This window comes from Novosphingobium lentum NBRC 107847, from assembly GCF_001590965.1.
GTDB lineage: Bacteria > Pseudomonadota > Alphaproteobacteria > Sphingomonadales > Sphingomonadaceae > Novosphingobium > Novosphingobium lentum.
In genome coordinates this window covers 1-57671 of the sequence record NZ_BCTW01000007.1, presented here as the reverse complement: position 1 = coordinate 57671, position 57671 = coordinate 1, and the positions used below count along the sequence as shown (strand labels likewise).

Genomic DNA, 57671 nt, shown 5'->3' with positions numbered 1-57671 from the left:
GGCTCGATCGAGCGAGGCGTGAACGGTTGATGTGATGCCGAGCCGTTCCGCCACCTGCGCAAGATGATCCGGCATGTGGCCATCATGCCCTTCGACAGGGACCATATGCATATGCCGGGAGAGCGGCGCGAGCGCAGCGAGAAATCCTTCGGCATCCTTATTTGCGAGCATGCCGATAATCAGCGTCAATGTCCCGGGCGCCAAGCCAAGTGCCGTAAAATGCGCCGCCACGGCTCGCCCCGCCGCCGGATTGTGGCCGCCGTCGAGCCAGACCTCGCCCGACGGGCGCCCGAACCGCGCAATGAGTGGGCCCGCGCCGAGCCGCTGAAGCCGCGCCGGCCAGTGCGCCGCCGCAATACCGGCGCGAAGCGCGTCCTCCGCCACCGCGACGCGCGTCTGGTGCCGCAGCATTGCGACCGCGAGCCCGGCATTGTCGGCCTGATGGTCGCCGGCTAAGGCCGGCAGCGGAAGCGCGAGCGGCCCATATTTGTCACGATAGTCGAGCCTGCCCTCTGCGGCGCGGCAGCTCCAGCTCTTGCCTTCGGGGCGCCAGATCGCACCGGCCGAGCGCGCCGCCCTGCCCATGACCGCTCCCACCTCGTCGGCATAGTCGAGCGTGACGAGCTGTACCCCGGCCTTGGCGATGCCCGCCTTTTCGGCGGCAATCGCGCACAGATCGTCGCCGAGGAAAAACTGGTGGTCGAGCGCGAGCTGCGCGATGCCCGTCGCGGCGGGAGCCCGCAGCAGGTTGGTCGCATCGAGCCGGCCGCCGAGGCCCACCTCGACGATCGCGGCGTCGGCCGGGCAGCGCGCAAAGGCGAGGAACGCCGCCGCCGTCATCGCCTCGAAGAAACTGAGGTCGAGATCCTCGCCGGCGTCGAGGACCTCTTCGAGCAGCTCGGCGAGTACCGCGTCCTCGACAAGCGCGCCCGCAATGCGGATGCGCTCGTTGAGCCGCACCAGATGCGGCGAGGTGTAGACATGAACCTTTTGCCCGGCCGCCTCGAGCATCGCGCGAAGGAAGGCGCAGGTCGAGCCCTTGCCGTTCGTGCCCGCGACGTGGAAGGCGGGCGGCATCCGGTGATGGGGATTGTCGAGGCGCTGAAGAAGACGGCGCATCGCACCGAGTCCCAACGCGCCCGTTCCGAACCCCACCGCGATGCGGCCGAGCTGGCGCTGAACGCCGGGATGATCGGAAACGGCAAAATCGGCTGGCCGCACGCTATCTCCTCCCTGCCCCATCGTTCGCGCCGGCGCGGCATAGATCGGGCGCCGCGCTGGCACCATCCCGCCGCGCGGATGGGACCAAGCCGGAATCGGCAGGTCGCATCGCCGATGGCCGGCGGGCCGCCGCCGCCTTGCCGCTGAGGTTCACCGTCAGGCGCTCACCGGTTCAGAAGTGAGCCGCGCGGCGGCGCGCGCGACGAACTTCGCCTTGAGAAGGCATTCCGCCCATTCGTCCTCGAGCACCGAGTCAGCGACGATGCCCGATCCGACGCCGAATTCGGCGGTGCCGGCAGCGCCCGATCGATCGGGCCGCAGCCGGAGCGTCCGGATCGCGACGTTGAAGCGGCTGCTGGTCGCAACGTCTCCGGTGTCGCTGGCTCCGGGCCTCAGCGCGCCGATCGCACCGCAATAAGGCCCGCGGTCCCACTGCTCGACGTCGCGGATGATCTCCATCGCGCGGATCTTGGGAGCGCCGGTGATCGACCCGCAGGGAAAGAGCGCGCCGATCAGGCCGGAAAGCGTCGGCGGCGCCGTAAGCCGCGCCGAAACACCGGTCGTCATCTGGAAGACCGTAGGATAGGTTTCGATGCGGAACAGCGCGTCGACCCGAACGCTTCCCGGCACCCCGATGCGCGAGAGATCGTTGCGCATCAGGTCGACGATCATCAGATTTTCGGCGCGATCCTTCGCGCTCGCGGCGAGTTCTTCGGCATTGCGCCGGTCGCTCTCGGCATCGCTGCCGCGCGGGCGCGTCCCTTTCATCGGCCGCGCGCGGATGTCGCGGCCCTCGACTTCGAAGAAGAGTTCGGGCGAAAAGCTGAGCAGCCATTCGGACCCGTCGAAGATCAGCGCAGCGTAGCGCGCCTTCGCCTCGGGACGGATCGCGCGGTAGAGTGCGACCGGATCGCCGCGCCAGGTTCCGCGCAGCGGGAAGGTCAGGTTCGCCTGGTAGATATCGCCCGCGACGATCGCCTCCTTCACGCGGACGAAGCCCGCCGCATAGCGCGAAAAGTCGATCGCAGGCACGAGCGGCGAAAGCGCCGCGCCGCCCGCGGCACGGCCAGCCAGCCAGCCATCGACGCTCTCGGTCGCCATCTCGGTGCAGCGCTCGAACGCGAAGAGCGCGAGAAGCCTGCGATCCCCGGCACGCTGATGCCCGCCGAGGCGGGCTTCGAGCGCATGGCCCGCCTCATAGCCGATCCAGCCCGCGACAGCATGCCCTTCGGCCGCGAGCGCATCGGCGCGGGCAAGCGCGGCGGCGACCTCACCTTCCTCTACGGCGCCGATCGCCGCGAGCGGCGTCTCGAACAACCGCGCGGTGCCGGCGTCGAGATCCTCCAGCAGCACGAACGGAGTCGGGTGCGGCGGCCGCGCCATGGGGTCAGCGCTCGAAAATCGCCGCCAGCCCCTGCCCGCCGCCGATACACATTGTCTCGAGTCCGTAGCGGGCGCCGCGGCGGCCCATTTCGTTGAGGAGCGTGGCGGCGATGCGCGCGCCTGTTACGCCGATCGGATGGCCGAGCGAAATCCCCGAGCCGTTGACGTTGAGAATGTCGTGGCGACTGTCGTCGTCGCTCCAGCCCCATGTCTTGAGCACCGCGAGCACCTGCGGCGCGAATGCCTCGTTGAGTTCGATGAGGTCGATATCGTCCCAGCCGAGCCCCGTTCGCGCGAACAGCCGCTCGACCGCGGGCACGGGGCCGATTCCCATGCGCGCCGGATCGCAGCCTGCTGCGGCCCAGCCGGCGAACCAGCCGGCAGGCTCGAGCCCGAGTTCGGCGAGCTTGTCCTCGGCGACGACGAGACAGGCCGCCGCGGCATCATTCTGCTGGCTCGCATTACCCGCGGTCACGACCCCGCTTTCGAGCGGGCGGAGCGCGCCGAGACTTTCGAGCGTGACGTCGGTCCGGTAGCCCTCGTCATGGTCGAAGATCACGGGCTCGCCGCGCTTTTGCGGCACCGCGACGGGCACCACTTCATTCGCGAACCGACCCTCGCGCCACGCCGCGGCGGTGCGCTGGTGTGAGCGCACCGAATAGGCATCGGAGGCCTCGCGCGTGATGCCATGGTCGCGCGCGACATTTTCCGCGGTCTCGATCATCCCCGAGATCACGCCGTAGCGCTCGACCGGCTGCGACATCAGCCTCGCGCGCGTCAGCCGGTCGTGGAGTTCGATGCTGCCGAGGCGCGACCCCTTGCGCAGGGCGGTCGAATAATGCTCGACGTTCGACATGCTTTCGGCGCCGCCCGCGACGACGACGTCGGCGGCGCCGGTCTGCACCATCATCGCCGCCTCGATGATCGCCTGGAGGCCCGAGCCGCAGCGCCGGTCGAGCTGGAAGCCCGGAACGCTCTGCGGCAATCCCGCGGCGAGCCACGCCCAGCGGCCGATGCTCGGCGCCTCACCGCTCGCATAGCCCTGGCCGAAAACGACATCGTCGACACGTTCGGGATCGACGCCGCTCTTTTCGATCAGCGCCTTGATCACGGTCGCGCCAAGCTCGCCTGCGGTGAGCGGCGCGAGCGCGCCGCCGAATTTCCCGACGGCTGTGCGGATGGGCGAGACGATCGCAACGCGGCGCAGTTCCATGATCAACTTTCTCCTTATGTGCTGTTTGCTGGTATGCTGGTGCTGAAAGGGTAAGGCCCGGTTGGCCGCTCAGATCGCCCGCTCGAGCTGGCCTGCGGCCGCCCTCAGATCGGGGAGATGATGTTCGATGAGATGCGCGGCACTGTGCGCGCCCGAGAAGGTCGCGACGTTGAGCGCGGCGACGATGGCGCCCGCGCGGTCGCGAACCGGGACCGCGAGCGAGCGCAGTCCGATCTCCAGCTCCTCCTCGACGAGGCTCCATCGCTGCCCGCCGACGATACCAAGTTCGGCGCAAAGCGCCGCCCGATCGGTCAGCGTGCGGTCGGTTCGCCGCTCGAGCGCCGCATCTTCGAGCCAGGCCGCGCGCGCGCCTTCGTCCGCCGCGGCGAGCATCACTCGCCCCATCGACGTACAATGGCTCGGAAGCGTGCTCCCGACCATCAGCGGCGCGGCAATGATCTGGTTCCGCTCGGCACGCGCGATGTAGACGATGCGCCCCATGTCGGCCGGATCGAGGGTGGCAACCGAAACGGTTTCCTGCAATCGGTCGCGCAGCGCATTGGCAACCGCCTGGCTCGCGCTCGCCAGCGGCGCCGACGACAGATAGCCGCACGCGAGCGGCAACAGGCCCGGAGTGAGCATGTAGCGGCCCGCCTCCTCGCGCACATAGCCGAGCTTGACCAGCGTGTGGAGGCAGCGGCTGGCGCTCGGCCGGTTGAGGCCGGTCGTGCGCGCCGCTTCGGCGACCGAGAGCGACGGCCGGCGCTCGAAAGCGCGCAGCACCTCAAGCCCGCGCGCGAGCGACAGCATGAAATTGGGATCGGCAGGCTCGGCTTCGCTCATCCGAATTGACCTTCGCGCAAAAACGGCACATAGAACGATTATTGATTCTTTTGTCCGATTATCGGACGAATAGGAGCATCGATGGCTAAGCGCAAGATATTTTCGGACGCCGAAACGGCTCTCGCCGGCGTCTGCTTCGACGGCATGACGATCATGTCGGGGGGCTTCGGCCTTTCGGGCAATCCCGAGCATCTGATCGCCGGACTGCTCGCAAGCGGGGTCAAGGATCTCACCGTCATCTCGAACAATTGCGGCGCTGACGGCTTCGGGCTCTGGACGCTCCTCAACAACGGCCAGATCCGCAAGATGGTCTCGTCGTACATCGGCGAGAACAAGCTCTTCGCCGAGCTTTATCTCGCGGGAAAGCTCGAACTTGAACTCAATCCGCAGGGCACGCTCGCCGAGCGCATTCGCGCGGGCGGCGCCGGAATTCCGGCCTTCTATACCAAGACCGGCGTCGGCACGGTGGTGGCCGAGGGCAAGCCGGTCGAAGAGTTCGATGGCGCGCTCCATGTGCGCGAAAGCTGGCTGCGCGCCGACCTTTCGATCGTGAAGGCGTGGAAGGCCGATCCCGAGGGTAATCTCGTCTACCGAAAGACCGCCCGCAACTTTAACCCCAATATGGCGACGGCGGGCAAGGTCACGATCGCCGAGGTCGAGGAGATCGTTCCCGCGGGCAGCCTCGACCCCGACCATATCCACACGCCCGGCATCTATGTGAACCGGATCATCCAGGGCCCGTCCTACGAGAAGAGGATCGAATTCCGGACCGTAAGGCCGCGCGAAGAGGAGCCCGCCTGATGCCCTGGACGCGTGAAGAGATGGCCGAGCGCGCCGCGCTCGAGCTCAAGGACGGCTTCTATGTCAATCTCGGGATCGGTATCCCGACGCTCGTCGCCAATTTCGTGCCAAGCGATATCGAGGTCGTGCTCCAGTCCGAGAACGGGATGCTCGGCATCGGCCCCTTTCCCTATGACGATGATGTCGACCCGGACCTCATCAACGCCGGCAAGCAGACGGTTACCGCGCTGCCGACGTCGAGCTTCTTTTCGTCGGCGGACAGTTTCGCGATGATCCGCGGCGGCCATATCGACCTTGCGATCCTCGGCGCGATGGAAGTCGCGGCCAATGGCGACCTCGCCAACTGGACGGTGCCGGGCAAGATGATCAAGGGCATGGGCGGCGCGATGGATCTCGTCGCGGGGGTCCAGCGCGTCGTCGTCGTGATGAGCCATGCCGACAAGGCCGGCAATCCGAAGATCGTCGAAAGCTGCAGCCTGCCGCTCACCGGGATCGCCGTGGTCGACGCCATCGTCTCGGACTATGGCCGCTTCACGCTCGACCGCAATGCCCGCTCGTTGCGCATCGACGAACTCGCGGACGGAATCGACCTCGAGACGGTGCGCGCCCACACCGGCATCACGGTCCTCGCTGGCTAAGCCGCGCCGCGGCATCGGGACATTCCATTTCGCGGATGCGAACTATCCGGAATCGGGCGCTTCCCGGTCCCGGCCAGCAGCCCTAATCGAGCTTCCCACTATCATAAGGTCTGCCGCCCGCATGTCAGCCCGAACGCCACGCCACGCCGGCCGGCCCGCATCTGCGCGGCTCGCCGGCCCGGCACGCGCTTCCGCGCGCGCGACGGCGTCGCCCGGACCGGGCGAACGGCGCGGCCCGGCAGGGCGGAAGGGTGGGCAATGGCATATCGCGGCGATGATCGCCCAGTTCAAGGAATGGCAATGAGCACAGAACAGACACCGATCCTGCTAGTCGGCAGCATTCCGCTCGCCGATGAAGCGGAGGTCTTCCGCGCGGCGGCACGCCACCTCGGCGCGCGCGTCCACGCCATCCCCGACGGCGAGACCGGCGATCGTACCAACTGGATCAACTGGCAGAAGGCGGTGATGGAGCAGGCGCCGATGCTTGAGCGCCTTGGACACGAGGACGGCTATGGCGCGGTCCAGGTCGACCTCTACAGCGAGAAGAAGGATCATGCCGGCGAGCGGCAATTTCCGCCGCTCGGTTATGCCGCCGCCGCGATCCGCTCCTATGCCGGTTTCCGCCGCCTCGCCGAGGCCGGCGAAATCGCGCCGGGTACCCGTTTCCAGGTCGCGCTGCCGACACCCTTCGCGCCGATGATGTCCTTCATCGCGCCCGCGAGCTTCGCGGCGATCGAGCCGCTGTATGTCGCCGCGATGCGACGCGAACTCGATACGATATTGGCAGCGATCCCTAATGACCAACTCGCCGTGCAGTGGGATGCGGCGCTCGAATTCGCGGTCCTCGAAGGCGTCTTCCCGGCGCCAGTCAGCGATTTCTCGTCGCTCGTCGGCCGCCTGATCGAGTTGGCTTCCTGGGTTCCCGACAAGGTGAAGCTCGGCTTCCACCTCTGCTACGGTGACGCCGACCATCAGCATTTCAAGGATCCCGAAGATACGGGGTTGATGGTCGAGGTGATGAACCAGCTCGCCGACCAGGTCCGCCGCTCGATCGACTGGTTCCACCTGCCCGTCCCGATCGCCCGCGACGACGCAGCCTATTTCGAGCCGCTTTCGCGGCTGGAGACCGACGCCGAAACGATCATCTATCTTGGTCTCGTCCATGCGCGCGATGGCGCCGAAGGTGCGCTGCGCCGTGCGCACGGCGCGGCGCCGTTTCTCGCGGACTTCGGCATCGCCACCGAATGCGGCCTTGGTCGGCGGCCCCCGGCGAGCATAGCGCCGCTGCTCGCCCTCCACGCCGAAGTCGCTGCCAGCCTCGACCAGGGCAGCTGATCGGACGGCTTAGCAGGCGCGCGCCTCGCGGCCGCGCCTGCCCGGCGGCGCTGCGATAAGCAGCGCCGCGAACCCGACGCCCACCACCGGGCGACGCCGTTGTGCCCCGAGGGGCTGCGATCGCTTTGAGCGTTTCTTCGAAGCCAGCTGGTCGAGCTAGGACCAGGACAGGCCTTCCTGCGTCATCGCCGCCACCACCGACGGACGCGCGGCCAGCCGCTCGCCGAATGCCCCAAGCCGCGGAAGCGCGCCAAGCTTTCCGGCCAGCGCAGGCCGCCGCGACCAAAGGACGAAGACGAAAAGATAGAGATCACAGAGGCTGAACTGCTCGCCCAGCGCATAGGGTCCCTGCCCCAACCGCTCATCGAGCAATTCAAGCACGGTGCGCAGGCTCTCAAGACCCGTCGCCGTGACATCCTCTTGGCCCTCGGCGGTCGAGGCGAGCCGGCCGGGCCGAAAAATCGGCCGGAAGGCAACATGAACCGTGCTCGAGAGGAGCGCGAGCCATTCCAAGGCTCGCGCACGCTCGATCCCGGAGACCGGCAGCAGGATCCGTTCAGGCGCCTGCTCGGCGATATAGCTCAGGATCGCGATATTTTCAGTGAGCACCCCTTCGCCGATCTGAAGCGCAGGGACCTTTCCCCACGGGTTCTTGTCGCGATATGCAGGCGCATTCTGGGCGTCCTTGCCAAGGTCGACCCGTTCAAGACCGTAAGCGAGACCCGCCTCCTCGAGCGCAGCGTGCGAGGCGAGCGAGCAAGAGCCCGGATTATAGTAGAGAGTCAGCATCCTCTATCCTTTCTGCGAATACTCTTCCGCCGTGCGGATCGCGGCGCGCCTACGCAAGATGCTATTGCGGATAGTCCTATTCAGGCTCGCGTATCGCCGTCCTGCTCGCCCCGCAGGACGATAGCCGCCATCTCGAAATCCATCCCGTCCGCCCACCAAATGGGCCATATTCTGGCGCATATTCTGCATGTTGAGCGTAGGCCGCTGTCGCCTCTCCGACCAGTTTCCTGGGCGCGAGAGAGCCTTATCCATCTGCCGGATTCTTCCGATCCGGATTCCGGTCTTGCCATACGGCTCCGATCAGTATCCACTATCCGGAAAATAGAACATATCGGTCTGTTAATGATCCGAGGAGAGGGATTGCCATGAACACGCTGCCCACCAGCCGCGATCCGGCTGCGCAACTATCCTTTTTTCATCTCAGCGTCTTCGAGGCGATGATGAAGCTCAAAAGCGTCACGCTGGCAGCCAATGAGCTCGAGTTGCCGCAATCGTCGCTGAGCCGGAACCTGCACACGCTACGCGAGCATTTTAACGACCAGCTCTTCATCCGGACGCGCAACGGCATGATCCCGACGTCGGTGGCGCAGTCGATTGCCAAAGGGGTTGAGGAAGCGCTGCGTATCTACCGTACCGGTCTTTGCGAACGGCGTCAGTTCGATCCTGCCGAGTCCGAGCGCAATTTCCGTATCGCGGCGTCCGATCTCGGCCAATATTACATGATGCCGCTGGTCCGCCGCCATTCCATCGATGTCGCACCCGATGTGAGCTTTACCGCGGTACCGATCGGGCGCACTCTCATCTCCGATCTGGAATCGGGGCGGCCGACGTTGCGATCGGGAGCTACCCGAACCTTTACGCCAATGTGAAAGAGCAGACGCTGTTTCGCGAAGAATATGTCTGCATCCTTCCCCGCGCGATGGTCCCCAGCGGCATTTTGACCCTCAGCGACTTCAAGGCAATGGATCATCTCGTCGTCGATGGGCGGCACTACAGCCATGGGCACCAGGAAGCCGAACAACGGATTCTCGACACGATCGATGCCAAGCGCGTCCGCATGGTGTCGGAATCCTTCATGGTCACGGCGCTGATCGCCGAGATGAGCGACCTTATCCTGACCATTCCGCGATCGGCCGCGCGCGTTGTACGTTCGCCCCATATGACGATCGTCGCGCCGCCGCTCGATCTGCCCGTGATCGAGGTGAAGCAATATTGGCACGAACGCTTTCACCACGACGCCGGCAACATGTGGCTTCGCTCGCTGATTTCGGACTGCCGCACCGATCACATGAACGAGTACCGGCAGGCGGGTGCGACCGCGGCTGGGAGCGAGGTCCCCACGACCATGTCTGCCGCGTTGCCCCAGCACGACTTGCTCCCCGCCGCTGCTTGACGAAGGCGAAGCGGTTCTCAGCGTCGCGGCGTCATTGCCGCTGTCAGCCTCATCCGCCATGTGCCGTTGGAGCGGCGGCGCGCGAAATCGGGCGCGTTCGCGGGCCTCGCGCGTCCTGATAGCGGGATGGCCGATGCAAAAGCCGGATGGACGTTATCAGCCTCAGCGATAGGTGGCGCGCGAACCGTCCGCTAGAAGATATCCTGCGCGCTTCGGCATAGAGCACCGGCAGCGACGCCTTCGGACGGTGCCGCCCCGCCGCCGTCCGTCCGACCGAAGAGGCGGGCAATGCCGAGCGCGGGAGCAGGGCGAAACCATGAACGAACTTGCCAAAATTGCCGAGCGCCAGCTTTGCGCTCCCGCCCTGGAGACGCGGCTCTGGGTCCGAGCCCAGCAGGTCTCGCTTCAGGCGAGCGTAGGCATATATCGCGGCGAGAAGAGCAGCCGCCAAGAAATCCTGCTGAACATGGCGGCCGAAGTATCCGAGCCCGATACCGACCGCATTGCTGAAACCGTCGATTATCGGCGGCTTGTCGAGGAAGCGACGCGCCTGTCCGCCGAAGGCCATTTCGAACTGATCGAGACGTTCATCTGCGAGCTGGGTCGGCGCATCTGTGAGCTGGAGCAGGTCCATTCGGTGGAAATCGAGCTTTACAAGCCGGCAGCGATTGCGCCGGCGATGGCATCGGTGCGCTACGAAGTTCGCAAGACCGACACAGTCGTAGCACGCACCGGCTGGCGCTAAGCGCGCGGCCGCCTCGCCGTCGCCGGCTTGCTGCGGAATCGCCGGCACGCCGGCCACCACCGCCCAAAGCGCGGCTGCCTGCCGATCGCCCATTTACGCATCATTCGCCCGCACCAAGCGCCGCCCGTCGGGGAACAGCGAGATTGACGGACGTCAAATCTGGAGCGGCCCGGCTCATTTCTCTCGAAGCACCGCCTCGCAGCGCGTGGGTGGAAAGCGCGAATCTTAACTCGGCCGCAGGCTGACCGTGCTTTGGACATATAATGTTCACACCGGAAGAACGGCGAAACGGAGAAGGCGCCATATCCTGCCAAAGATGCCCGGATCTCCAGGCCTGCTTTCGTCGACGATCGCGGTGCCGGACAGGGTAGGCATGACCGACGGCGCATTTCCCCATACACCGACGATTCCGGAATCCTGGGCAAGCGCAAACGTGGCGCTATGATCCCAGGCAACAAGGAGGTTGGGAGGAATCGAAACGTCCGGCGGCGCCAGAAATACTTCCCTCCCCTCGGTCTTGAGCACGAGCCGACCAGTCCCGCTGGCGACATTATAGAATGACGTGAGACCAAAGAGTTCGGTGCCGACATGGGTTGAGTAAATCGACCGGATGCGAACGCCCTTGGAGAAGGCGATGAGATCCTTCATCCGAAAAACGATCTCGCGCCCCTCGTCGACAACGATATCAAGCAACTTGAGGTCGCCGGCTACCGCGATGGTAGGCTTATGCTGGATAATCTCTGCAAGTTCGACTTTGGTCATTGCGAGCTTGGCCGCAAAGAGGCGCCGGAAGAACGCCGATCCCGGCGAAGGAATGGTCCACCGCATATGCGTTCCATCGCCGTAGCGCGCCGCGTCGAAGCAGAGATACCAGCATTTTTCCTGCCGGACGGCCTTTGTCACCACCCCGGTTTCGTCTTTTTCTCCGACCTGCCTGACAGTGTCGAGCTCGAGCCGGTCGAGGGGCAGCATATCCAATGATCCGGGGCTGTCTGGCTCTCCCGCCGGCGACGATCGAGCGGGCCGTCCGCGCAGGCTGAATGGCAGGACAGTCCGGTCGAATGAAACCCGTCCAGCAACATAGCAGACCGCAGCGAGAACGCTGCAAGCGACCACGATCCATGAAAGGATCGCGAGCATTCTCAATACGACAAACGCCGAATCTAGGGCAATCCGAGCTTCCCAAAAGCTGTATCGAACGAGCGTCTCCGCCTTCAACTCAGCTTTGCCGACACCGGCATCAAGCGCGGCGCTGGCATCGTCGCCGCTTTGTTCGACGATCGCCGTCGCACCCGTCATTCCTTTCTCATGGTCTCTGAGGTCGCGTGCATCGAGGGCTTTTCCGAGAGCTTCGCAGTCTTTCGTCAGATCGGGCCCGATCATTTTATATTTATACCGTTTGTGCCCGTGGCGCCCGCCCCCGAGGAACTGCCGCGCGCGCGACCCAGGCAGGGTAATACGCTGCTGCTTGTTCCAGCTTTTGCAGGTCGCCTCGCTATCCAAGGGCGTTGGAGAAAAGCCTCCGAAGAGCGCAAGGACGCGTTCCTGCGCCTTCGTAAAAATCCGCCCGCCCTTGGCCCGAGCGCCGTCGCCGCGCACTTTAATGTCAGCAAGAGCCAATGCCTCGCGGAGGTCAAGCGACGCGAAGGCATCGGCTTCGAGATCGCGCGCGAGACCATTACTCTCCGGGTCGGGATAGACGAGGCCGGACGCGTAGATATAGTCCACAATCCGCGCTTGGAGCCAATAGTTGAAGCCAAACCCGATCGCCGCGAGGACAAACACGGGGATCAGCAGGCCGGTCAATTGCTGGCGATAAGTCTTCTTATCGGCATCCTTCAATTCGGCTCGCCAAGTGCGGATACGATTCAGATCAAAAGCGTGGTCCATGACGAATTTTGCGGCGAAATTCGTCATGACCGCAAAGAGTGTGAGCAGCGCGGCGAACACCGCGCCAACTTCGAGCCCGACGAAGGCGATCGACGCGGCCCAGAGGAGCAAAAAGGCAGCACACCACGCCCAAAAGCAAACGCGAAAAAACAGGGTCATCCCTGTGACTAAAAGCAACGCTGCCGCGACGGGGAACCAATCCCATCCGCCAGGATAGATGCCTCGGCTGCCGATGCCGGTTACCAACGCGGCAAGGGGGACCGTGACGATACGCCACCAGGTCGCCGCAAAATCTTTGGCTTCTTTCCAGCCGAGCAGCACGGCTGCCGCAAGCCAGAGAAACGCGATGACCGCACTTAACGTCCAGCCAGACGTGATTGCGAACGCGGCATCGAAAAGCAGAATCAGAAGGCATAAAAAGCCGATTGATCTGAGGTCGAACCCCATACCCCCCTCCACGCCAGTTTCCCCCAGAGAAGCTAGCATGATCGGCCCCTCCGACCTAATTGCAATCCCGCCGCAATGGACTGTTTCTCAGTCGGCAAAGAACTACCGCAAAGCGGATGACGCATATCCGTTTTCGAGATTTGATCTCCAATAAAGAAGGCCTTCAGAGTGCGCCGAGTCCGCGAGCACGATCGGCACCTCGTTCCCCCGGCGCTTTCCTCGCCGCGGACGGGATTGTCCCGCGTTTTGCGGGTGACCCGCCAAGGAGAATCCATGTCCCGAGATCAGGCCATCGTCATGCGTTACGACAGTCCCGATGCCAGCCGAACCGGCCGCGATATCGTCTATCTTCATGGCCGTGGCAGCAATGAACGCGAGGCAGGCTATACCCTCGCGCTTTTCGGAGATGCGGACGTACGCTCATATCGTGGCCCGATCTCGCAAGGTGGTGGGTTCGCGTGGTTTCTGAACGCTGGCACCGGAGTGGCGATACCCGAAAGCCTTGCCCTGGAAACGGAGAAGGTCGGAGGCTGGATCGCGTCGGACACCGGACGCCGGCGCCCCTGGCTGTGCGGTTTCAGCAACGGCGCCGCGATGGCGGGCGCCCTCTTTCTGAAGTCGCCCGAGGCCTACGCCGGTCTTCTTATGATCGGCGGCTGCTTCGCCGTGCCCAGCGGCGAGCTGCCGGACTTTGCGCTTGCCGGAAAACCGGTAATGTTTTGCCGCGGCAAGCTCGACATGGTAATTCCGCGGCACAAGTTCGCCGAAGCCCAGGCCTATCTCGCGTGGCGCAGCGGCGCCGTTGCGACAATGCTCGTATATGAAGGCGGTCATGAACTGCCACTGACGATCAAATCCGCGGTTCGGGCTTGGCTGACCGGCGAGGAGAGCGGCACCCGCGCGGCGGATTGATTGTGGTTCAGCTCCGAAGGGGCGGAAGACCGTCGAGCGCGCGTTCGAGCAACGCCGTGATGCCCTCTTCGGTGATTGGCCGCGGGTTAGGATAGGGATTGGCGACGGCAAGGCGCGCGGCTGTCTCGATTCCGTCGCGAGGCATGCCGAGCTTTGCCAGTGACATCTCGGCACCGAGCCCATGTGCGAGTTCGAAGAGACGGACGGCCGGGTCTCCGCCGCCGAGCGCACGAGCAGCCCTTTCCATGGCCTCGGGAACCGCGGGTGCATTATAGGCGATGGCATGGGGCAACACCGCCGTATGCGTTTGCGCGTGCGGCATGTCGAAGGAACCGCCGAGCGTGTGGCAGAGCTTGTGATGAAGCGCGACGCTCGCAGCGCCCAGTACGCTCCCGGCAAGCCAGCAGCCGTAAAGCGCTTTCGCGCGTGCGTCGGCGTCCGCCGGATTCGCCTTGATCGCCGGGAGGCTCCCAGCGAGCGCGCGGATGCTGTCTTCAGCCATGAGAGAGACGATCGGGTTGCCGTCGAAGGCATAAAGACCTTCCATCGAATGGGCGATCGCATTGAGTCCGCTCGCGATCGACATCGCGGCGGGGAGCGACATCGTCAGCTCGGGGTCGTAGATCACCGCCTTGGGAAGCACGCGGCGATCGCGCCCGGTCGTCTTGACGCCATTTTCGGTCATCCCCCAGATCGGCGTCACCTCGGACCCCGCATAGGTGGTGGGGATCGCGAGCGACGGCAGATCGAGGCGGAGCGAAAGCGCTTTCGCGAGGCCGATGGTCGAACCGCCGCCAATCGCGACGGTACAATCGGCCTTAAGCTCGAATGCGCGCGCCGCCGCCGCGTCGACCGTCGAAACGGGCACATGCATGACCGCATCGGTGAACAGACCGACCGCCGATGCGCCGAGCCGCTCGGCCAGCGCCGCAGCGTCGCCGCTCTGCTCAGGCGTCGAGAGGATCAATGCACGCTTTCCGATACGCTGAAGCTCTTCGCCGGCCCTGGCGAGCGTTCCCGCGCCGAAAATCACGCGGTAGGTGAGCGGTTCGTAGATGAAATTCATGGGGCAGTCCTCTCAAGCCAGATCGGGAACGCGCTTTGTTCAGCGCGCGGTTCCGCCGCCCGGCCGCGAAAAGGCCGTGGGGTGTCGCCGTCGCGATAGAGGTTCAAGGCTCCCCTGCCCAGCCATGCGACGCGCGACGCATGGGGCGACAGCCGGATCCGGCGCACTCTCCGGCGGCCGGCCGTGCGCCCGTCGCAGGGCGGAGCCGGCGGCTTCATATTTACTCAAGCATCTGGAAATGACTGGTATTTTACTCTTGCCCTGCGGCTAAGTTTCCCCGCGATTGTCCGGGAGGCCGACGCGAGCCGAGCGCCGAACCGCGCGATATTCGCGAACTGAATTGTCTCTATTCACCTCCCAGAGACCGGATAGCCGATCGCCGCCATTCAACTATCCGCGAACCGGAAAGGATCAAGCCGGAGAGCGGACCAGCGATACCCTTGCCATCGGTCGGGTTGTGGTTCGATTAGGACGCCACAAGTTCATCGGATCCGTTGAACATAAATAGACGATGATGGGGATGTGGTGTGCCTTCTGAACAGATTCTCAAGCTTTCCTGTCCCGACCGGCCGGGAATAGTCGCGGCGGTCAGCACCGCGCTTTTCTCTTACGGTGCGAATATCGCCGAAGCGCAGCAATTCGACGATCCGGAAACGGGTCGCTTCTTCATGCGCGTGGTCGCTCGCTTCGAGCAGGATGAAGACGAGGGCTTCCGCACAGCCTTCGCCGAGATCGCTGCGCGCTTCGAAATGGACTGGTCGCTCAGGTCAACAGCGCAGCGTCGCAAGGTCGTGATGCTCGTGTCGAAATTCGACCATTGCCTCGGCAATCTCCTCTACGCGAGCCGGATCGGAGAGATCGACATGGACGTCGTCGCGATCATTTCGAACCATCCCAAGGAGGCGCTGACGATCAGATCGTGGCTCGAGGACATACCCTATCACTATTTTCCGATCGCGAAGGACGCGAAAGCCGAGCAGGAAGCGCGGATCAAGGAGGTCGTGGACGCGTCGGGCGCCGAGCTGATCATTCTTGCACGCTACATGCAGATATTGTCGGATGATCTGGCGATTTTTCTATCGGGCCGCTGCATCAATATCCACCATAGTTTCCTGCCGGGATTCAAGGGCGCCAAGCCGTACCACCAAGCGCATTCGCGCGGCGTGAAGATGATCGGGGCCACCGCTCATTATGTTACCGCGGACCTCGACGAAGGACCGATCATTCACCAAGATGTCGAGCTCGCCTCGCACGCCGACACGCCCGAGGACCTCGTCCGTAAGGGGCGGAGTATCGAACAGCGCGTCCTCTCGCGTGCGGTCCTTTATCACGTCCAGGACCGGGTGTTCATCAACGACGGTAAAACGGTCGTGTTCCGGGATTGATGGCGTGGCACGAATAATCTCGGGGACCGCGCTGGCGGCGCGTCTCATGGCAGGGATGGCGACCGACGTCGCGGCCTTTGCCGAAGCAAACGACTTTCCCCCGGCGCTTGCTGCGATCCTTGTGGGGGACGATCCCGCGAGCCAAATCTATGTCCGGCGCAAGATCGATGAATGCGGCAAAGTCGGCATCCGCTCGCTCGAGAACCGTTACCTCGCCGATTGCCGCGAGGAAGAGCTGCTCGAACGTATCGACGCGCTGAACCGCGATCCGCAGGTCCATGGCATTCTGGTGCAGCTGCCGCTCCCGGCGCACATCGATGCGACGAAGGTCCTCGATGCCATCGATCCGGCGAAGGATGTCGATGGCTTTCATCCTCTCAATGTCGGACGGATTTCGAGCGGAACCGGAGGCATCGCGCCGTGCACGCCGACCGGTTGCCTCCTGCTGATTGAAAGCGAGACGACCGAACTCCGCGGCAAGCATGCGGTCGTGATCGGCAAGTCGAACATCGTCGGCAAGCCGATTGTACAGTTGCTGCTCGGCGCGGGCTGCACCGTCACCGTCTGCCACAGCGGGACCCGCGATACAGCGTCGATCTGCCGCTCCGCTGACATCGTGGTGGCCGCGGTCGGCCGCGCCGGTCTCGTACGCGGCGATTGGGTGAAGCCGGGCGCCATTGTCATCGATGTGGGGATCAACCGCGTGGCCGGAACGGATGGGAAGACGCGGATCGTCGGGGACGTCGCGGCGTCCGAAATCGGACACGCGGCGGCTTACACCCCGGTTCCGGGAGGCGTCGGACCGATGACGATCGCCTGCCTCCTCCTCAACACACTCGAAGCGGCGCAGTCGCTGGCGCGCGCCTGACCGTTGCTCCGCTGACTGCGTCATTATCCCGGCGCCAGGAACTCAAACCCAAATCCATCTTGGATTCGGGGAGTTCATCACGCGCGAAGATCCCGATCGCGCAAAAAAGGGCCGCCCGAAGGCGGCCCGAAGTTTTGGGAGAGGTTGCCTAAAAGGCGTCCCCATTGTGCACCTGCTGCTCGGGCAGGCAACGTCGCAAAGAGAATGGGATCAATTCGCCTCGCTGATAGTGCCCGGTGGATCGCAATCCCGGCGTCGCCGGCAAATTCCCAAAGCGCCGGCTGTCGCCCTCACTCCCCCAGCCCGCGCAAGCGGGCGAGCATGGAACGAAGCCAGCGGTTTCCCGGGTCTTCGTGAAAACGCTCGTGCCAATATTGCTTCACGGTAAAACCCGGAAGGCTGATCGGCGGACGCATGATCCGCACCGTGTCGCTATTCAGGATTTCGGTCAGACGCGACGGCGCGGTGAGGATGAGTTCCGACTGCTCCGCGATATGGGCGCTGAGCAGGAAATTTTCCGCCATGACAGTGACATTTGCCGCGCCGACCATCCTGAGCAACATCTTGTCGACATCCTCGTGGATGTGACCGAGATGCCGACCGTCGACGAGGATATGGCGTGCCGCCTTGAACCGCGCGAGGGTCAGGCGGCCGTCGGGAAGATAGGAACGCGGCACCACGCACACATATTCCTCTCGAAACAGCGCTTGTTCGACGACCCCCGCATAGAGCGCGGGGAACCCGCCAATCGCGACGTCGACCTCACCGGTTTCGAGCCGGGCAATGAGTTTCTCGCCCCCTAGCGGTACCGCCTTGAACCGGACGCGCGGCGCTATGGTGCGCACCCATTCGACGAGGCGTGGCAGGACGAGCAAATGCCCGACATCGGAGGCGGCAATGTGAAAATCACGGTCGGACTGGGCGGGATCGAAATGCGTGTGACCGCTCAGCCGCGTGCGGTAGAGTTCCAGTGCCTGCGAAACCGCCGGCGCCGCGGAGATGGCAAGCGACGTCGGCTCAAGGCCATGGCGCGTACGTACGAAGAGCTGGTTGCCGAAATGCTCGCGAAGCTGCTTGAGGTAACGGCTGAGAGTCGGCTGAGGCACGTCGAGCGTCTCCGCCGCCCCGCTCACGCTCTTGGTGCGCAATATGGTCTCGAACACCGTCAGATGCATGAACGACAACATCGCCAGTTCCTTCGTCTCGCCCCAACCGTCCCACAGCTTTATCGCGGTGAATGCGGGACCGGCGCAAGGCCGACGATATTCATTTTCCTGATGGGGGATATCCGCCGATCTGCGTGGAGCAGTCGGCGGCAGGGTGCTAATTTCCGCATCGATCACGCCCTTTCCGTACGATTGAAAGTCGCGGCGCGGTTCATTGTAAAAAACATTGGAGAGCGATTGTGGATACCAACCATATCACCAGCCTGCATCATATCACCATTTGCACCGGGACGGCGCAGGGCGATATTGATTTCTTCGTGAAGGTGCTCGGACAGCGCTTCGTCAAGCGCACCTTGTTCTATGACGGCAGCACGCCGATCTACCATCTCTACTTCGCCGACGAGCTCGGCACGCCCGGAACCGTGATGACGACCTTCCCGACGCGCCGCACGGGCCTCAAAGGCCGCAAGGGCTCGAACCAGTTTACCGTCTGCACCTACGCAATCCCCAAGGGATCGCTTGAGTGGTGGATCGCGCACCTCAACCAGAACGGCATCGCGACGAGCGAGCCCGGCGTGCGCTTCGGCCAGCGCTTCGCCTCGTTCGAGCATCCCGAATGCGGTATCGAATTCGAAGTGCTCGAGGACGAGAATGACACGCGTGCGCCGTTCGCGTCGCCCTATGTTCCGATAGAGCATGCGCAGCGCGGGTTTCACAGCTGGACTGCCTCGGTGCGCGAACTCGAGGACATGGACTTCTTCATGAACGCCTGCTGGAACTTCGAGAAGATCGGCGAAGAAGGCAATCGTCACCGCTACCGTGTCAAGGGCACGTCCGACTCGGGAACGATCATCGACATCCTGCACGAACCCGATCGCCGCCAGGGCAGCTGGACGATCGCCGAAGGCATCATCCACCATGGCGCCTTCGCGGTCCCTGACATGGACGTCCAGGCGCGTATCAAATTCGAAACCGAGGGCGTCGGCTTCACCGACTTTTCGGATCGCAAGAACCGCGGCTATTTTGAATCGACTTACGTCCGCACGCCGGGCGGCGTGATGTTCGAGGCGACGCACAGCCTCGGCTTCACGCACGACGAAGATGAAGAAACGCTCGGCATGGATCTCAAGGTGTCACCGCAGTTCGACGACAAGAAGCATCTCATCCAGCAGGCGATGCACGACGACCCCATCGCCGTCTGACATTTGCAGAATCCGCTGGGGGGCGGAGGGAGGGCTCCGGCACAAGGCCGGGGCCCTCTTATAAACAGCCGGCTGCGGCATTCGGGGCGTAGGGCCAGCCGACTGCCCGCGACTCCTTCACCGGGAATTTGAATGTACGACGAGCCAGCAGACCGCGCCGGGCCTCCACCTACGGCGGCAACGGGCGAAGCACGCGCTTCGGCGCGCCACCGCGGCCTTGCATCGCCTTCATCCGAGACGAGGCGCCTTGGCGTCGCGATTGACCATTTCGCGATGCCGCGCCGTTCCTGGCCCCGCACCGTGCTGATCAGTGCCGCCAGCGCCGCCATCATAGCTGCGGCGATGTGGGCCGGTGAGGCCCTGACGGGGAGCACCCTTTTTCTCTCGTCGCTCGTTTCGAGCGCCGTCCTTATCGCGACGGCACCGCAAATCCGTCAATGCCGCCCGCGCCGAATCATTACCAGCCATCTCGTCGCGATAATCTGCGGGATCGCGGTCCATAGTCTCGCCGCGTTCAGCCCAATCGCGGTTGCCATCGCCGTCGCAGCGGCCCTCGCCATCGTCCTGCTCCTCGATGCGTTGCACGCGCCGGCGCTCGCCAATGCCGGCTTCGCCTTTGCTGCCCACGCTTCGCCGCTGGCGCTTCTAACGCTCACTGCAATCACCTCGTTCTCGCTCGCACTATGTGCGGCCGCCATGGCCCGATCGGTCCGGCCGTCCAGCGCTGCCGCACGCCGGTGGCGCATGCGATCCCGGCGGCATCGATATTAGGCCGGCAGTACAGATCAAAAGCGGACGATTTCAGTCACCATGCGCGCGCGCCGTGCTGAACAGCGCTTTCCCGCGGGCCAAACGGTAATCTTGGGAACTTCGGGCGCGAACCAGATACTTGCGAAGGCGCATTTGGCGCGCTTCAGTATTCGCCAAGATCCTTGCCGATGATGACCTCGCCGGCAAAATGGTCGGCAATGCCGCGGACATAGTCGCTCATATCGGTCTCGCCGTCGGCGCCCGGCGCGAGATGCGTAAGAATAAGCTTTCCGACACCCGCTTCTGCTGCAAGCCGGCCGATCTGATCGCCGGTGAGATGATCTTCGGCCATATGCTGCATCAATGCGGGGATCTGGGCGGGCGTAAATCCCGGAAAAGCACGAAGCTGTCGCTCGATCATCGCCAGGCTGATGACCTCGCAGATGAGATAGTCGGCGCCCCGGGCGAGCTTGGCGAGCCGGGCCGATGGCCCGGTATCGCCGCTGAACACATAGGATTTTCCGCCCGCTTCGATGCGGTAAGCATAGGATCGCGAGAACCGCGCCTCGGGGCTTCCCGGTGGATAGTGATAATGATCGACCGCGACCGCGCTAACCCGCACATGCTCGTCGGTATAAATGAGTTGAGGTTCGTCGAGGTCCGCAACAAGGTCTCGGCCATATGCTGCTTCGGCCAGCGGAGGCTTGGCAGGTCCGCCGATCGACACCGGGGCCAGCGCGACGGGTTGAAACGCTTTCAGTGTTCCCGATACGAGGTCCGCGGTTCCGGGTGGGCCGTAAACGGGAAGCGGCGGCGCATTGGCGAGAAGCCACCGATCGATCATGAGCACCGGCACGTCGCCGATGTGGTCGATGTGATGATGGGTAAGGAACAGCGCTCGGACGCTCCCCAGCCCGAGTTTGCTCGCCGCCATCTGCCGCAACACGCCGTCACCGGCGTCGATCAGATAGGTCTGCCCTCCGACGACGAGCGCCGTTGCGGGCTGGGCGCGCTCGAGCCGAGGGATCGGCCCGCCCGCCGTGCCGAGCAGCACGAGGCGGGCGGGCGTCTCGCCCTCGGCCGCGACCGCCGGGGACGCGGTGGCCGGACCAAGGAGCGCGAGGAGCAGCGCGAGCGCGAGACGCCTCACCAGCTTCGCCTAGAAGTCGACCGCGACCGACACGCCGACCTCGCGCGGCCGCGCGAAGTTCGCGGTGTTGTAATCGGCAAAGGCGACGAAGCTCCGGTTCAGCGCATATTTCTCGTCGAACAGATTGTTGACGAAGATCGAGAAGCGGAACTCGTTTCCGAAGCTTCCGCTGCCCGGAACGGTGAAGCCGAGCCGGCCGTTCACGACGTCATAGGATGGCTCGAACGTGTTGACCTGATTCAGCGGCGTATGGAACATCGACGACTGCCAGGCATAGTCCATCCGGACGAAAGCCTCGGAACCCATCATTTCCCAGTCATATTGAAACGAGGCCGCGACCTTGTTCTTGGGGGTCTTGGTGAGCCGATTCCCGACAAGCAGCCCTTGCGCCGCGGCGGCCGGGGTCGTGTCGGTGATCTTTCCGTCGATATAACCCCAGGACCCATTCAGCGTCAGGCCGTCGAAGGGCCGAACGGTCAGTTCGGCCTCGATACCCTTGGCCTTCGCCTCGGCGGCGTTGATCAGCGCCGTCGCGGGTGCGCCCTGGGCGTCGCGTACCGTCACCGTCGTCTGGAGATTCTTGTAGGTGACGTCGTAGGCCGAGACGTTGAGCGTCACCGCCCGATCGAGGAACTGCGATTTCACGCCGATCTCGTAGCTGTCCGAGCTCTCGGGCAGCACCTCGTTCAGCGCCGGCCCCGATGTCGCGCGTCCGTTGAAGGTGCCCGACTTATAGCCTTTCGCGTAAGAGGCGTAGACTAGGAGGTCACGCGCGGGTTTGATTTCGATCCCGAGTTTCGGCGTCCACTGCGTGTAGCGGCGCGCCTGGTTGCCCGAAAATTGCAGCGCGCCGGTCGCGGTGCCGAAAGACTGGGTCGAGAAGCGCCGCTTCTCTACCGAGTAGCGGATGCCGCCGGTCGCGCTCAGCCAGTCGGTGAGTTCGACCGTGCCCTGTCCGAAGCCGGCATAGGCCTTGATCCCGAGCGTCGAGGGCTGGCGGAAACCGCGGGTCGCGGCGAAGCAGGGCGGCGCCGCGCTCGGACATGTCCCGTTCGCGACGAGAAAGGCGTACATGCCCGGCAGAATGTCCGCCGTGAGCGTATAGTCGATGTCTTCGTCGTAATAATAGGCGCCCGTGGTCAGCGACAGCGGGCCGATCTGCCCGCTCAGCTGCAGCTCCTGGCTGAACTGCGACTGATTGACCGTGGTCGTCACGTCGAAGATCGGCGCGCTCGTCGTGTCGGCGTCGGCCGAGAAGGCGACGTCGCTCTTGCGGTAGGCGGTGATCGACTTCAGGCTCCAGTCCTCGGCGACATCATATTCGCCGGTCAGCGAGAGGCCCTTCACCTTCGCCCGGTCGTAGCCGAGGCGCTGGCTGCTGTTCGTATACCGGTCGGCGCCCACCAGCGCCTGATTGAAGAGCGGGAGCTGCCGCGCGGGAGCAAAGGCATTGTAGGCGGCGATCAGGCCGACCGCGGGTCCGATATTGGTCACGACCTGCGTCGGGCTCGGCTGGTCGATCTCCGAATAGTCACCCGACAAAAGGAGCCGGAAATTGGACGACGGTTCGAACAATATCTGCCCTGCGACACCCCAGCGATCTGTATCGCCATAGCGGCCCGGCGTAATCGTAGAGCGACCGTATCCGTCCTGCTTGCGCATGCCGACCGAAATTTTCGCTGCCAGATTGTCGGCGAGCGCGGCGTTGGCAACGCCCTTCAGTTCGATCAGCGATTTTTCGCCGAGGCTTCCCGACAGATTTACATAGCTGCCTGACGGATCGGGCTTGCGGCTCGTGACGAGGATCGCGCCGCCGATGGTATTGCGTCCGAACAGCGTCCCCTGCGGCCCACGCAGCACTTCAACGCGTTCGATGTCGGTGAGCGACAGGATCGAACCCGTGGTGCGGCCAAGATAGATTTCGTCGATATAGATGCCGACGCCCGGATCAGTGGTCGGCAGATAGTCATCTTGGCCGATGCCGCGCACGAAAATCTGCGCCGATGAGCTGGTACCCGACCCGCCGACGGCACCGCCGTTAAAGCTGAGCCCCGGCGTCGCAGGCGCGATGTCGGCGATATCCGCAGCACCTCGGCTTTCAAGCGCGTCCCCCGACAGCGCCGTTACCGCAACCGGGACATCCTGGAGCCGCTCGGCGCGGCGCCGGGCGGTCACGAGGATTTCGCCGTCCGAGTTCGAGCCGTCGGTTTCGGCAACGGCATCCGCCGTGCCGTCGGCAGTGGGAGCGCCATCAGCCGCGGCAGCACTTGCTGCGCTGTCCGGTACGTTTGCGGCCGGATCGGCCGCGCTGGCCTCGTTGGCGGCCACTACGGCTGCGTCGGCTGCCGATTGCTCCTGGCCATAGGCAAGGCCCATCCCGGCCTGAAATGCGATCGCGCTGATTATCGTGCGACTGACGCAACGACGAAGATTTGCCATTATCCCTGCTCCCAAACATTTTCGAGTTTCGTTTACGGGAATCAGATTTAGCGGTTCGCAAAATTACTTCAAATGAGCCTGCGGATTACCTTCATCCATAACGAAGAAATACTAAACACCCTTGTAGGCTTGTAATGAATTCCAATATTTGGATAGGATAGTCTTCTAGAAATCCAGATTTTTCCTCATTATCCATTTCATGGATAGCCATCTGACGGATATGCGATGCCACTTGTGGATTAGGCTAATTTATCCCAGCGAAAAAGAGCTACGATGGGGGGTCTGACAGACCTCGAAAATGGAAAAATGGCCTTGCCGTAGCGGCCGGTTCGATACGGGCGGTATGCCTATGGCCGGGTCAGCCGACCCCATGCTCCAACCCGTTTCGCTCGCCGGGCAATCGCCAAAATCACCGGCTCGATGATTGCCGTCCGACCTGCCAACCACCGGGCCTGAATCAAAAGCGGCGGCCGCAGCGCCTTTCGGTCGCCGCAGCCGCCTGCCAATTCCGCCAGCGCGCCGAATTCGACGCGCGATATTGCCGGTGAGCCTTTTTATTTGGCCGCGAGGCCGGTGGATCAGATGCCGCCCTTCCAGTTGGGCATCACGCGCGCCTGTTCGAAGCTCGGCCGCGCCTTCATTCGTTGATAATATGCGAGGACGCTGGGACGATCGCTGATCTGTGCTCCCATGTTCAGCATTTCGACCCGGGCGAGCAGCACAGTCCACATGATGTCGGCGACGCTATATTCGTCGCCGGCGATGAAGGTGCGGTCCGTCATATGCACGTCGAGTTCGTCGAGGCGCGCCGCGAGCCCGGCTTCGGCGTCGGCTACCGTCTGCGCGTCATAGGCGCAATTGCCGTGCTCGACGATCCGGTCGTGGGCCGCGAGATAGATGTCGCGAAGTTCGGGATATTTGTCAGCATATTCCTTTGCGCGAGCGCGACGCGCAATCAGCAGATCGTCGCCGCGCGGCACGCCCTTGTGCCCATAAGTGATGACCTGGAAATTGACCTCGTCGCCCTTCTTGAACCAGACAAGCGCCGTGTCGCGAGCCGCGGGATCAGCTGGCAAACCGGTCGATGCCAGTTCGGCCGCCTCGAGAACGATATTGTAGGAGTTGGTGACGACCTTGTCGCCGACCACGAGCGTCGGAACGACGCATTTGTTGTTCAGGCGCACATAGTCCGGCTCGAAATTCTCGAGCGCGAAACCGATATCGACCTGGTTGTCGTTATAGTCGACCCCGAACTCCTCCATCGCGAGGCGGGTTTTCATCGAGCAAATCGACATCGTGTAATTGAAGAGTTCGACTTTCGACATGGCATCTATCCTTATTCGTTGCGGAGAAATGAATTAGCATTGGCGGGGCGAGCCAGCGACGTGACAGGACGGATATTCACTTTCCGGTTCCCGAATGGCACGAGGGGTCGCGTCCGTCAAGGTGGTGTAATTTCGGCTGTGGCCGTGGGCCATCGTCAGGCGGCTTTGGCGGTGATGTGTAGGGGCTGATTTTCCTCCTCGATCATGGGTTGGTTGAGTTCGGCCATGCCTTCGATCTGCATGTATCGGTGCTGGAGCTGCCACTCGTCGTTCTGCTCCATCAGCACAGCCCCGACGAGGCGGATGATGCTGTCTTCGTTCGGGAAGATTCCGACGACGTCGGCGCGGCGCTTGACCTCCTTGTTGAGCCGCTCGAGCGGATTGGTTGAGTGTAACTTCGTGCGGTGCTGGGTGGGGAAGCCGGTGTAGGCGAGCACGTCGGTTTCGGCCTCGTCCATGCAGGCGCCGAGCTTGGGCCAACGGGTGCGCAACTGGTCGGCGACCTGTCGCCAGACCTGCGTTGCGCTTTTCTGATCGGGCTGCAGGAAGACCTGGCGGATCGCGGCGGCGACGACAGTGTTCTGGCCCTTGGGCACATAGGACAGGGCATTGCGCATGAAGTGCACCCGGCAGCGCTGCCAGGTGGCGCCCATGACGCGGGTGATCGCGCCCTTGAGGCCCTCGTGAGCATCGGAGATGACCAGCTTCACGCCGGTAAGACCGCGCCGAACAAGGTCCTTCAGGAAGTCGGACCAGAAGACCTCCGCTTCCGAGGGGCCGATATGCAGGCCGACGATCTCGCGCCGGCCCTCGGTGTTGACGGCCATGGCGATTATTGCGGCAACGCTGATGATCCGCCCGCCTTCGCGTACCTTGAGATAGGTGGCATCGAGCCAGAGATACGGCCATTCGCCGGTGAGCGGGCGTTTCAGAAAGGCATGGACGCGCTCGTCAATGTCCTTGCAAAGCTTGGAGACGGTGGACTTGGAGATGCCGGTCATGCCCATGGCCTGGACGAGTTCATCGACCCGCCGGGTGCTGACCCCGCCGATCCACGCTTCCTGGATCACCGCAACCAGCGCTTTCTCGACCATCTTGCGGGGCTCAAGGAAGCCCGGAAAATAGGACCCAGCACGCAGCTTGGGGATTTTCAGGTTCAGCGTGCCTACCCGGGTATCCAGCGAACGGTCGCGATAGCCGTTGCGCCAGGTCGCGCGCTCGCTGCTGCGTTCGTGGCGACCCGCGCCGATCAGGCCATCAACGTCGGCCTCCATGATCAGCTGCAGCACGTTCTCGGCGATGGTGCGCAAAAAATCCGGTTGGCCGCCCTTTGCAGCCAGCTCTTCGATCAGTAATCTGTCCTCGGTCATCGGGAACTCCTCTTCGTCACGGTTGAAGTGTGCAAACTCCACCATAACGATGAACCCGGTGGCCACCAGCGACGCCGCATTCCGGGGTGGGGCATGCCCCACCCCGGAATACACCATCGCCTACACCGGAAATTACACCACGAGCGCGGACGCTAACGCACGAGGCGAGCGGATCGAGCGGCCCGAGCGGGATGATGCCCGTCGGGTTTACGGTCAGGTGGCTCCCATAATAATGGGCTTTTATGTGGGCGAGCTGCACCGTCGGCCCGATTAGCGGATCGGTCGCGAGGCGGCGCGTGTAGCGCGACAGGCTCGGGTAGTCGCCGATCCGGCGAAGATTACATTTGAAATGACCATGGTAGACGGCATCGAAGCGAACGAGCGTCGGAAACAGGCGGATATCGGCTTCGGTCATCCGATCGCCAACGAGCCACTCGCTCGCATCGAGACGCATCTCCATCTCGTCGAGCGCGCCGAAAAGCGGCACGACCGCCTCTTCATAGGCCTGCTGGCTGGTGGCAAAACCCGCCCGGTACACCGCATTGTTGATCTGCTCGTAGACGACGGCATTCACCGCGTCGATCTCGGCGCGCAACGCGTCGGGATAATAGTCGCCCGGGAGCGCCCCTGCATCATCGAACGCGCGGCCCAGAATGCGCAGAATCTCGGCAGATTCATTGTTGACGATCCGCTTCTCCTGCTTGTCCCACAGGATCGGAATGGTCGCGCGCCCCGTGTAGGTCGGATCGGCTGCCGCATAGATCTGGTGGACGAAGCGCGCGCCGTTGACCGTGTCGGCGACGACACCATCGCCTGGAAGAAAGGTCCAGCCATTCTCCGCCATCTGCGCATTGACCAGCGAGACCGAGATCGCCTCCTCAAGCCCCTTGAGCGCGCGCATGATCAAGACCCGGTGCGACCAGGGGCAAGCGTAGCCGGCATAGAGATGATAGCGCCCGGCCACGGCTTCGAACCGCGCATCCAGTCCCTCGCGAAACTGGGATTCCTTGCGAACGAACCGTCCGCCGGTCGAGGCAGTATCATACCATTGATCGTGCCAGATGCCGTCGACTAACAGGCCCATGAACCGCTTCTCCCAATTATCCGGACCGTTGGTCCCGTCGGCGCGGCGTCGCGCCATATTCCAAAGGCGGGCTATGGAAATTTGCTGGCGGCAGACCACCGGTCTCTCGCGCCGCCGCCGGCCGCGATCGCTGACTGCGACTAGGGAGAGATGCGCGCCATGACCGCGGTTGCAAGCCCGGGAAACGGAATGCAGCTATCCAAAAACCGGATAGTCGTCACGCGCCCCACTTGAGCCGACAAGTTCGCTGGCATGCACGCTTCGCGACAGGCCGACCCTATTTCGAATAATGGCGATTGATGAAGTTCGCGGTGTCGACAAGCCCGCCGAACGGATAGAAATGGAGCATGACCTCGCCGTGAAGCGCCGGATCGAGACGCTCGGCCAGATTTTCGATCAGCTGTTCGGGGCCGGCTTGGCTGAGCAGCTTGGTGATCGACGTGCCATATTTCATCATGACCTTGGCCGAGGCGCCGACGCCGCAGCGCGCCGCGAAGCGGACGAGCTTCTTCACGCTGGCTGGCCCGGGAATGCCGACGCGGACGGGCGTGGTCACGCCATCCTGACGGATGCGTTCGAGCCATAGAAGGATGGCATCGGCGTCGAAGGCAAACTGCGTCATGATTTCGGCCTGCTTGCCCTGTTCGGCGAGCGCGGCGAGCTTGTCCTTCATCGCCTGCGCGAGTTTCGCCTTGTCGATATCGGGATGGCCCTCGGGATAGCCCGATATCCCCACTGTCTTGATTCCAGCGGTGTCGAGCAGCCCGCTGCGGATCACGGCCAGCGCGTCCTCATAAGGTCCCATCGGCGCTGGCGGGTCGCCGGCGATCACGAACGCCCGCTCGATCCCGACCTCGTCGCGTAACGTGGTGAGGAAGGTCATCAGGTCGCCGCGGGACAGGACGCGCCGCGCCGAGAAATGCGGCACGGGCACGAAACCATGCGCCTTGACCGCCTTGGCGGCGGCGACGCGCGCCGGGAGTTCCTCGCCCGGCAGGTAGGTCACCGATATCGGCGTGCCGGCGGGTATGAGCGCGGCGGCGGCGTCGAGACTCTCGACGTCCTTTGCCGTCATTTCGAGCGAGAAGGATCGAACCAGATCCAGCACGGGGGCTGACTGGCGCAGAGCTGCGAGTGTCATGATGGAGCCTTTTCAGGAGGACCGGTCCCGCGCGCTGCGGCGCGGGACCGGCGGGAGAGCAATCAGTCTTTCTTGATGACCTTTTCGAAGTAAGGCGCCGGCGCGACCGTCACCCGGACTTCGCGGAGGGTGTTGCGCTCGATCGTCGGACGGCGCATTTCCTGCTCGCCCCAGATGAGGGTCAGTTCGGTGCCGGGCTCGGCATGCTCGAGATCGACGATCGAGAGCGAGACGAACTCGCCCGCGTTCGCCGTGAAGCCCGAATATTGCGCGATGCCGACGGACTTGCCGTTCTTCTGGACGTCGTCGACATGGAAGGTCGAGTAAGTGGCAAGCGGGAAGTTGACGAAGCGCGCCGGCGGATCGGCGAACAGCGAGTCATGGATCACCTTCATCAGATCGTCATGGTTCCAGACCAACGTGACCTTCTTGCGACGCTGGTTCGCGATCCGGCCTTTCAGCGCCTCGCAGCCGATGAAATCGTCGCGCTTGGTATCGATGAGGTTCGTGTAGCCAACCTCGATCGGATCCATGTAATAGTCCTCGATATTGGTCGAGGCGAGGCTGCCGCCGACCGAACCGAGGACTTCGATGTGCGGAATGGTCAGCCATTCGCGAAACGCCTTCGTTTCCTCACCATGATAAATGGCAGGCACCGGAAGCGGCATCCACGAGCTTTCGAGCGTCGTCGTCGGATAGGCGAGCGAGCCGATCTTGCGCATATTATATTTCGCGCCGACCTCCTCGAGCGCGTCCATGATCACGGCCTGATCTTCCCAAGGGCCGAACATTTCGAAGCCGGCGGTTCCGGCCATGCCGTGACGCAGCGCGCGGACCTTTTTGCCGCGGATCTCGAAATCGCCGATGCCGAAGAAGCTGATCTCGGGCAGAGTGCCCTCGGTCACTTCCTTCATCATCTCGAGCGCGTGCGGCCCCTGCACCTGATAGATATAGATGCGCGGCTCGCCGCCGCGGAAGGTGATGGTCTCGTCGCGATCGATCTGGATGTCGTAACCGCTGGTCTCGGCGTGATACTGCGTCCAGTCGCAGATTACCGGCGGGCCGACGACGCGGAAGTAATCCTGTTCGAGGTGGAACACGATGCCGTCGCCGATCAGATAGCCGTCGGGGCTCGAGGCGATCAGCTGCTTGCCGCGGTTGACCGGGAAGGTCACCATCTTGGTGAGGCCAACCTTCTGGAGCACCTTCAGCGCGTCTGGACCGCGCAGATAGAGGTCGGTCATGTGGAACGAGAGATCGAGGACCGCGACGCCTTCCTTCCAGGCACGCTGTTCATCGCGCCAATTGGTATATTCCGGGGCGACGACCGGAAAGACATAGGGACCCGACTGCGAGTTGCGAAGCAACTGTACCGGTCCCCCGACAGCCTTCAGCGCCGCCTCGAGGTTTCCGTATTTCATCAACGCACTTTTCATGACATCCCCTTCCACGTGGATTTGAGTATAAATTAAGTAAAGCGTTCCCTCCCGGCTTCGAGGGGCTCTATTTTGTTTCTAATGACTGCTTCATCGAGAGCCGATAGTCCCGATCGCGTGCCCCCTTGATAGGTCGGACCCGCCGCCGTTTACAGAACCCGAAATGGATATTCGGAATCCGCGCCTCGGATATAATGCGCAAAAAATGGCCGATAACCGGGAGTCTTTGCCTGAACCCTCGGTCCACACCGGGATGCCGGGCGCGCCAAACCATGTCGGGGCGCGCATCGCGCCGCAGCGGCGCACAAAGAGGCGCCAGCAACTTCGGTAGCCGAATAAGTAAAATCCGTTTTGCGGCGTTTATCTCGCCACCGCGGGATACTAGCCTTCGAGCGCTCGTAGAAACGCATTCCAAATGCCGCCGCGAGCGCCACGGCAGTCATATTGCCGGGCAAGAAAACGGCTCTCCTCCTTCGATATTGGCGCTCGAATAGATGTTTGATTTCGATCTTTTTGTTATCGGCGCCGGATCGGGCGGCGTCCGGGCCGCGCGCGCTTCGGCTGCCCATGGCGCGCGCGTCGCGATCGCCGAAGAATTCCGCGTCGGGGGCACCTGCGTGATCCGTGGCTGCGTGCCGAAGAAGATGCTTTTCTACGGGGCCCAGTTTGCCGAGGACCTGCATAACGCGAAGCGGTTCGGCTGGACTATCGGTGACGCGCTGTTCGACTGGAAGGCGCTTCAGAAAGCGGTCCTCGACGATGTCGATCGCCTGAACGGCCTTTACCAGCAGACACTCGATAACAATCGGGCCACGACCTATCACCATCGCGCCCGGATCGTCGGCCCGAACGAGGTCGAACTGGCCGACGGCACGCGCATTACGGCGGCGACAATCCTGATTGCGACGGGCGCAACGCCGGTCGTGCCGCATGTCGAGGGCGCCGAGTTCGGCGTCACGTCGAATGAGGCATTCGAGATCGACGCCCTGCCCCGCGATATCGTGATCGCCGGCAGCGGTTATATCGCGATCGAATTTGCCGGCATCTTCAACGCGCTCGGATCGCGGGTCACGATCGTGAACCGGTCAAACCGGCTGCTTGCAGGATTTGATGAACAAATCCGAGATCGGCTGCTCGCGATCAGCCTCGCCAACGGAATCAATTTTCGGTTCAATGCCCGCTTCGAGAAGATTGCGCGGGACGCCGCAGGCGAACTCAACATTCATCTGGACGATGGCGGCGAACCGATATCCTGCGATACATTGCTGTTCGCCATCGGGCGCCGTCCCAACAGCGATGGCATCGGACTCGACGACCTCGGGGTCGCCCTCGATGATTCGGGCGCGGTAAAGGTCGATGCGCAGGGACGAACGAATATTCCGTCCATCTACGCGATCGGCGATGTGACCAATCGCATCCAGCTAACCCCAATTGCGATCCGGGAGGGGCAGGCCTTTGCCGACACGATGTTCGGCGGACGGCCCAACACTGTCGACTATGACCATGTTCCCTCGGCGGTTTTCAGCCATCCGCCACTCGCGGGTGTCGGACTGACCGAGCGTGAGGCGCGCGAAGGCCTCGAGTCGGTCAGCGTACATGTCTCCGACTTTCGGCCGATGAAGAATGTCCTCGCCGGCCGCGACGAACGGGCGCTGTTCAAGATGATCTGCGACGCGACGACGGGCCGGATCGTCGGTCTCCACATGATCGGACCTGAGGCCCCCGAGCTTCTCCAGATTGCCGCGGTCGCCGTGAAGGCTGGGCTGACCAAGCAGGATTTCGACGATACCGTCGCTCTTCATCCGTCAATGGCTGAAGAGCTGGTGCTGTTGAAATAGGCGGGACAGCGCGATGATGAACGACATGACGAGGGGGCCAGGACTATTCGGGCGGTTGCTCGGCGCGGCGCCGTCGCTGGGAGACAAATTCGTCCGCGGTGTTGTCGTCATGGCCTGCTCGATGCATCCGACAGAACAGGGAATCGCCGGTCTCGCCTGGGCCGGGAATGGAGCGCGATCCAAGTCCGCCGACAACCCGCTAGGCGACACCGACCCGGGGCACGCCTTTGATTCCGCCATCATCCCACACCCTGCGGGAATGCCGGCCCGCTGTCACACGGCCGCTTTATCAGGGCACGGCCCGGCTCCACGAACCCTGCTTTCGGGCGGCGGCGGACAAGCCGCCTCCATTGATGCCGACGGCGACGCGGGAAGGCACCCCGGTTTCGCAGCTTGGCGGTTCGAACAGGATGAGGGCGCATGGACCTAGACGAAGCCACGGCCCTGATATCGACGTGGACCGAACGCGAGGGACGCCGCCGCGATCTACTCATGCCTCTCCTTCATGCCTTGCAGGAAGCGGCAGGCCATATCGACGACAGCTGGGTGGAGGCGATCGCGAGCGCCTTCAATCTCAGCCGCGCCGACGTCCACGGCGTCCTCACCTTCTACCATGACTATCGCCGCCAGCCCGCGGGGCGCCATATCGTGAAGCTGTGCCGCGCCGAAAGCTGCCAGTCGCGCGGCGGCGCGGCGATTGAAGCCGCCGCGACGGAGCGGCTGGGGGTTGCGATGGGCGAGACGCGCCGCGACGGACAGGTCACGCTCGAGCCGGTCTATTGCCTTGGCCTGTGTGCGATCGGTCCCAATGCATTGGTCGACGGGCGCCCGGTGGCGCGGATCGATATGGCGGCGCTCGACCGTATCGCCGCCGAGGTCGCGGCATGACGCGCGTTTTCATCAGCCGCGACATGGCCTCGGTCGCGCTCGGCGCCGACGATGTCGCGCGCGCCTTTGCCGGTGCCGGCTGCGACATCGTGCGCACCGGATCGCGCGGGCTGTTCTCGATCGAGCCACTGGTCGAGGTCGAGACCACCGACGGCCGTGTGGGTTATGGCCCGGTTACGCCCGGCGATGTGGCGGCGGTGCTGGGCGGAACACATCCGAACCGCTTGGGCGATATCGCCGCCCTGCCCTTCTTCACCGCGCAGCAGCGGTTCACCTTTGCCCGCTGCGGGATCGTCGATCCGCTGAGCCTCGCCGATTATGCCGCACATCGCGGCTGGATCGGCCTCGAGATCGCCCACGCCGCAGAACCGCAAGCGGTCGTCGATACGGTGAAGGCGAGCGGGCTGCGCGGGCGCGGCGGCGCGGGCTTTCCGACCGGGATCAAATGGCAAACGGTGCTCGATGCACCCGGTGGGACCAAATATATCGTGTGCAACGCCGACGAGGGCGACAGCGGCACCTTCGCCGACCGCTTGCTGATGGAGGGCGACCCCTTTTGCCTGATCGAGGGCATGGCGATCGCCGCGCACGCCGTCGGGGCAAGCCACGGCTATATCTATATCCGCAGCGAATATCCTTTCGCGATTGCTACGATGCGCGAAGCGATCGCGCTGTCCGCAGGCCGGATCGCGCCCTTCACGCTCGAAGTCCGCGCTGGTGCCGGCGCCTATGTCTGCGGCGAGGAAACCGCGCTGCTCGACAGCATCGAGGGCAAGCGCGGACAGGTGCGTGCCAAGCCGCCGCTGCCTGCCCTCGCCGGTCTGTTCGGCAAACCGACTGTCATCAACAATGTGCTGAGCCTAGCCGCCGTGCCCTTCATCCTTGCCGAAGGCGCCGATGCTTATGCGAACGTCGGCTTCGGCCGCTCGCGCGGGACGATGCCGGTGCAGCTCGCGGGCAATGTAAAGCATGGCGGATTGTTCGAGGTTGGTTTCGGCATCACATTGGGCGAACTGGTGAACGACATCGGCGGCGGCACCACGAGCGGCCGCCCGGTGCGCGCGGTGCAGGTCGGCGGGCCGCTCGGCGCCTACTTCCCGCCGTCAATGTTTGACCTGCCGTTCGATTATGAGGCGTTCACGCAAGCGGGCGGATTGATCGGCCATGCGGGGATCACCGTTTTCGACGACAGCGTCGACATGGCGCATATGGCGCGCTTCGCGATGGAATTCTGCGCAGTCGAAAGCTGCGGCAAATGCACGCCGTGCCGGATCGGGTCGACGCGCGGGGTCGAGATCGTCGACCGGATCATCGCGGCGCGCGAAATCGAGCCGGTACGCGCCACTGCCAATGGCGATACACTCGGCAAGGCTCTCTATTCGCGCGCGCCCGACCGGATCGACGTTAGCCTTGAGGCGCAGACCGTGCTTCTTCGCGATCTCTGCGACACAATGAAATTTGGGTCGCTCTGCGCGCTCGGCGGCTTCACGCCCTACCCTGTGCTGAGCGCGCTCGATCATTTCCCCGAAGACTTCGGTGCGCCCGCGCCGGCGCTCGAAGCAGCGGAGTAAGGACATGGGTTTTACCCGCGAAACCGACCATGGCACCCCGCCCGCGATCGCGACGGGCAACAACGTCACGCTGACAATCGACGGCGAACAAGTCACGCTGCCCGAGGGCACCTCCATCATGCGTGCCGCGTCGCTGACCGGTACCGCGATTCCGAAACTCTGCGCGACCGACAATATCGAGAGTTTCGGCTCATGCCGCCTCTGCCTCGTCGAGGTCGAAGGTCGGAACGGTTATCCCGCCTCGTGCACCACCCCGATCGCCGAGGGCATGGTGGTGCGCACCCAGACCGGCCGGCTGAAGCAGCTGCGCCGCGGGGTGATGGAACTCTATATCTCCGACCATCCGCTCGACTGCCTGACCTGCGCCGCGAACGGCGACTGCGAGTTGCAGGACCAGGCGGGCGCGGTGGGCCTCCGCGACGTGCGCTACGGCTATGACGGCGCGACAAACATGGGCCAGGCGAAGGACCAGTCGAACCCCTATTTCGATTTCGATCCGTCGAAATGCATCGTCTGCTCGCGCTGCGTGCGCGCGTGCGACGAGGTGCAGGGCACCTTCGCGCTCACGATCGAAGGTATGGGCTTCGGATCGAAGGTCGCGGCGTCACAGGACGACGCCTTCCTGTCCTCCGAATGCGTGTCGTGCGGCGCCTGCGTGCAGGCCTGCCCGACCGCGAGCCTGATCGAGAAGAAGGTCGTCGAGACCGGCACCCCCGACCGCGCCGTCGTCACCACCTGCGCCTATTGCGGCGTCGGCTGCACCTTCCGCGCCGAGATGCGCGGTGAGGAGTTGGTGCGCATGGTGCCTTGGAAGGACGGAAAGGCGAACCGCGGCCACAGCTGCGTCAAGGGGCGCTTCGCCTGGGGCTATGCGCAGCATCAGGACCGCATCCTCAATCCGATGATCCGCGCCAGCGTGACCGAACCGTGGCGCGAGGTCAGCTGGGGCGAGGCGATCGCGCATACCGCGAGCGAGTTCCGCCGCATCCAGGCCCAATATGGCACCCGCGCGGTCGGCGGCATCACGTCGAGCCGCTGCACCAACGAGGAAACCTTCCTCGTCCAGAAGCTGATCCGGCAAGGCTTCGGCAACAACAATGTCGATACCTGCGCGCGCGTCTGTCACTCGCCGACGGGCTACGGGCTGAAGACGACCTTCGGCACCTCGGCAGGGACGCAGGACTTCGACAGCGTAATGCACGCCGATGTCATCCTCGTGATCGGTGCCAACCCCACCGACGCACACCCGGTGTTCGGCAGCCGGATGAAAAAGCGGCTCCGCCAAGGCGCGAAGCTGATCGTGGTCGATCCACGCCAGATAGATCTGGTGAAGTCTCCTCACGTCGAAGCCGAACATCATTTGCCGCTTCGCCCCGGCACCAACGTCGCGGTGCTGACCGCGATGGCGCACGTCGTGGTGACCGAAAAGCTCTACGACGACGCCTTCATCCGCACCCGCTGCGATTGGGACGAGTTTCAGGACTGGGGCGATTTCGTGTCGGAACCCGCGCGCTCGCCCGAGGCGATCGAGCCGCTTACCGGGGTACCCGCCGCCGACCTGCGCGCTGCCGCGCGGCTCTACGCCACCGGCGGCAACGCCGCGATCTATTACGGCCTCGGCGTCACCGAGCATAGCCAGGGATCTTCGACCGTGATGGCGATCGCCAACCTCGCGATGGCAACGGGAAATATCGGGCGCGAGGGCGTCGGGGTGAACCCGCTGCGCGGACAGAATAATGTTCAAGGCGCGTGCGACATGGGCAGCTTCCCGCACGAATTTTCGGGCTATCGCCATGTCTCCGACACCGCGACACGCGAAATGTTCGAAAGCGCGTGGGGTGTGACGCTCGACCATGAACCGGGGCTGCGCATCCCGAACATGCTCGACGCCGCGACCGACGGTACCTTCAAGGCGCTGTTCATCCAGGGCGAGGATATATTGCAGTCCGATCCGAACACCCATCATGTCGCGGCGGGCCTCGCGGCGATGGAATGTGTCGTCGTGCAGGACCTGTTCCTGAATGAAACCGCGAACTACGGGCATGTCTTCCTGCCGGGCTCGACCTTCCTCGAAAAGGACGGGACTTTCACCAATGCCGAGCGCCGCATCCAGCGCGTCCGCAGGGTGATGGCGCCTCTCAACGGCCATGCAGACTGGGAAATCGTCCAGTTGGTCGCCAATGCGATGGGTCTTGGGTGGAGCTATGCGCACCCGTCGGAGATCATGGACGAGATCGCGGCGCTCACCCCGACATTCGCGGGTGTGCATTACGACCGGCTCGACGCCGAAGGCTCGCTGCAATGGCCCGCGAACGATGCGGCGCCGGACGGTACGCCGACGATGCACATCGACGGTTTCGTGCGCGGCAAGGGCAAGTTCGTCGTCACCGACTATGTCCCGACCGACGAGAAGACCGGGCCGCGCTTCCCGCTGCTGCTTACCACGGGCCGCATCCTCAGCCATTACAACGTCGGCGCGCAGACGCGGCGCACCGCCAACACCGCGTGGCATCCCGAGGATCGGCTGGAGATCCACCCGACCGATGCCGAGAACCGCGGGATCAAGGACGGCGACTGGGTGAGCCTCCGCAGCCGCGCCGGCGAGACGACGCTGCGTGCGCTGATCACCGAACGCGTCGCGCCGGGCGTCGTCTACACGACCTTCCACCACCCCGACACGCAGGCGAACGTCATCACCACAGACTATTCGGACTGGGCGACCAATTGCCCCGAATATAAGGTGACCGCGGTGCAGGTCGGCTTGTCGAACGGCCCGTCGGACTGGCAGGAAGATTATGCCGACCATGCGCGGCGGAGCCGACGCATTGTTCCCGTCGAAGCGGCCGAATAGATGGCGATAGCGCATGATGAAGACGGCGTGATGTCGACAGGCGACCGGCTCATTTACATGGCGAACCAGATCGCGCGTAACCTGGCGTCCGAAGGGACCGAGCGGTCGATCGAGATGGTCGCCGACCATATCCGCAGCTTCTGGGACCCGGCGATGCGGCGGCGCATCGTCGAACTTGCGCATTCGCGTCCCGAAACATTTTCGGCGATCGCCAGCGCGGCTATCGAGCGGGTCGCGGCGGCTTGACCGATGAAACGACGAGAAGGCGTCGCTTCCAGCGAAACTCGCCCGAAGGATCTTCTCATCCGATCGAGCGCGAACTCGCCGAGGAAGTGCCGATCGCGCTTGAATTCAACGGGATCGGTTATGCCGTGCTGATGGGCACCCCGGCGGATATCGAGGACTTGGTTGGTGGCTTCCTGCTGGCGGAAAGGCTGCAGACCTCCGGCGATCCGGTTGTTCCCGTGGCGCTGCACCGAACGGCCGACGGCATTGTTGCGCGCGCAAACCTGCCATCTGAGCGTACGCACGCCCTGCTCGATCGTGTACGGCATCGCGCCTCCGACTCGTCCTGCGGGCTTTGTGGGATAGAGAATATCGAGCAGGCGATCCGCCCCCTACCGGCGGTCACCCGGCAGTGCCGTGCCGACGATGTGGCCGTCTTTCGTGCCGCCAGCGAACTGCACGCGCACCAGGCGCTCAACGCGCGAACCGGCGCCGTGCACGCCGCGGCTCTCGTCGATGCCGCCGGGGCTGTCCGGCTGGTGCGGGAGGATGTCGGAAGGCACAACGCCTTTGACAAACTGATCGGTGCGATGCGACGCGCCGATGTGACATGGGATGGCGGCTTCGCACTCCTCTCTTCGCGCTGTTCCTATGAACTCGTCGAAAAAGCCGTGCTCGCCGACTGTCCGATGCTCGCGACGATCTCCGCCCCGACCCACCTTGCCGTGAAGCGCGCCGTCGCGGCGGGCCTTGCGCTCAGAGTTCTGGTGCGGCCCGACGCCCTCCTGGCCCTTACGCCATGAGTCGGCGAATTGCGGGAGTCGTGCTCGCCGGCGGGCGTTCCCTTCGCTGTGGGCGCGACAAGGCGGAAGAACTCTTTGAAGGGCGCAAACTTGTCGACAGGGCGATCGACCTGCTTCGGCCCCATTGCGACACGCTTCTCATCGCCGGCCGGTCGCATCCCCTCTGCCGAAGCGTGGCCGATCGTCCGTGGCCAGGGATCGGGCCGCTCGGCGGCATTGCGGGCGCGTTGTATCTCGCCGGGCGAGAGGGCTAGCCCTATCCGTGGCGGACCACCTCGCTCGCTCGATCCATTCGCTTGAAAGACCCGGATAAAACTCGAAGGACCGCGCAGCGATTTCCTCGTCGGACTTCGCGAGCATTTTGGAGGAGGTCGACGCAACGACGATTACTGCCATGCCCGCAAACTTAACGCGATTTCCGGGAAGCGACCCGCGCGGACAACAACGAAGTTGCGGCCCGCGTCGCGACGGTGCGGGAAGGCGGCGCGGACTGCCGCAGCTAGCTGCTGTCGGTGCCTTCGCCGAGCGCATAGCTGATGGAAAGCTCGCCATCCCGGAGCCGGGTTTTGCGGAAAACAATCTCACCGATTTCGCCGGTGCGCTGGAGGTGGGCGCCCATGCATGGCCGATAGAATCCGCGCACCGGCGACACCAGGCGCAACGGGCCGTGCTTGCCATCGATCACAGCGGCATCGAGCGCACATAATCGCCGCGCTTCGTCGGGGGCAACGTCGTTCATCGTCTCGACCGGCTCGTCGCGCGCGACAATCGCGGCAAACCCGGACTTGAGGCTGGCGATGAACGCCGGCACTTCTTTCACGCCAAGATCGGTCTGGAAGGCGACGCGGGACTGGCCCGGAATGTGCGAGGCCGCGGTGACCGGCCAGCGCCGACCGAGTTCGGCTGCCGCCGCGCAGATCACCTCTCCCGCCGTATGCAGCCGCGCATTACGCAACCGGGCATCGCGGTCGATCGTCGCCATGACAGTCTCGCCGACGATTAGGCTGCCCGCGAGCAGCTGACCTTCATGGACAACCGTTCCTTCTGCGGTCCGGCTTACCTGCCGGACCGTCATTCGCCCGCCCGGTCCGACCATGGTGCCGGTATCCGATGGTTGCCCGCCGCCGCGCGGATAGAAGGGCGAAGTGTCCAACTCGATCGCGACGCCCTCTGCGGTCTCGATCACCGCGGTCAGACGCGCTTCGCACCGCCAGTGCGCGGCATCTTCGAGATACAGCAGCCTGCTCATTTGGTGTCCTCTTTCACGCCGGCGACCGCCATCCGCACCAGCGGGTGAAGCAGGCGCCGGGTGCGCTGATCGAACGTCACTTGGAGCGGCGTCCCGCTGACGCCGCCGTCGGGCGAGACGCCGAGGTGGGCGCGCTCGGCGTCGGTCATCGCGCTGGCCGGCATGACCAAGTTCTTCTTGATTGCGCCGACATGGGTCGCCGCCAGTTGGGCGTTGGCTTTCATCAAGCCGCGCGCAGCGACGATGGCATGGCGCATCCCGGGCTCGGTAGCGGCCAGACGCTTCCCGAGCATCTCGACGTCGAGCGTTTCGAGGCTAGGCTCAGTGACGCCCAGATGCATCGAAGCGATCTCGGCGATGGTCGGCAGCATGCACGACGTTTCGATATGCCGCCGATCTTCGGCCGACATGAACTTGGTGCGGTGCATGGCCGTGGTCCGGAAATCATCGAGCAGACCGACCGAAAGCTCGAAGCTGCACCAGCCGCCGGTATAGGTCGCATTAGGCCCTTCGAGCCGTTTGCCCGCTACCACATAGGCACCGAGAAATTTTCGCATCGCGAAAAAATCATCGGAGAATGCGTTGAAGGCCAAGTCCGACTGGATGAGGGTATAGGCTTTGACGTGCCCGGTCGCCTCGACGAACCGATCGACGGCTTCGACGAAATCAACCTCACCAGTCCGCACCGGCATCAGCAAAGCGTTGCTGACGCCGAGCAGGCGGTTCGCTTCGCGTACGGCCCGGCCAAAGCGCATTTCGCCCTCGGTTGCGGTGAAGGTCATCGGGAAATCGAGCCCCCAAGTGGTATCGTGATTGTCGCGGGGGGCGCGGTTCGCGACCGTGCCAAAGCGCACCAGGGCATTTTCGAGTCCGGGGACCAATTCCAGGCCTGCGTTGCTTTCATTGTCGCCGGTCGCAACGCGGACGTGCCGGACCGCCGAAGAAGCGATCGTGCCGAGCGCGCCCAGTATATACAATGCCGCCATCGGCGAGAACCGATCGGCGATCCGGAGCAGCGCTTCGAGGTCTGCCATGGCCAGGTGGCCCTGCAACACGTTGGCGAAGTCAGCGACGGCGAGTGCGCCATCGCTGACGGCATTGTTGAGCGCAGGGAGTTCGGTCCGCAGGAAGTGTTCGTCGATCGTCCCGATCCGCGGCGGCAGGATGAGCGGCGAAGCGTCTAGCAAGCGCGGCTCGGCGACCGCAGGGGCCAGCGGGCGAGCGGGACGGGCGAGCGCGGCGGCGCCGGCGGGACGATGCGGCGGCGAGTCGAACTGGCCCGGGTTCCGATGCGGGACCCCGCGACCGCGGCGGTCGCGCCGGTCACCCGGACGGCTGACTGGCGTCAGGCCGACCTGAACGGTGCCGGGCTCCTTGGCCCTGCGCGCTGCCACCTTTTTACGCTGCTTTCCCATGGCTCTTCCTCCGTTGCATGCGCCGACTGGAGGCATGCCTCCGGGTCGATTACGTTAGATTACGAATTTTACTTCCCCCGCTCAAAATTCAGACTCTTTAAGGCAATCGGCACGTTCTCGATCCGGGCCAACAGGGCGCTTACGCGCCATTTCTTGCCCTCTTAACCCAAATCGAAGCCGAATCGCATACTCGACGAATACGTTTTATCATAAGTGTCATACAACGTAATTCAAGAGCAAATATTCAGCCTGAATTAATGGGCCGTACGGCTATCAAATCCCGGGGGTTTCGCTGAACGCAATGCTGATGTATGCTGTCGTAATGACAAACGAGTCGGATCGAGGTCGCAATAAGGAACCGGTCACCATCCGGCTAGACGGCGGCACGCGTGCGGACCTGCAAGCCCTGGCTTCCGAACGTAAGAGAACGGTGTCATCGCTCATCGACGAAGCGGTTCGCACATTCCTGGATCAACAGCTGGGGCGCGCGGTCGGAGACGGCAAACTGCGCGTGCGCTATGCCTTGCTGCCCGACACCGCCGTGCTCCACAGTTTCGCACAGTTCGAAAGCAAGCGTTTCGGCAAAGTCGTGGCCGATGCCGGCTTGCCGGAATTCGAGTTCGTGCCAAGGCCGGCGGAATGGCGTAGCCTTTCGGCTGACGTGTTTTCAGGAAAGTCCGATATCGTCGAGGCCGTCAACCGGCTACCTATCCATTGGCATCTCACGCGCGGTTTATCCTCGCCGCCGCTCGACTGGATCGGCCCTTATCTGACGATCTTCGTTGGGCATTGCATTTTCCTGCGCCGCGATCACCTCACCGAATTTTTGAGCGACGAAGAGATTGCCGATTTCATCGAATTCCGCAGCCAGGCCCGCTCGGGCAAGGACTGGTCGCTGCGGTCGCTGACGGCATGGGCGGCCCGTTCCGAGGATTCCGCAGGGCGCGCTGCCAAGTTGAGCGAAGCGTGGCAGAATGCGATCGTCGGATGTCAGCTCGGCACCGATTTCCACATCGCGGTGCGCCGGGTCTCCGCCGCCCTCGCCGCACTTGCCTGGACCGAAAAGGAGCTGGCGGTGGCTGCGCCGCGCGAACCCAATCCCGTCGGCATTGAAAGCCTGGAACGCGGAATCGAGGAGTTCAGAAGCGGTAGTTTGTCGGCATTTACGGGCAGCCTGCTCCAGTCGGCCGAGCTTTTGTCGGACGGTAACGACGAAGCATTTTTGATCGCAGGCCCCGCGGACGTTCGCGTTCCGTCGCTTAATACTCTGGCGGGCCGTAAAGGGATGTTCGATGTCGAGGGACCCGCGTCCGCAATTGGCGTCGGCGTGCTCAAGCTGTGGCGCGAGGCGGTATCCTGGTTTCGTGACGAAGTCGTGATGGGCGAGCCCGAGGTTTTGAAACAGCTCGTCGAGGAGAATTTTCCGCGGGCGGGCGGACGCAGCCCCGATCAGATCGAACTGCTGCGCAGCTTGATGCAGAGCTGGGTTCGCTGGTTCGTGGATCCGAAGGAAGCGGAGGCTTTCATGGAGAAAGAGACCGTGGATCTCGTGCGCCACTATCACGAACTTTGCGAATGCCTCCATCCGGCTGCCCGGATGCCCGCGCCTGACGGAGAGCTTACGCTGTGGAAGTTCCCGTTCTTGCCAGGCGGGACGGGACCGCGGCTGATCCGGACAGCATGAAAGGCCATTCGATGACGAGCTTGGCATTAAAGACGTCAGGAATTTTTGGTCTGCTGCGACCCGATCGTGCGCTTGAGCGCCTGGTTGCTGGTACGTCTAAGAGATTGAGATTGATGGCGCGGACAAATGCGACCGTTGCAAACGGGTATGTGCTGGCCAGCCTCGGCAACCGCCACTGGACGCTGGCGACGGTGCTCAGGGTTATCGGCACCGCGGCGCGGCAGCAAACCCTGCTCGACTGGTATCTGCTCGATGCCTCGGAAGCCGCGAGCCTCGTCACATTGCATGGCTATGATGCCGAGGGCGCGGCGAGAGCGGTCATTGCGCAGACCTTGCGGATGCGCGATCTTTTGCTGCGTGCCGGAATCGCGCGCGACCGCATCCACTTGGTATCGCACCTCGATAACCACCCGCGATTTGCGGAGTCGCTCGAACGCGTTCGCTCCGCCTATGCCGCCAATCGGCGATTTGCCGGCGCGGTGCGCAATCAGGTCTTCTCCAATCTACAGCCCAAGCTTCGCCGCGTCGGGATCTGCAATAATCGCGATCCGCGTCTCGAAAGCCTGGTCGAATATCTATTGCGCGAGCTGGCGCTGAAAACCGCGCTTGCGCGGTCCGGGGCCGAGAGCGAATTCGCGCTCAAGCCTGAAATGCCGGTATGGGCCGAACTCGCCCAAGGCGCGTTTGCGGGTCTTGAGACCTTTGCCGACATTGCCCTGCACCACGAGACGGTTGTGCCCGCAGACAACGCTGCGCCGCTTACGGTCGAGAACATCTCTTATGTCCGCTCCGGCAGCGCCAAGACCGGAGATCCGTCGGGTCCCAATGGCATTCATGACGTGTCGTTCGAGGCGCACGGCGTGGTCGCAATCGTCGGCCCGAGCGGCGCCGGCAAGACTACGCTGCTTCGCGCACTTGCGGGGCACCTTACGGCAAAGGGGGCGATCCGTCTGGCGGGCAAGGATGTTTCTATCCTGCCTACCGAGCGCCGCGGTATTGTCACGGTTTTCCAGGACTTCGGGCTGTTCCCGCATCTAAGCGGTCTCGAAAATATCGTGGAAGGGGCACATCGCCTCAACCGAACCGTCGAGGAATGTCGTTGGCTCGCCGCGCGATATCTGCGTGACCTCGATATCGAGCATTGCGCAGCGCGTTTGCCACGCGCGATGAGCGGCGGCGAACAGCAGCGCACCGCCATCGCGCGGGCGCTAATGGCGGAGCCCGACTTGCTTTTGCTCGACGAGCCGACCGCGGCGTTGGACCAGCTTCAGCGCGATGGCTTGAAGCTGGTGGTGCAGCGCCTTCGCATCGATCGTCCTGAACTTCCAATCGTGCTGGTCAGCCATGATCTCGATTTCGCGCTGTCGGTCGCCGACCATGTCGGCGTGATGGATGCCGGCCGGCTGCTTGCCTTTGACAGGGCCGAAGCGCTGTTGGCGCGCCCCGGGTCTAGTCGCGTCGCGCAAATTTTGGGTGGGCATAATGTACTCCGCGGCGAATTGGGCGCGGACGGGAGCTTCGCAGTCGCGTCGCTGCCGGTATTGAAGCCTGGCGCCGCCGATGCGGGCGGGCCTGTCGGATTGATACCGTACGATGCCGTGATGCTGCATCCCGCTGTCGGCGAGCCAGGGGCGCGCGCTGTGTTGACGGCGCTGACCGCTGTCGGAGCGGTTGCACGCTTCTCGTTGCGCCTCGACGATCAGACCGAACTCGTCGGCGTAGCGCCAAAGCGATCGCTCCCCACAGGTCTGGCTGTGGGGTCGGAAATACCGTTCTGGATCGCGCAGGATTCTGCCTCGGTCGTGCGCGAATAGACTGGAAGGACTAGGCATGGACACCAATCTCTCCCGCCGGCGCTTGCTGCAAGCCATGGCCGCGCTTCCCTCGGTCGCGCTGATCGGCCCAGGCTGCACCCGCTCGACGTCCGGCTTCGATCTTCGCTTCTTCGCGACCGCCACGCTCGACGTCGGCGCCAAGGGATGGGCGCAGCTCCTCAAGGACGAGGGAGCTCGCATGGTCTTTAAGGACAATGGCAATGATGCAGGTCCGGTGATCGCACAGATGACCGCTGGCACCGCCGCGAATGACTATGATCTTGGCGGCCTGCTCGGCGGGGCCGAAACGGTTCTCGCTGAAAAGGGCACGATCCTGCCATGGGACCTCAGTCAGATCCCGAATTGGGGGACTGCCTGGCCCTGGGCCAAAGCGATCAAGCACGCCCGCTACAAGGGACAGCAGTACGGCCTCCCTCTGATCGTGAATGCCGACTCGATGATCTACCTGCCAGATCGGATTAAACAGGTGTCTGGCTATGAAAATGGCGTCGTCGATTCCTACGCCGCCGTGTTCGATTCCCGTCTTAAGGGTAAGACGGCGATGGAGGACACCTGGACCAATAGCGCCATCTTCACGGCGATTTATTTGAAGCAGAGCGGACAGCTCTCGATCGGCGACCCCGGCAATCTGACCGAGACCGAGCTAAAAGGCGTGATGGGGTTTCTGATCGACAAGAAGAAAAGCGGTCAGTTCCGTACCTTATGGAATGGGTGGGAGCAGGGCGTCGAAGTGCTGCGGAGCGGCGAGGTATGGGTGATGACCGGCTGGGAGCCGATCGTGAAGGCGTTGATCGATCAAGGCGTCAACGCCAAATATGCCATCCCCAAGGAAGGCTATGAAGGCTGGTCGATCGATCTCCTGCTGCATCGCGGCGCCGAAAAGCGCGGCCTGGTCGCCAACTGCCATAAGGTTGCAAACTGGCTGCAAGGCGGCCGCTACGGTGCGGAAATGGCGGCGTCGCGCGGCTATGCTGTGCCTAACGGGTCAACGCTCGAATTCGCCCGCAGCGAGAATTTGCCCGACACTGCCAAGATTTCCGAGACGCTTACCCATGTGCAGCAGAAGCTGTCGGGTCCGATCTTCTGGCAGAATGTCCGCCCCGACAATTATCGCCTCTATGAGGAATGGTGGAGCAGGTTCCGGGGCGCCTGAGGCTTTCTGATGGGACAAAATGGCTCATCGGTCGGGCGGATGGCGTCGCGCCCCGCCACCGTGGCGAGTGGGCTTGTCCTGCTGGGGTTCGGTACCGTGCCGCTGGTAGCGGCTGTGATCGGCAGTTTCAGGCCCTTGAACGGTGATGCGAACCAGGTTTCGCTTGCAGGCTATGCGGTGCTCCTGGCTGGCCCGCGGATTGTCGAAATCGCCCAAGTTATCGAGCGAACCGCCGCAGCGACGGTGATCGCACTCCTTCTCGGCGTTCCCGCAGCCTATTTCCTTAAACAGCTGCGAAGTTCGCGTCTACAATTGCTAGCGCTCGCATTGTTACTTACGCCGTGGCTCGTCAGCGACATGTTGCGTGCCTTTGGATGGCAGCTCGCGCTATCGCCGAATGGGATCGTCAGCACCCTATGGTCGGTGGTGTTTGGCGCACCGCTCGAAGGCCTTCGCTACAATCACGGCGCCGCGCTGCTCGGCTTGGTCGCATCGACATTGCCGATCTCAGTGCTCGCCACCTTTGCCGCGCTGCCGCGCTCCGGCAGCAGCGAATGGCTTGCCGCACGCGAGCTTGGTGGTCCGGATCATGTGTTCCGCGTCATGGCGCTTGGGCAAGCGCGTCTGGGTATCGCTTTCGGCGCGTGCATGACATTCTTACTCTGCCTCTTCGCGTCTGCAGAGCCGCAGATGCTCGATGGTCCGACGCGGACGAGCACTTTCACCATCGCCGCATCGTTGTCGAACGTGGGGGTCTCGGCGCTGATGGCATTCGGGGTGGTAATGCTGCTGGTGACGGCATCGATGTTCGCCGCGCTGGTTTTTGCATGGCTGGCATATCATCGACCGCGGGCTCAGCCATTGCCCTTGGACATCGTGCTCCCGCCTAACGGCCAATGCCAGGGCTTGCGACGGCCCAGGCGCGGCCTGGCAGATAGGGCAGTGATTCTGGTGCCGCCGCTTTGCTGCTGTATCGCCGTACTCCTATGCCTCTGTCCACTTGCGGCGCTTGGCCTTGAAGCGTTGCGGCAGCCGTCTGCGGCCGGCGACAGTTGGGGTTTCGAGGCGTTCCGACTCTTTGCATCGTCGCCAGACCTGATCGCGGCGCTAAGTCGGTCGGCAGTGCTGGCTGTTGCGGTTGCGATGCTCGCGGCGGCTGGCGGGTTCGCGATGAGCATGACAATATGGAATCCGGCGCGCGCGCGCATCGTCTTGCTGTCCATGGTGATCCTCGCCTTGCTCCCGGGCGAAGTCTATGCTCTCGGCCTACTCCAAGTAGCAAAGGCGGCGGGATGGGCACAAGGAGCTCCGTTTCTGGTCGCCATCGCCCATTTGATTTGGATCATTCCCTTCACCACCGGCAGTCTCATGATCGCCAACACCGCCATTGGCCGCAGCGTGATCGAAGCAGCGTTGGAACTAGGATCGCCGCCGACTTTGGTCGCGACGAAGTTCGTCGGCCGGATCAATTGGGGAGCGGTTGTGGCGGCAATACTTCTCTCCTTCACGCTTTCGCTCAATGAAAACACGCGCGCATCCTATCTTGGCGGGTCAGAGCCGAGCCTCGCCAATGATGTTTTCGGCAGGCTGCAAGCAGGTCTACTCCCCGAAAATCGCGGGATCTTCGCCATCGAGCTGATGTTGGTCGCAGCAGCGCTGGTCAGCGCGGCGGTCATATTGGAAGTCCTGTTTAGGGCCTCTCGCGAACGCACCGGCGGCTGAGCCGCATGATGCCGTTTCGGTAAACTGAGAAGCGATTGGCGAGGCGACCAGGAGATGTCCCAGCACGCACTCAAAAACGGATGCGCTCGCAGCGTAGACGAGGCAAGAACAGGTTTGGAAGAGGTCCATGTCCCGAGCCAGCCACAGATATGTCTCACTGGGTATCGATCATCGTTCGTGTTTTCTCCGGAACATTCACGTAGATGGTCTGTAAGCCAAAGCTGAAAATCGCCTATTGAGAAGGCGGGCGAGGCGTTGTTTTTATATATTATGCCGTTCGACGCTTACGTGGCCTATTGCTGCGTCACATTGGAATCTGGTGGCTTGCCACTGTTAATGGTCTGCAGAATATTGCCCTGAAAGTCGGCTAGCTGAATTGCACTCAGCCAATTCTCGGCCGTTATAACTCGCTCCGATCTGCGTGCGTTGAGGCGTTGTTTCGTAACCTTGGCGATTGTCCGCTTTCGGGTATGGCGCCGCAGCGGCCCGGTCGGCCGATATGAGGCGCATAGCCGTCCATTAGGGCCTTTGCGCCGTCTCGCGCCGCCGTTATCGCCGCGAAAGTGCGCGACTGCGAACCTGGCCAATTCGATAGCGACGAACTTCTCGCGTCGTTCGATGACGATCCCCGCCGCGCCTTGGCGCGTATGTTGCGGCGCGAAGTCTCCAACCCGAATTTGCAGGCGACCGAGAACATCAACGAAGCGGTGATGCAAGGTGATGAACCTCGACCGCATGGCGTGGAACGGCTGCCAGCATATGTTCGCGACCTGCTCGCGCCAGCGGCGTCAGGCGATGCTTGACGCGTTCGGCGAGTGCCTCGACCGCGCGCGCGCCAGCTATTCATAGTTCGGTCTGACCTGATCCGCCAATTAGTCAAGTGTAACAGTCAGTGCGTCGTTGACGCAGCTACGGGGGCGGTTAATCTATCCGAAGCTGGTGAGTAATAACGTGCGGGACCGCGCTAGATTGCGAGTGGCGTATGCGATTGGGGATCGTACCGCAATTTAAGAGCATCCGGCTCGAGCATTACCTGTGGATCGTGCTCATTGCGGCCCTATTCGTGTTACCAGTGTGCGGTCGGGCAAACGAGCCGCGTAACGGCGATGAAAAAACCTGCCTTGCGCGCGCCGGCAACAGCCAGGCTGCAATTCGTCTCTGTGCACCTGCAGGGCCTCGCTTCGCACTCGTTGTCGGGCTGGAGGACTATGCGGCTTACCATCCCTATAAAGGTCAAACGTGGTCACGCCTCGAGATTGCCGGGCGCGACGCAGACGCCATGGCGCAGCGGCTCGTTGCGAGCGGATTCGCGCTGGTGGGCGAGAAAGTTCAGCGCAATCTCACGCGGGCCACCTTCTCTGACGCGCTCAAAAGCCTGGCTCGTCTCGGTGATGGCCGGAACGCCACGCTTCTCGTCTATGTTTCCGGGCACGGTTTCACTCATCGCAGCCAGACATTGGTCGCTCCGGTCGAGGCTCCCCGCCCAATTCCCGGCGTGCCGACCGTAAGCGATCGCTATATTTCCGTCACCGACATCGAGCGGCTATTGGGGCCCAGCGCCCCGCGGCTGCAAATTATCCTGTTCGATGCGTGTCGCGATGCCCTGCCGTCGATTGATCCGGTGCGTGGTGAGCAAGACGTGCTCGGACCACAAACCGTGCTCGGTCTCGCCGCTGCTCCTGGCACGACGGTCGACGTACGCGAGGGCGCTGCGATCAGCACTTATACCCGCGCCTTGCTCGACGGTCTCTCGAATCCAAGCGTTGATCTCACGCTTTCACGCTTGTTCTTCGATGTCAGCAGCGCTGTAATCGACCTCACCGCCGGGGAGCAAAAGCCCGTCTTTCGGTATGGCAGCCCACAGCTGCACAGCATGCTGAGCGCGGGCGCGGTATTCGCAGGAACTCCAGACCCGTTTGCATCCGAGGCAGATGTGGCCTTCGACCTTGTCGTCCAGCGGCAGATCCTGCACACTTTCGACTATGCCTTGGCTTGCGACTGGGCGGAGAAGCCCGAACGAAAAAATCCCATCCCTATAGAAGCGCGCCAATTTTATGGCCTCGTTCTCTTCGCGGTAAGGGACGACGCGGAACGAAGCGTACGCTGCAATCAAATATCGGACGAAGTCGACAAGGACGCTAAGCTCCCAGCGCCTCTTACCGAGCGCCTGGACGACTACATGGCCCGCAACGTCAATGGTCTTCTCATGCAGACCGCCCAGTCCGGAAATGGTCATGCCAATTGGATCGTATTCCTCTTCTCCCTGGGGAATACTCGAGAACTCCTGTTCACACGCGATATGTTAAACAGCTACCTGCCATCGGAACGGCGCACCGCACTCGAATTTCTCTATCGCGCGGCCGACGGCGGCGAACCCATGGCCCAGCTTCTGCTTGGCCAGCAATCGATGCCGGCGGAGAGTGAGAGTAGCTATTTCGCGGTGCTTCCCGGCCCCATCAGCGAGACCTACGAGAATGGTCGCGCCTATCTCGAGCGCGCTCTGGACGCCGGTATCGGCGATGCCGGCCTGATCCTGGCCTATAATGCGCGACGGAATCTTCAGGATCTCGACACCCATCCGGAACTGTACCGGAGTTATGTCGAAAAGGCGCTCACCAAGCGAATGCTCATATTTCCTCCCCCCTATGTTTTGACCGCCCGTTTCCTTCTGGCTGACGACTATCTTAATGGCAACACAGGCCCTAAGAACGCAGCTAAGGGTTTGGCGATGATGCTTGAAGTCGCTGATACACCCTCGCCCGGAGAAGGCGCCGACATGTCGGGGGCAGGTCTTGCCGCCTGGCGACTGGCCTTTCTTTGGATGACGCAGACGGCACCGCTTCCCGAGGGCATGACTCGCGACCAAGCCGTCTACACCTACACGCAGCGCGCCATGAAACTCGGCGTCAAGGAAGCCCTTGAGTTCGGTAGCGAAGCTTATGCCGAAGGTCGTTACGGCTTTCCCAAGGATGCGATACACGCAGCCGATGCGAAGCGGGAGGCAGCGACAACAGAGACGATCTCCCGATATTCGATAACACCTCAGCGCCCAAAGCCGGGCAAGCGGCAATGACCGACACGTCGCGCGACGCACCGCACGTTCGGCACGGCGGCCTTTGGCAGCGAATGGTGGTGACGATCCTCATGGGCCTCATTGTTGCAACCATACTCATCTGGAGTCCGATATTTCTTGGTGTCTCGCTGGCGCCAGAGCGGCTCAGCATGCTGCTCCAAGATCAGGCTCAGCGCAGGTCGCTACCTATCGTCGACCATGATGATTTGCCGAAGATAAGCGTGATCGACATGCTGCCTCTCGGCGGACCCGACCGAGGCCTCGTTTCGCGCAGCGAGGTCGCAGACACATTGAAGGCGCTTGATGCCGCCGGCGCACGCGTCATTCTAATCGACGTCGATCTATCGCGCCCCGGGAACGGCGACGCTCAGCTGATCAACGCGCTTAGAGGCCTGCGCCAATCACAGGTGATCCTCCCCGTTAAGCTAGCCCCGCGATCCAGCAAGCACTGTGCAGCGCGCACAAATCTCGACGAACGCGCAGAACAAGGACTCGACCAGGTATCCTGGCCGCTTGCGGGTGCCGCAGCGCTCATTCCCCGGGTGTGGTATGGCCATGTTGAAACCGATGCCGATCTCGACGGCGTGTTCCGATCAGTTTGTCCCTTTGTCACAGCTTATGCCCGTGAACCGGGCAGCGCCGCTGAACCGCGCGCGGTCGCGATTCCGTCGGCCGCGCTCCTCGCCGCGGTTCTTGCCGAGCCATCACCGATTGGCAGCGACCGTCGACGCTGGAACGCGTTGCTGAAGGACACGATGCCAACGCATGGCGTCATTGGGCTTTCCGTGGGCGCGGAAGGCGGCAATACGCTGTCCAATGCTGACACGCTGCCACGCCAGATCCATTTCCTCGGTCAAGACGCAACCGCCGATGACGGGGCCTACCCCATCCCGCGGACTACACTGCTTCCCCGCGAAATGGTCACTGAAGAGGCTGACCGCAACATTGTCGCGGGCTCGCTTGTCCTTATAGGCTCGAGTAGCACGCTGACCGGTGATCGAAGCCCCACGCCCCTTGGCACGATGTCGGGGCTTTTCGTCGTTGCAAACCTTATCGCGAACTTCGCTGGCGACCGGTTTTTGACCTACCCCGAAAACCATCTCGCGCACTTCTTGTTCGAATGCCTGCTGGTTGCCCTCGGCGCTGTCCTTTTCGTAGGGCTTTACGACGGGCTTGCTCAAAGGCTCGCGCGATCGAAATGGGGTCTCGCTGCGCGTCTCAGCAAGCTGGGCCGCCTCCTCTCATCCCTGCTCAAAGCCTTTTGGCTGATTGCCCTCTCCTTGCTCATTGGTGCCGCCTTGATCGAGTTGCAAGCCTGGCTCGCGGCGCACAGTATCGCGGCTGGCGTCTCCGTCGATCCGGCCATCGGCGTCCTTGCCATTCTCGCCGAAAGAATCATCCACGTCGCCGGCGCGTTGGAGGAAAAACTGAGAGACTTTGTCGCGACCAACGCCACGCGGTTCTCGCGAAACGGCCCCAATTTGCCGAAGAGTGACGGACCCCGCGAACAGCCCGAGCCCGGCGACTATCTCAGCGCGGAGAGAGCATCCTCATGAAAGGTCCCGCTTTTCTTTACTTTATCGTCGCCGCGACGCTGGCCATCAGCGCCGCCACGGCTCGCGAGCCCGCCTCATTCGAACTTGGCGGCTATATCGTTGGCGTGTATGCTCGACCGGGCGACGTTTCGATCGTGCGTGGCAAAGCAACAATTCCGGTCCTCAAACCGACGCCGATTGCGATTGGTGACCGCATTGTGATCGCTAACACCGCCCGCGTCACACTCCAAACAAACCAGTCACGTCAGCGCCGCGAAATCAGCGCGCGTGATAGCCCTTTCCTCGTGACTGGTCCGCCCCCTCCAACAAGCCGGTTTGCTACTTTCATCGACGCTCTGCTGGGTCGCAAGCCGGAACGGCGACAGATCCTCAACGAACCGCCGGTCAAGCAAAACCACGCTGATTCGAAAGGCGTCACGAATTGTCCCACCAGTGCTAGCGGTGTGCTGCCGCTGGAGCGAGCCCGCGCGATCAATCAGATTGATCAGGACGTTTGGGGAACCCAACCGTTCTTCCTCGCCTGGTCCTATGGACAAGCGCCCTTTTCGGTGAAGCTTCGCGACGGGTCGCCCGATGGGCGCTTGCTCATCGATCGCATCTGCGAGAACGGTATTGCGGTGCCGGTTCCAGAGTTTTTCAGTGGCACCGCCACGGTTGAGGTCAGCGATGCCACGGGAAAGATCATATCTTGGCGTCTGCGGCGGGTTGTCGAGCCCCAATTACCGACATTGCTTCCCCCAGGTTTCGATCCGGTAACAGCCGAACTCGCACGAGGCCTTGATGCGCTCGACCAACCTGGCGAACACACCCGTGTCATGAGCCTTACGCACTTCCATAACATCGAGCGATTGAACGTCATTGCTTGGCGCCTGCTCTTCGCTGCGCGCGATGGCAATGAACTCTAGGACAAAGTCGATCGAATCGAAATAAGCATCTTGGACTTCAGACGTCGGCAAAGTGACGTTTTGTCCGACCCTCGACGCCGCCGGCAGAGCAAGCATCGCTAAGGGGGTTCTAACGCTTCCACAGCTGCATGCGGTGCCTCTACTTAGCATGGTGCATGTCGCGGGTGACCAGCCTGAGCCCGACCGAGTGGATCGCGATTCGAGCCGCCACTTCCGTTACTGTGCCCGTGGCGCAGAGGCAAACCTGAACCTGACAAGTCGCCGCGAACGCCGACAGGCCGGCTTCGACGACCACCTTGCGATAGGCACGCCGAAGGCGGAAATCGCCTGTCGGCGCCATCGCTAGATGTGGTCTTCAACCCACGGACATTCCCGCCAAGAATGCCCCTCGGTAAGGTAGTCGATCCCGCAATCCGAGCAGTGGTGCGGGCGCGGCCTCGATCTGCAAGTCGTCGCCGAGGGCGTGGAAACCGAGGAGCAGCTTGCGGCGCTTCGCAAACAGGGCTGCAGCTAGGCGCAGGGCTATTATATCAGCCGCCCTATCCCGATCGCCCATTTTATAGGCTCGGTAATCAGCGACGCTTTCACCGACAAGGTGAAGAATAAAGCCGCTTGATCTTGCCGATATTGCTCGGTTGGCGCGGCTCAGCGGGCCGATGTCGTGGCGTGGCATGAGGAAATCGGTGAGCGGACGCATTCCTCGAGCCAATGCCAGGAAGTGAACCGCTGACATGTCGAATGCAGCTACACGGCGGAATTTGGGCGCGCCGTTGAATAGCCGGTGGTTCGAGTGATCCTCGCAATAGCCGAAATAACTATCTCATCCCCTTAGTCCGCCCCGCTGCGACCTCATCCGAGATCATCCTATAGCTTTATAAAGAAAGGAGAATCCTCGGATCTTCGTCCCGCAGAAAAGTTCGAACTTCATCTACAAACCGGAGGCATTTCATCGTTGCGACTTCAGAACCGACTGATGAACGTCCGCGGCCGCTGTCGCTGCCAAAACACGGGACGGCCAGCGACCAGCGGTATCGGGTCCGCCGGCGTGACATTATGGCTTGCGCTGGACGGCCGCGCTGTGACGGGTTCCGGGATTTCCGCGGAGACAGCGCGTCCATCGAGATGGTCTGCCCAATCCTGCAGCATGCGCCGCCGCGGTGTCAGATAGAGCGCGCTATTATAAGCGCCGCGGACTTCATCTTCATCCTCATGCGCCAGCGCCATCTCGACCCAATCGGGCTTGTAGAGCTCCGCCTCATTTGCCCAGGTCGATCCGAGCCCCCGAAACCCGTGGACCGTCTGCTTACCCAGATAGCCCATCCGGTAGCAGGCATAGATCATCGTGTTTTCCGAAATCGGCCGACCCGGCTTTTCCCCTGGAAACACGAACTCGTCATTGCTCGCCCGCCGGCGCCGCAGCAGCAACTCTGCGGCCTGGCGCGAGAGCGGGACGAGATGCTCGCGCGCCATTTTCATGCGCTCAGGAGACAGACGCCAGAGAGGCTCGGGCCCTTCCAGATTCTCGAACTCGGGCCAGACTGCGAAGCGCGTTTCACTTGTGCGCACCCACGTCAGGAGCGTGAAGACCAAGGCATCGCGCGTGGTCTCGCGGCGGCGGGGCGACTCTTCCCCGTCATAGTCCTGGATAGACTGAACGAGCGTGGGTAGCTGCGCCAGCGGAACCCGTGCTCTGTGTTTCACCGGTGGTTTGGGCTTCAGGGCATCGTCGAGGCTTGTCGTCGGATTCTCGGTCGCCCAGCCGCTCGCGATCGCGAAGCGGAAGACCTGCCCGATATTCTGTTTGAGGCGGCGGCTGATATCGAGAGCACCGCGCGCTTCGACGGCGCGGACGACCTCGAGCACTTCGGGCGCGGTGATATCCGTGATCGGACGTTTACCGAGCGGGGGAAAGACGTCGCGTTCCATCCGCCTCAGCACGCGGTCGGCATGCGCCGGATCGAGCCCCTCCTCCCGATTCGCATGCCAAGCGCGCGCGATGGGCTCGAACAGCAATGGCGACGCCGCCACTTTCTTGGCGCGCTTCTTCAATTCCGCGGGATCCTTGCCCGCGTCCAGCAACGCTTTGGCTTCGGTGCGCTTTTGCCGCGCCATCGCAAGCGTCACGAGCGGATATTTGCCAAAGCTGAGTAGCTTTTCCTTGCCGCCGAACCGGTATTTCAGCCGCCAGAGCTTCGAGCCGCTGGGCTGCACAAGCAGGTGCAAACCGCCGCCGTCGGCCAATTTATAGGGCCGCTGCCGCTTGGTCGCATATTTCACTTCGAGCTCTTTGAGAGCCATGGGGGTATCGCCTATTTTGCTGACAAGCGAAATTTACCCCCTTTGCACCCCCAAAATCAAATCGCTGCACCGGCATCCAACGAGACGCAACAGCACGCACGGACACCGAGCAAACCGCTGATTTCCGAAGAAAAATATACGCAACGGGACGCAACGGGACGAATTGGGATGATGGGCCTTGGTAGCGGAGGAGGGACTCGAACCCCCGACACGCGGATTATGATTCCGCTGCTCTAACCAGCTGAGCTACTCCGCCCCATGCCGCACCGGCGCGCGATGCGGGGCAAGGCGGCGCTCTTACGGTGGGTGGTCGCAGTGGTCAACAGGCGAAAGCCACGTTTTGCGCCGATGCCGCATCGCCGGTCAGCCGCGGAACGACCAGCGCCCGGCGGGCTCCCACGGGCCGCCGCGATAATGATGGAGCGCCAGCCCGGCAAAGGCGAAATCGCGGGGCGCGAAATCCCCTGCCAGCGTGGCCTGCAGGTCGCGCGCCTCGGCCACGGCCACCTTGTTCTGGATGGTCACGTGCAGGCGCGGCACGGGCTGGTCCTGCGCGGTCAGCAGCCCGTGGAAGCGATCCGCGATGGCGTGGCGCAGATCGAGCATGGCGGCGCTCTCGATCCCCAGCGCGGTGCCGCGGCCCAGGTCCATGATCCGCACGATGCGCGCCTTGGGCGGTTGCGTGCGCACCAGTTCGGCCAGCAACGCCCGCGCCTCGGCCTCGACATGCCACGGCAGGGCATGGAACAGCGTGACGTGGGCGGCAAGCTGGTTGCGCTCGGGCGGGAAGTGCTCGCGGCGCAGCCGGTCCGCCCAGGCCTGTATCGGCCCGGGCAGTTCGGCCGTCACGATCAACGGCGCGGACATTGCGGTTGCCGAGGGTGTAGAAACGTCCGGTGCGGACGACGGCAAAGGCAGGCTGCGCTCGCCCGCACCCTCGCCCTCGCCCGCACCGGGACCGCTCACGCCGCCTGCTGGGCTGCGGCTGTGCCCTTGACGGCGGCCAGCAGCTTTTCGGGCGCGGTTTCGCCATAAGGATCGCTGTCGGCACCGGTATCGTTGATGCCCGGCTCCTCGAACCATTCGACCACGCGGTTGTCATCGACCAGCATGGCATAACGCCAGCTGCGCAAGCCGAAGCCGAGGTGGCTCTTGTCGATCAGCATGCCCATGCGGCGGGTGAAATCGCCCGAGCCATCGGGCAGCAGCTTCACGTTCTTGAGACCCAGGTTCTTGCCCCACTGGAACATCACGAACGCGTCGTTGACCGAGATGCAGTAGACTTCGTCCACCCCGGCGGCCTTGAATTCGCCGTACAGCCGCTCGTAGTTGGGGCATTGCTCGTTCGAGCAGGTCGGGGTGAAGGCGCCGGGCAGCGAGAAGATCACGATCTTCTTGCCCGCAAACTCGTCGCGCACCTTGAAGTCCTGCCAGCGGAACGGGTTGGGCCCTTCGACGCTTTCATCGCGCACGCGGGTCTTGAGGGTGACGTCGGGGATCTGGCGGTCGATCACGGGAATTCTCCTGGTTTGCATGCGATGGCCGGGGTTGGTCCGGGCCGGGTCGGGTGGCGTTGAACGGGATATGGTGGCGCCACCGTGATTATCAAAATGAATTGATGCCGTCATAATGATCGCTTTTGTCGATATAACTCGATGGCCGCCCGGCCCTGCCGCCTTCAATCGCCGCGCCGCATCATCGTTCCCGCATGATCGTCGGGGGGCACGCGCCGCAGCCTGGGCACCGCAATAGTGCGTAGGGCAGCCACAAGCCGCTGGAAGCCATAAGGTGACATGGTTACCGGATGACCCCCGTGTGTCTCGGCAAGCCGGCGATGACCGGACGGCGCTCCCAAAGCCGGCTGCGATTGTGCCTGCATGCCAAGCTGATCACGGTGTTCCGGACCTGGGACGCGATCCTGGCCGATCTTTCCGCCGGTGGCGCGATGATCGCCCTGCCCAACGAAGCCAAATGCGGCCAAGACGCGATCCTGACCTGGCATGGCAACGAGGCGTTCGGTCGCATCGTGTGGGTCGACGGGCGGCTGTGCGGCGTATCGTTCTTCGATCCGCTGCCCCGGTCGGTGATACTCGACAGCCGCAGGCTCGACGAAGCCAATCACGCGCGGAACGACATGGAACAACGGCGCCAGTTCGCGCGGACCTGGGTCACCGGCGGTTCGCGCACCGGAATGACCGAATAACCGAAGGCTGGTGGGGTCGTAGTACGGCGGATTCCCCGGCTGCAGGCCTGAACGGCCGGCGGGATTGGCCGAGGTGCATTGATCGCAATCATCCGTCCTGAAGCCATTTCAGCGATATTTCATGCGAGAAATTTTCTTCTCGTAATCTACATCTTTCCGGAATCATTAATACAAAATCTTTATTATACTTTATTTCGATAATTATTATGTTATTAGAATTTATATTTCAGATATTTTGATTATTACAGACCGTAAGCTTTCTGTAAGCTTCGTGTAATTTACTTTTGATTATCAGAATCCCGGTAATTTCCAGGAACTTCGCAGGAACCTTCCCGCGAAGGAGCGCACTTTGCGACGAAGGAGACGGGGAAATGAAATTCTGGACCAAGCTTGTCAACGACAACGAAGGC

48 protein-coding genes and 1 tRNA gene (1 of these 49 running past the window's edge) are annotated in these 57671 nt (G+C 63.0%); 27 read left to right on the top strand and 22 right to left on the bottom strand.

All coding sequences use genetic code 11. From position 1 onward, the window contains the following. The 4 genes from NL2_RS07625 to NL2_RS07610 form a co-directional block, all read right to left on the bottom strand. Window positions 1–1242, bottom strand: partial view of a bifunctional folylpolyglutamate synthase/dihydrofolate synthase gene (locus NL2_RS07625; RefSeq protein ID WP_036524114.1) — the 5' portion only. The gene continues 99 nt to the left of window position 1, outside the view; 1242 of the gene's 1341 nt are visible here — the first part of the coding sequence; its start codon is at window positions 1240–1242; its stop codon lies beyond the left edge, outside the window. A 135-nt stretch (window positions 1243–1377) separates the two neighbouring features. Next, complete coding sequence (gene pabB / locus NL2_RS07620; protein ID WP_051586717.1) at window positions 1378–2604, bottom strand: aminodeoxychorismate synthase component I; 1227 nt, start codon at window positions 2602–2604, stop codon at window positions 1378–1380. Between the two features lie 4 nt (window positions 2605–2608). Continuing rightward, window positions 2609–3817 (bottom strand): acetyl-CoA C-acetyltransferase, encoded by a 1209-nt coding sequence (locus NL2_RS07615; protein ID WP_036523940.1) that lies wholly within the window; start codon window positions 3815–3817, stop codon window positions 2609–2611. A 69-nt stretch (window positions 3818–3886) separates the two neighbouring features. Next, complete coding sequence (locus tag NL2_RS07610; RefSeq protein ID WP_036523938.1) at window positions 3887–4660, bottom strand: IclR family transcriptional regulator domain-containing protein; 774 nt, start codon at window positions 4658–4660, stop codon at window positions 3887–3889. Window positions 4661–4741: 81 nt separating this feature from the next. Between NL2_RS07610 and NL2_RS07605 the strand changes: the two genes are divergently transcribed. The 3 genes from NL2_RS07605 (at window position 4742) to NL2_RS07595 (ending at window position 7434) form a co-directional block, all read left to right on the top strand. Then, on the top strand, window positions 4742–5461 hold the full coding sequence (locus NL2_RS07605) for a CoA transferase subunit A (RefSeq protein WP_155986184.1): 720 nt from the start codon (window positions 4742–4744) through the stop codon (window positions 5459–5461). Beyond that, window positions 5461–6099, top strand: coding sequence for a 3-oxoacid CoA-transferase subunit B (locus tag NL2_RS07600; protein ID WP_036523936.1), 639 nt, complete (start codon window positions 5461–5463; stop codon window positions 6097–6099). Before NL2_RS07605 ends, NL2_RS07600 begins: the two co-directional genes overlap by 1 nt. 300 nt (window positions 6100–6399) lie before the next feature. Then, entirely contained in the window at window positions 6400–7434 is a 1035-nt protein-coding gene (locus NL2_RS07595; RefSeq protein ID WP_036523934.1) for a uroporphyrinogen decarboxylase/cobalamine-independent methonine synthase family protein, read from the top strand. Between the two features lie 156 nt (window positions 7435–7590). Here NL2_RS07595 and NL2_RS07590 read toward each other — a convergent pair whose 3' ends face one another. Then, complete coding sequence (locus tag NL2_RS07590) at window positions 7591–8223, bottom strand: glutathione S-transferase family protein (protein WP_036523932.1); 633 nt, start codon at window positions 8221–8223, stop codon at window positions 7591–7593. A 365-nt stretch (window positions 8224–8588) separates the two neighbouring features. On the opposite strand from NL2_RS07590, the gene NL2_RS21610 reads away from it, so the two are divergent. The 3 genes from NL2_RS21610 (at window position 8589) to NL2_RS07580 (ending at window position 10361) form a co-directional block, all read left to right on the top strand. After that, a complete protein-coding gene (locus tag NL2_RS21610) occupies window positions 8589–9092 on the top strand; it encodes a LysR family transcriptional regulator (RefSeq protein ID WP_245647613.1) in 504 nt (167 codons plus the stop codon). Continuing rightward, window positions 9089–9616, top strand: coding sequence for a type 2 periplasmic-binding domain-containing protein (locus NL2_RS21605; protein WP_245647612.1), 528 nt, complete (start codon window positions 9089–9091; stop codon window positions 9614–9616). The genes NL2_RS21610 and NL2_RS21605 overlap by 4 nt, the downstream gene beginning before the upstream one ends. Window positions 9617–9932: 316 nt before the next feature. Beyond that, window positions 9933–10361: a dihydroneopterin aldolase gene (locus tag NL2_RS07580; protein WP_051586715.1), complete on the top strand. Its 429-nt coding sequence runs from the start codon at window positions 9933–9935 to the stop codon at window positions 10359–10361. Between the two features lie 267 nt (window positions 10362–10628). Here the strand turns inward: NL2_RS07580 and NL2_RS07575 are convergent, their stop codons facing one another. Beyond that, window positions 10629–12698, bottom strand: a complete 2070-nt coding sequence (locus tag NL2_RS07575) for a hypothetical protein (RefSeq protein WP_155986183.1) — start codon at window positions 12696–12698, stop codon at window positions 10629–10631. Window positions 12699–12971: 273 nt separating this feature from the next. Between NL2_RS07575 and NL2_RS07570 the strand changes: the two genes are divergently transcribed. Continuing rightward, complete coding sequence (locus tag NL2_RS07570) at window positions 12972–13610, top strand: alpha/beta hydrolase (protein ID WP_036523928.1); 639 nt, start codon at window positions 12972–12974, stop codon at window positions 13608–13610. A gap of 7 nt (window positions 13611–13617) precedes the next feature. Here the strand turns inward: NL2_RS07570 and pcpE are convergent, their stop codons facing one another. Continuing rightward, entirely contained in the window at window positions 13618–14676 is a 1059-nt protein-coding gene (gene pcpE, locus NL2_RS07565; RefSeq protein ID WP_036523926.1) for a maleylacetate reductase PcpE, read from the bottom strand. Window positions 14677–15203: 527 nt separating this feature from the next. Between pcpE and purU the strand changes: the two genes are divergently transcribed. Both purU and NL2_RS07555 read left to right on the top strand, forming a co-directional pair. Then, window positions 15204–16061, top strand: a complete 858-nt coding sequence (gene purU, locus NL2_RS07560; protein ID WP_036523924.1) for a formyltetrahydrofolate deformylase — start codon at window positions 15204–15206, stop codon at window positions 16059–16061. 4 nt (window positions 16062–16065) lie between these two features. Beyond that, the gene (locus NL2_RS07555) at window positions 16066–16929 is read left to right on the top strand and encodes a bifunctional 5,10-methylenetetrahydrofolate dehydrogenase/5,10-methenyltetrahydrofolate cyclohydrolase (RefSeq protein ID WP_036523922.1); all 864 of its coding nucleotides are present in this window, start codon (window positions 16066–16068) and stop codon (window positions 16927–16929) included. 290 nt (window positions 16930–17219) lie between these two features. Here the strand turns inward: NL2_RS07555 and NL2_RS07550 are convergent, their stop codons facing one another. Beyond that, window positions 17220–18272 carry a LysR family transcriptional regulator gene (locus NL2_RS07550; protein WP_236727302.1) on the bottom strand — a complete coding sequence of 351 codons (1053 nt, stop codon included), beginning with the start codon at window positions 18270–18272 and terminating at the stop codon, window positions 17220–17222. A 62-nt stretch (window positions 18273–18334) separates the two neighbouring features. Here NL2_RS07550 and pcpA point away from each other — a divergent pair, with 62 nt between their 5' ends. Next, entirely contained in the window at window positions 18335–19297 is a 963-nt protein-coding gene (gene pcpA / locus NL2_RS07545) for a 2,6-dichlorohydroquinone dioxygenase PcpA (protein WP_036523920.1), read from the top strand. A gap of 132 nt (window positions 19298–19429) precedes the next feature. Then, a complete protein-coding gene (locus NL2_RS07540) occupies window positions 19430–20068 on the top strand; it encodes an HPP family protein (protein ID WP_081798914.1) in 639 nt (212 codons plus the stop codon). 142 nt (window positions 20069–20210) lie between these two features. On the opposite strand, the gene NL2_RS07535 is transcribed toward NL2_RS07540, so the two are convergent. From NL2_RS07535 to NL2_RS07505, 7 genes are all read right to left on the bottom strand, one after another. Further along, window positions 20211–21197 (bottom strand): MBL fold metallo-hydrolase, encoded by a 987-nt coding sequence (locus NL2_RS07535; RefSeq protein ID WP_081798913.1) that lies wholly within the window; start codon window positions 21195–21197, stop codon window positions 20211–20213. Between the two features lie 9 nt (window positions 21198–21206). Further along, entirely contained in the window at window positions 21207–23636 is a 2430-nt protein-coding gene (locus NL2_RS07530; RefSeq protein WP_084355968.1) for a TonB-dependent receptor, read from the bottom strand. A gap of 578 nt (window positions 23637–24214) precedes the next feature. Continuing rightward, window positions 24215–24961, bottom strand: coding sequence for a tetrachloro-P-hydroquinone reductive dehalogenase PcpC (pcpC, locus tag NL2_RS07525; RefSeq protein ID WP_036523909.1), 747 nt, complete (start codon window positions 24959–24961; stop codon window positions 24215–24217). A gap of 155 nt (window positions 24962–25116) precedes the next feature. Then, on the bottom strand, window positions 25117–26331 hold the full coding sequence (locus NL2_RS07520) for an IS256-like element ISSpma2 family transposase (RefSeq protein WP_006954973.1): 1215 nt from the start codon (window positions 26329–26331) through the stop codon (window positions 25117–25119). A 16-nt stretch (window positions 26332–26347) separates the two neighbouring features. Next, complete coding sequence (locus tag NL2_RS07515; RefSeq protein ID WP_084355975.1) at window positions 26348–27415, bottom strand: glutathione S-transferase family protein; 1068 nt, start codon at window positions 27413–27415, stop codon at window positions 26348–26350. A gap of 277 nt (window positions 27416–27692) precedes the next feature. Next, window positions 27693–28556 carry a methylenetetrahydrofolate reductase gene (locus NL2_RS07510; protein WP_068073523.1) on the bottom strand — a complete coding sequence of 288 codons (864 nt, stop codon included), beginning with the start codon at window positions 28554–28556 and terminating at the stop codon, window positions 27693–27695. 62 nt (window positions 28557–28618) lie between these two features. Continuing rightward, on the bottom strand, window positions 28619–29992 hold the full coding sequence (locus NL2_RS07505; protein ID WP_036523906.1) for an aminomethyltransferase family protein: 1374 nt from the start codon (window positions 29990–29992) through the stop codon (window positions 28619–28621). A 494-nt stretch (window positions 29993–30486) separates the two neighbouring features. Here NL2_RS07505 and gorA point away from each other — a divergent pair, with 494 nt between their 5' ends. From gorA to mobA, 7 genes are all read left to right on the top strand, one after another. Beyond that, window positions 30487–31830 (top strand): glutathione-disulfide reductase, encoded by a 1344-nt coding sequence (gene gorA / locus NL2_RS07500; protein ID WP_036523903.1) that lies wholly within the window; start codon window positions 30487–30489, stop codon window positions 31828–31830. A 420-nt stretch (window positions 31831–32250) separates the two neighbouring features. Further along, window positions 32251–32718 (top strand): NAD(P)H-dependent oxidoreductase subunit E, encoded by a 468-nt coding sequence (locus NL2_RS07495; protein WP_036523900.1) that lies wholly within the window; start codon window positions 32251–32253, stop codon window positions 32716–32718. Beyond that, entirely contained in the window at window positions 32715–34289 is a 1575-nt protein-coding gene (locus NL2_RS07490; protein ID WP_036523897.1) for a formate dehydrogenase beta subunit, read from the top strand. Before NL2_RS07495 ends, NL2_RS07490 begins: the two co-directional genes overlap by 4 nt. A 4-nt stretch (window positions 34290–34293) precedes the next feature. After that, complete coding sequence (gene fdhF / locus NL2_RS07485) at window positions 34294–37140, top strand: formate dehydrogenase subunit alpha (RefSeq protein WP_036524106.1); 2847 nt, start codon at window positions 34294–34296, stop codon at window positions 37138–37140. After that, a complete protein-coding gene (locus NL2_RS07480; RefSeq protein ID WP_036523895.1) occupies window positions 37141–37386 on the top strand; it encodes a formate dehydrogenase subunit delta in 246 nt (81 codons plus the stop codon). Next, window positions 37383–38168, top strand: a complete 786-nt coding sequence (locus tag NL2_RS07475; protein ID WP_036523893.1) for a formate dehydrogenase accessory sulfurtransferase FdhD — start codon at window positions 37383–37385, stop codon at window positions 38166–38168. Before NL2_RS07480 ends, NL2_RS07475 begins: the two co-directional genes overlap by 4 nt. Then, entirely contained in the window at window positions 38165–38422 is a 258-nt protein-coding gene (gene mobA / locus NL2_RS21770) for a molybdenum cofactor guanylyltransferase (protein WP_081798910.1), read from the top strand. The genes NL2_RS07475 and mobA overlap by 4 nt, the downstream gene beginning before the upstream one ends. Window positions 38423–38667: 245 nt before the next feature. Here the strand turns inward: mobA and NL2_RS07470 are convergent, their stop codons facing one another. Together NL2_RS07470 and NL2_RS07465 are read right to left on the bottom strand one after the other, a co-directional pair. After that, window positions 38668–39417 carry an alanine--tRNA ligase-related protein gene (locus tag NL2_RS07470; RefSeq protein WP_051586713.1) on the bottom strand — a complete coding sequence of 250 codons (750 nt, stop codon included), beginning with the start codon at window positions 39415–39417 and terminating at the stop codon, window positions 38668–38670. Then, window positions 39414–40832, bottom strand: coding sequence for a hypothetical protein (locus tag NL2_RS07465; RefSeq protein ID WP_036523891.1), 1419 nt, complete (start codon window positions 40830–40832; stop codon window positions 39414–39416). Before NL2_RS07465 ends, NL2_RS07470 begins: the two co-directional genes overlap by 4 nt. 301 nt (window positions 40833–41133) lie before the next feature. Between NL2_RS07465 and NL2_RS07460 the strand changes: the two genes are divergently transcribed. From NL2_RS07460 to NL2_RS21080, 8 genes are all read left to right on the top strand, one after another. Beyond that, entirely contained in the window at window positions 41134–42516 is a 1383-nt protein-coding gene (locus tag NL2_RS07460) for a CopG family ribbon-helix-helix protein (RefSeq protein ID WP_036523888.1), read from the top strand. Further along, window positions 42459–44330 (top strand): ATP-binding cassette domain-containing protein, encoded by a 1872-nt coding sequence (locus tag NL2_RS07455; protein ID WP_169799486.1) that lies wholly within the window; start codon window positions 42459–42461, stop codon window positions 44328–44330. The genes NL2_RS07460 and NL2_RS07455 overlap by 58 nt, the downstream gene beginning before the upstream one ends. A gap of 16 nt (window positions 44331–44346) precedes the next feature. Beyond that, complete coding sequence (locus NL2_RS07450; RefSeq protein WP_036523885.1) at window positions 44347–45504, top strand: ABC transporter substrate-binding protein; 1158 nt, start codon at window positions 44347–44349, stop codon at window positions 45502–45504. Between the two features lie 9 nt (window positions 45505–45513). After that, entirely contained in the window at window positions 45514–47226 is a 1713-nt protein-coding gene (locus NL2_RS07445) for an ABC transporter permease family protein (protein WP_155986181.1), read from the top strand. 720 nt (window positions 47227–47946) lie between these two features. After that, entirely contained in the window at window positions 47947–48075 is a 129-nt protein-coding gene (locus NL2_RS21740; protein WP_269078900.1) for a hypothetical protein, read from the top strand. A gap of 133 nt (window positions 48076–48208) precedes the next feature. Next, entirely contained in the window at window positions 48209–50299 is a 2091-nt protein-coding gene (locus NL2_RS07435) for a caspase family protein (protein WP_036523879.1), read from the top strand. Then, window positions 50296–51855, top strand: coding sequence for a CHASE2 domain-containing protein (locus tag NL2_RS07430; RefSeq protein WP_036523876.1), 1560 nt, complete (start codon window positions 50296–50298; stop codon window positions 51853–51855). Before NL2_RS07435 ends, NL2_RS07430 begins: the two co-directional genes overlap by 4 nt. Further along, window positions 51852–52760 carry a hypothetical protein gene (locus NL2_RS21080; RefSeq protein WP_155986180.1) on the top strand — a complete coding sequence of 303 codons (909 nt, stop codon included), beginning with the start codon at window positions 51852–51854 and terminating at the stop codon, window positions 52758–52760. Before NL2_RS07430 ends, NL2_RS21080 begins: the two co-directional genes overlap by 4 nt. A 355-nt stretch (window positions 52761–53115) precedes the next feature. Here NL2_RS21080 and NL2_RS21600 read toward each other — a convergent pair whose 3' ends face one another. The 5 genes from NL2_RS21600 to NL2_RS07390 all read right to left on the bottom strand — a co-directional run bounded on the left by NL2_RS21600 (window position 53116) and on the right by NL2_RS07390 (window position 56572). Further along, the gene (locus tag NL2_RS21600) at window positions 53116–53457 is read right to left on the bottom strand and encodes a hypothetical protein (RefSeq protein WP_036523865.1); all 342 of its coding nucleotides are present in this window, start codon (window positions 53455–53457) and stop codon (window positions 53116–53118) included. 263 nt (window positions 53458–53720) lie between these two features. After that, on the bottom strand, window positions 53721–55058 hold the full coding sequence (locus NL2_RS07405; RefSeq protein WP_081798908.1) for a tyrosine-type recombinase/integrase: 1338 nt from the start codon (window positions 55056–55058) through the stop codon (window positions 53721–53723). A gap of 179 nt (window positions 55059–55237) precedes the next feature. Beyond that, window positions 55238–55314, bottom strand: a tRNA-Met gene (locus tag NL2_RS07400). A 107-nt stretch (window positions 55315–55421) separates the two neighbouring features. Continuing rightward, window positions 55422–56024: a 2'-5' RNA ligase family protein gene (locus NL2_RS07395; RefSeq protein WP_439646885.1), complete on the bottom strand. Its 603-nt coding sequence runs from the start codon at window positions 56022–56024 to the stop codon at window positions 55422–55424. Next, entirely contained in the window at window positions 56021–56572 is a 552-nt protein-coding gene (locus NL2_RS07390) for a peroxiredoxin (protein WP_068073516.1), read from the bottom strand. The genes NL2_RS07395 and NL2_RS07390 overlap by 4 nt, the downstream gene beginning before the upstream one ends. A gap of 320 nt (window positions 56573–56892) precedes the next feature. Between NL2_RS07390 and NL2_RS07385 the strand changes: the two genes are divergently transcribed. Beyond that, a complete protein-coding gene (locus NL2_RS07385) occupies window positions 56893–57261 on the top strand; it encodes a PilZ domain-containing protein (protein ID WP_068073514.1) in 369 nt (122 codons plus the stop codon). Window positions 57262–57671: the final 410 nt, after the last annotated feature.

Excerpts from the sequence above, each read along its gene's own strand:
- pabB (WP_051586717.1), bottom strand. The coding sequence starts at position 2,604 with ATGGCGCGGCCGCCGCACCCGACTCCGTTCGTGCTGCTGGAGGATCTC.
- NL2_RS07615 (WP_036523940.1), bottom strand. The coding sequence starts at position 3,817 with ATGGAACTGCGCCGCGTTGCGATCGTCTCGCCCATCCGCACAGCCGTC.
- NL2_RS07610 (WP_036523938.1), bottom strand. The coding sequence starts at position 4,660 with ATGAGCGAAGCCGAGCCTGCCGATCCCAATTTCATGCTGTCGCTCGCG.
- NL2_RS07605 (WP_155986184.1), top strand. The coding sequence starts at position 4,742 with ATGGCTAAGCGCAAGATATTTTCGGACGCCGAAACGGCTCTCGCCGGC.
- NL2_RS07600 (WP_036523936.1), top strand. The coding sequence starts at position 5,461 with ATGCCCTGGACGCGTGAAGAGATGGCCGAGCGCGCCGCGCTCGAGCTC.
- NL2_RS07595 (WP_036523934.1), top strand. The coding sequence starts at position 6,400 with ATGAGCACAGAACAGACACCGATCCTGCTAGTCGGCAGCATTCCGCTC.
- NL2_RS07590 (WP_036523932.1), bottom strand. The coding sequence starts at position 8,223 with ATGCTGACTCTCTACTATAATCCGGGCTCTTGCTCGCTCGCCTCGCAC.
- NL2_RS21610 (WP_245647613.1), top strand. The coding sequence starts at position 8,589 with ATGAACACGCTGCCCACCAGCCGCGATCCGGCTGCGCAACTATCCTTT.
- NL2_RS07580 (WP_051586715.1), top strand. The coding sequence starts at position 9,933 with ATGAACGAACTTGCCAAAATTGCCGAGCGCCAGCTTTGCGCTCCCGCC.
- NL2_RS07575 (WP_155986183.1), bottom strand. The coding sequence starts at position 12,698 with ATGGGGTTCGACCTCAGATCAATCGGCTTTTTATGCCTTCTGATTCTG.
- NL2_RS07570 (WP_036523928.1), top strand. The coding sequence starts at position 12,972 with ATGTCCCGAGATCAGGCCATCGTCATGCGTTACGACAGTCCCGATGCC.
- pcpE (WP_036523926.1), bottom strand. The coding sequence starts at position 14,676 with ATGAATTTCATCTACGAACCGCTCACCTACCGCGTGATTTTCGGCGCG.
- NL2_RS07540 (WP_081798914.1), top strand. The coding sequence starts at position 19,430 with ATGTACGACGAGCCAGCAGACCGCGCCGGGCCTCCACCTACGGCGGCA.
- NL2_RS07530 (WP_084355968.1), bottom strand. The coding sequence starts at position 23,636 with ATGGCAAATCTTCGTCGTTGCGTCAGTCGCACGATAATCAGCGCGATC.
- pcpC (WP_036523909.1), bottom strand. The coding sequence starts at position 24,961 with ATGTCGAAAGTCGAACTCTTCAATTACACGATGTCGATTTGCTCGATG.
- NL2_RS07520 (WP_006954973.1), bottom strand. The coding sequence starts at position 26,331 with ATGACCGAGGACAGATTACTGATCGAAGAGCTGGCTGCAAAGGGCGGC.
- NL2_RS07515 (WP_084355975.1), bottom strand. The coding sequence starts at position 27,415 with ATGGGCCTGTTAGTCGACGGCATCTGGCACGATCAATGGTATGATACT.
- NL2_RS07510 (WP_068073523.1), bottom strand. The coding sequence starts at position 28,556 with ATGACACTCGCAGCTCTGCGCCAGTCAGCCCCCGTGCTGGATCTGGTT.
- NL2_RS07505 (WP_036523906.1), bottom strand. The coding sequence starts at position 29,992 with ATGAAAAGTGCGTTGATGAAATACGGAAACCTCGAGGCGGCGCTGAAG.
- gorA (WP_036523903.1), top strand. The coding sequence starts at position 30,487 with ATGTTTGATTTCGATCTTTTTGTTATCGGCGCCGGATCGGGCGGCGTC.
- NL2_RS07495 (WP_036523900.1), top strand. The coding sequence starts at position 32,251 with ATGGACCTAGACGAAGCCACGGCCCTGATATCGACGTGGACCGAACGC.
- NL2_RS07490 (WP_036523897.1), top strand. The coding sequence starts at position 32,715 with ATGACGCGCGTTTTCATCAGCCGCGACATGGCCTCGGTCGCGCTCGGC.
- fdhF (WP_036524106.1), top strand. The coding sequence starts at position 34,294 with ATGGGTTTTACCCGCGAAACCGACCATGGCACCCCGCCCGCGATCGCG.
- NL2_RS07480 (WP_036523895.1), top strand. The coding sequence starts at position 37,141 with ATGGCGATAGCGCATGATGAAGACGGCGTGATGTCGACAGGCGACCGG.
- mobA (WP_081798910.1), top strand. The coding sequence starts at position 38,165 with ATGAGTCGGCGAATTGCGGGAGTCGTGCTCGCCGGCGGGCGTTCCCTT.
- NL2_RS07470 (WP_051586713.1), bottom strand. The coding sequence starts at position 39,417 with ATGAGCAGGCTGCTGTATCTCGAAGATGCCGCGCACTGGCGGTGCGAA.
- NL2_RS07465 (WP_036523891.1), bottom strand. The coding sequence starts at position 40,832 with ATGGGAAAGCAGCGTAAAAAGGTGGCAGCGCGCAGGGCCAAGGAGCCC.
- NL2_RS07460 (WP_036523888.1), top strand. The coding sequence starts at position 41,134 with ATGCTGATGTATGCTGTCGTAATGACAAACGAGTCGGATCGAGGTCGC.
- NL2_RS07450 (WP_036523885.1), top strand. The coding sequence starts at position 44,347 with ATGGACACCAATCTCTCCCGCCGGCGCTTGCTGCAAGCCATGGCCGCG.
- NL2_RS07445 (WP_155986181.1), top strand. The coding sequence starts at position 45,514 with ATGGGACAAAATGGCTCATCGGTCGGGCGGATGGCGTCGCGCCCCGCC.
- NL2_RS21740 (WP_269078900.1), top strand. The coding sequence starts at position 47,947 with ATGAACCTCGACCGCATGGCGTGGAACGGCTGCCAGCATATGTTCGCG.
- NL2_RS07435 (WP_036523879.1), top strand. The coding sequence starts at position 48,209 with ATGCGATTGGGGATCGTACCGCAATTTAAGAGCATCCGGCTCGAGCAT.
- NL2_RS07430 (WP_036523876.1), top strand. The coding sequence starts at position 50,296 with ATGACCGACACGTCGCGCGACGCACCGCACGTTCGGCACGGCGGCCTT.
- NL2_RS21080 (WP_155986180.1), top strand. The coding sequence starts at position 51,852 with ATGAAAGGTCCCGCTTTTCTTTACTTTATCGTCGCCGCGACGCTGGCC.
- NL2_RS21600 (WP_036523865.1), bottom strand. The coding sequence starts at position 53,457 with ATGCGTCCGCTCACCGATTTCCTCATGCCACGCCACGACATCGGCCCG.
- NL2_RS07405 (WP_081798908.1), bottom strand. The coding sequence starts at position 55,058 with ATGGCTCTCAAAGAGCTCGAAGTGAAATATGCGACCAAGCGGCAGCGG.
- NL2_RS07385 (WP_068073514.1), top strand. The coding sequence starts at position 56,893 with ATGACCGGACGGCGCTCCCAAAGCCGGCTGCGATTGTGCCTGCATGCC.